Consider the following 44,441-nt stretch of genomic DNA (forward strand, 5'->3'; position numbering starts at 1 on the left):
ATCCGGACGCTCCCCTGCGTCGAGCGCGGCGAGTGTGCGGCGCACCGCGAGACGCGCGGAAGACTCGAGCCTGTCGGGGGCCGACATGCTTCCCAGGGCGGTGGACGTGCGGACGCGCGTGCGGCCACGGTCGACTTCGATCTCGCTGAGCACCTCGCCAAGCGCCTGCGCGCGAATCAATCCGTCACCCGACCGCTGAGTCGTCACGACCGAGAGCGTCGCAGCAATGCCCCCGCGCGTCTCGAGGAGCGCGAGCTCGCCGTCAGTCCCGACCATGTCCAGGTCGTCTCCTGCGAGGACCCGCAGCCATCCGACCGCGTCGCGTGCGACAACCGGAACGAGTCCGGACAGGGCGATGCCGTCAGCGACAAGCAGCCGCGGAGCCGCCCAGCCCGAATCCGTCAGCCGACCGGCCGTGGCATCCCCCGCCGAATCCGGGCTCAGGAGCGCGCGTTCAGTGACCACCGGCACCCGGACAGAGTCCTCGAGTCGACGGATGTCCGCGGCGGGCGCGAAGCCGGGCCTTGAGACGATGACGGCGATCGCGCCGGCCGATGCGGCGTCGAGAGCTGCGTCGACCCAACCGCTGCCACCCGGCACGACGACGACCGCGCCGGCCTCCCCCTCGACGATGCGGGTGCTGAGCGGAAGTTCGGCGAGGGCCTCGCGAAACCGACCCGCCGGAGCCTGGACATCGGTCATCGCGCACCCGCGATCAGTTCGGACGCGGCATCCGCGAGAGTGAGCGTGTAGCGGGCGTCGTCGAGCATTTCGTCGTACTCGACCACGCTCGAGCCATCCAGCACGTCGGCGAGCGCGCGCCATTCGGCGAGATAGCCGTCGTCGAGGTCAAGCGGGTACGTCGTGCGTTTGCCCGAGCCGGAGTCCACCCGCACCTCGGCGCTGCCGGCGTGCACGAACGCCGGCGGAAACGACACCGTCACCACGTCGGTGTCGGTGATGATCTCGAGTTCCCACAGCGCATCCGCGCCGTCCGGAAGCATGACAGTGGCTAGTCGGACAGGGATGCCGGAGGCCCGATAACCCACCACGTAACCGATCGGAGCCACCGCACGTGCGAACACCACACGCTCGATCACCGGGGCGAGGTCGCGCAGCATGGGCAGGTCGTGCACGGCCAGACCGGTGATCAGCTGACGGACGACGGATGCCGCGACCTGCGGCACCGAGAGGTCGGGAGTGCCGCGCCCGGGGGCGGCGGCAGGCACCGGAAGCTCTGTGACGACATCGTGGTAGCGCCCGTTGGGTGGAAGCGCCAGGGTGACCGAGATCGCTCGAACCTTGTGGCCGCCGGCGAGCAGGTGGTGTTTGGCCCGGCCCCATGCCGGGTCGTACAAGTGGTTCGTGCCGATCAGAAGCGCCGTCCCGGCCGTCCGACACGCGTCGATCACGGCCTCCGCGTCACCCACAGTCGTCGCGAGAGGCTTCTCACACAGGATCGCGCGTTTGCCTGCCGCGACACTCGCGAGGATCTGACTTGCATGCTCCGCGGGAGGGCTGCACAAGACGACAACCTCGACCCGCTCATCCGCGAGCAGATTCTGGATCCCCGACGACGAAGTGGCACCGACCCGATCCGCGAGTTGCGCGGCACGCCCACTTCCCGCATCGGAGATGTGCACGACCTCGAAGTCGTCGCGCAGGCGCGCGAGCGTCGGAAGGTGCAGCGCGGCCACACCGGGGCCCGCTCCGACAATCCCGACTCCGTGGGGCATCATCGCTCCTCAAACGTTGTTTTGCATGAATTATACCTAAGTATCGGTGAATGTGACTATAGACGTCACCAAATGACCGAAAGCAGGTCGATCTTGTGTCAAAATCGACCATGGCCAAGGAGTCCACACTGCGCTTCGGCGCTCAGACCGACGAAGTGACGAGCCTTCTCCGGATCGTGAATATGGTGCGGTCGGGTGAGGCAGCCACCCGACCGGAGATCGGCCGCGTTACCGGCCTCGGTCGAGGGGTCGTCACGCAGCGTGTCGAACAGGCGATCGACATGGGCTATCTCGAAGACGGCGAGTTCGGCCCCTCCTCCGGTGGTCGCGCTCCCCGCACCCTGCACTTCCGCGGCAGCCGCGGTCGGATCATCGTGTGCGCCTTGGGCGCTCTCCACATCCACGTCGGCGTCGCGATGCTCGAGGGTGACATCCTGGAGCAGACCCACCGCACGTGGGACATCTCGCGCGGCCCGGCTGAGACGCTCGACACGGCCCTTGCCATGATCGACGACGTGCTCGCACGGACGCCCGATGTGCCCGTGTGGGGCATCTCCGTCGGCATCCCCGGCCCGGTCGATTTCGAGTCCGGCCGACCTGTCGCCCCGCCCATCATGCCGGGATGGAACGGCTTCGACATCCGCCGTCGATTCGAAGAGCGCTATGAGGCACCCGTCTGGGTCGACAATGACGTCAACCTTCTCGCGCTGAACGAACGCTCGCGTCGCGACGACGAGCGCATCGACCTGATCTACTGCAAGGTCGGATCCGGAATCGGCGCCGGGCTGCTCTCGCAAGGCCATATCCACCGCGGCGCGAACGGCGCGGCCGGCGACATCGGCCACGTGCGGGTCGCCGGGTCGAACGCTCTGTGCCGGTGCGGCAAGGTCGGGTGCCTCGAGGCCGTCGCCGGCGGCTGGGCACTGGTGCGCGACGCGGAGATCGCCGTCGCCGAGGGCGCCACCGGCGCTCTCGCTCAGCGAAGGCGTAAGGGTGAACCACTCACCCCCGAGGCGATCGCCCGTGCGGCCGAGCACGGCGACGCGCTCGCGATCTCTCTCATCCAGGGGTGTGCACGTGTGGTCGGTGAGTCGATCGCCGCACTGGTCAACATGTTCAACCCCGGCACGATCGTGATCGGTGGCGCCGTCGTCGGAGCGGGTGAGGTCTTCCTCGCCGAGGTTCGCCAGCGTGTGTACGAGCTATCACTCCCCCTCGCAACACGCGATCTGAGCATCGTGCAGTCACAGGAAGATCTCCGGGAGCCCCTGCGCGGCGGTGCGGAGATGGTACGAGAGCAGCTCTTCGACGTGACCTTTCCACGGTGGTTCGCGGATGGACGACCCTCGATCGACACCATTCTCAGCACCGTTTGAAACTTCTTCCGCTTTTCTACTAAAGCGTGTAGATTCTCGTCGTAAGCCGCTTTCGATGCGGTCGACGACACAAGGACGTGCCCATGACGCTGCCGCCGCTGCGCGACGATTCACTCATCTCCACTCCCTACGGATCGGCCGTGCGCGTGTCGCTGCCGTGGATCCGCTCGCTGCCTCTGACCTCGCTGCAGAACCCGATCGTGACGATCGACGGAGCCCGGGCTGAGGCCCTCACGGTCGTACTCGGCGATCGACGGGTGCTGCCGGCAGACCTGATCGAGGACGACGGCTGGTGGTTTCAGCAGGACCGCGTCACACTCGCCGTGCCGCACGATCTCGCCGTCGGAGTCCACGACGTTGCGGTGGAGTTCGGCCTCCGCATTCCTTACCTGCAGATCGGTCCGGACGGCCCGCTCACACTGCCGTTCCGCGCCGAACGGTCGCTGGTGCTCGATGCGCCGCACGTGCCGGCGGCAGTGGTGAGGGATGCCGCGCCGGTCGTGGGCGACGGTGCGCTCCCGGCGGGCTGGGTGCTCACCGCAAGCGCTTTCAACTGGACACCCGAGATGGTCGTGGGCGACCGGGATGCCGCCGACATCGCGGTGGGGATCGTCGAGGACGGCCTGGCCGTCGAGATCGAAGCGGAGCCGGGACAGCTGTGGCGCTCCTTCCCCGGGCGCAGCGAGGGGGATGCCGCCGACTTCGGCGAGCGCCTCGCTGCCGTGGGCGGGCGCGTCAGCATCCTGGGTGCGAGCATCGACGACTGGTCGCCGCAGGGCACCCGCCGCACGGACGACGAGCGTCTGGCATTCCTACTGCCGCAGATCGAGATCGCCCAGCAGCTCGGTGCGCGCGGCCTGCGCCTGCCCATCGGACAGGCCGGCCGGCCCCTGCTCGACCGCGTGCTGCCGATCCTCCACGAGACGGGTCTGACGCTGTTCGAGGAGATCCAGGGGTCCCAGACCCCCGGCTCGCCCCAGGCAGGCAGCGCGATCGACCAGATCGTGGGCATCGACGATCCACACGTGCGCCTGCTCGTGGACATCTCGATGTTCATGCCGGCGGTGCCGGAAAGCTACCTCGCTCGGCTCGAGGCCGGTGGCATCCCCGGTGATCTCATCGAGACTCTGCGGCATCGGTGGCGCGACCCCGCGACCGTGGGCGCGATCGTCGACCTGCTGCGATCCGGTGCGGTGCCGGCATCCGTCCACACGCTCTATATGGACATGCTCGTCAGATTCGGGCGGTCGGAGGCGAGCGTGATCACCGAGGTGCTGCCCTGGGTCGGCGCGTTCCACCTGAAGTTCTGGGATCTCGACGACTCCGGCGACCGTGTGAGCGGTCCGATCCGCGACCTGGAAGCGCTGCTGCGCGGTACGGACTTCGCGGGGACCTTCTGCAGCGAGTGGGGCGGCCASGAGTGGCTCGACGACGACCCGACCACCATAACCCGCGACCACCTCGAGCTGGCCCGGCGCGCACTGATCGGAGACAGCGCATGACCCTTCTGAACGCCCTGATCCTCTCGGGACACATGACGATCGAGCACGACAACGAGCACCGCAGCTTCCGCCAGCACAACCAGTGGCTGACCACGCTCCTCGAAGACACCGGGCGGTTCAAGGTGCGTGTCGTCGAGGACCCGCGCGGCCTGGGTGCGGAGATCATCGACAAGTACGACGTCGTGATCGTCGTCTTCGAGGGGCGCGACGGCTATCACGACAAGGCCGTCGGCTTCGGGGCCGCGACGGATGCCGCGCTCCTCCGCTTCGTGCATGACGACGGCAAGGGCATCGTGTGGTTTCACGGGTCGGCCGCGCAGGAGGACTCGTGGGGGTATCCCGAGGAGTACAACGTCATGCGCGGCGCGAAGCTCAGCGCATACGAGACGGGCCTGCGCCCGCGGCCCTKGGGCGAGGCGCTTCTCAAGACCGCCGAGCCGCGTCATCCGATCACGGAGGGCATCAACGCGACCTGGACCGTGACCGGCGACGACATCCTCACCGGGGTGCAGCTGTACGAGGGCGCGCAGGTCCTGCTCACGACGTTCGACGACCTCGAGGCGTATGAAAAGGCACCGGTGTGGCCGATGTCGCACTATCCCGTCGTGATCCCCGAGGGCGGCATCGCCGCTCTCAACGGCATGAACACCGATCAGCCGATCGCCTGGATCAACGAGTACGGCGCGGGCCGCTCGTTCACGATCACGATCGGACACGACATCGACACCTTCCGCCGCATCGAGTTCATCCGGATGTTTCCGCGCGGCGTCGAGTGGGCGGCGACGGACGAGGTCACCCTTCAGGGACCCGACCGCCGCGGCGAGCGCCGCTTCCTGCCCTGGCCGTACTACAACCACGAGGGCTGAGCCGCGCATCAGCGCGGCTGCAGCCCAGCCGCTCGGTAGATGTCGTCGATGACGGTCATCGTGCCGACGCCGAGCGCCGCGTCCAGCGGGCTGGGCGTGCCGTCGCGCAGTGCCCCGACAATGTGTTCGAGCTGCCGCGCGTAGCTGTTCTCGCCGTCTACGGCCTTCTCCTGGATAAGCACGCGGTCGGCGGCGGTGACACGCAACTCCGCGCCCCACTGCGGCACGATGACGCTCGTCGCCTCCAGCTGTGCGTCCGACCCGGTCACCCGCAGCGACATGCTGCCCTTGTCGTCGCCGATGAACGACGAGCGGACATGAGCCAGGATGCTGCGTGGCAGTTCGAGAACGGCATCCATCTGCAGATCAACCCGGGAGTCGCCGGCGTAGAGCGTCGCCTCGGCGGAGACCACCGCGGGGTCGCCCCACGCGACGCGCATCAGATCGACGGCGTAGCACCCGACGTCCATGAACGACCCGCCGCCCAGATCCCCGTCGAGGCGGATGTTGCCGGGCTGCACGACGAAGTGAGGGATGCTGTAGTCGAACTCCACACGCTGGACATCGCCGAGCACGCCCGAGGCGAGCACCTCCAGCAGCCGACGGGTGAAGCCGTGCAGCCGGTAGTGGAATCCCACGAAGGCTCGTCTGCCGGCGGCATCCGCGGCCTCGGCGATCTCTGCCGCGGTCGTGCCGTTCGCCGACAGCGGCTTCTCGCACAGCACGTGCTTGCCGGCTTGCAGGGCCCGCACCGCCCAGTGCGCCTGAACGGTCGAGGGCAGCGGAATGTAGACGAGATCGATGTCCGGGTGGTTCAGGACCATCTCGTAGTTGCCGGATTCGGGCACCCCGATGCGATCGGCCATGGTGAGCGCGCGCTCGGGATCGCGCGCGCCGATCGCGATCACGCGGACGCCCTCCAGCTCGCGCGCCGGCTCCACCATCGCCCGTTCGGAGATGCCGGCGGCGCCGAGGATCCCGATGCCGATCGGTCGCTCAGCCATGGTGTTGGTCCTTCGGAAGGCCGGAGCCCGCACGCATGAGATCGGCTACTTGGTCGAGAACGCGGCGTCGAAGGCGGCGGCGGGCGGCGTGATCTCCGCCAGTCTGCGCACGAACGCGAGAGCCTCGGGAGCGCCGATCAGCCGGTCCATGCCGGCGTCCTCCCACTCGACGCTCGTCGGGCCCTCGTAGCCGATCGAATTCAGCGCACGGAACAGCGGCTCCCACCGCACTGCGCCGTGCCCGGTGGAGACGAACGTCCAGCCGCGGCGCGGGTCGGCCCAGGGCCGGTGCGAGCCGAGCACGCCGTTGCGTCCGTCGAGGTTGGTGATCGACTCCTTCACGTGCACATGGAAGATGTGGTCGGCGAAGTCGAGCACGAACGCGACGTAGTCCAGCTGCTGCCACACGAAGTGCGACGGGTCGAAGTTGAACCCGAAGCTCTTGCGATGGCCGATGGCCTCGAGCGTGTCCTTCGCGGTCCAGTAGTCATAGGCGATCTCGGACGGGTGCACTTCGAGGGCGAACCGCACACCGACCTCTTCGAACACATCGAGGATCGGGTTCCAGCGGTCGGCGAAATCCTGGTACCCGCGGGCGATGAACTCGTCGGATGCCGGCGGGAACATCGCCACGGCCTTCCAGACCGAGGAGCCGGTGAAGCCGACCACCGTCTGCACGCCGAGCTTCGCAGCGAATCGGGCCGTGTTCTTCATGTCCTCCGCGGCGCGCTGGCGGACGCCTTCCGGGTCGCCGTCGCCCCACACCCGGTCCGAGAGAATGTCGCGGTGCCGCTCGTCGATCGGGTCGTCGCACACGGCCTGGCCGGTGAGGTGGTTCGAGATCGTGTACACCTTCAGCCCGTTGCGCTCGAGGATGTCGAGCCGGCTCTGCACGTACTCGGCGTCGTCCCATCGCGATACATCGAGGTGATCGCCCCAGCAAGCGATCTCGAGGCCGTCGTAGCCCCACTCGCCGGCGAGTCGGGCCACCTCTTCGAACGGCAGGTCGGCCCACTGGCCGGTGAACAGGGTGATCGGACGTGCCATTGCTTCGTTCCTTCGGGTGTGTTCTTCAGACGGATGCCGGAACGCCCGCGGCGATGCGGACCCAGGCGGACTCGTTCTCGCTCGAACGCTCGACGGCGTCGAGCACGCGCTGCACCGAGAGACCCTCGGCGAACGACGGATGCGGGTCGATGCCCTCGGCGATCGCGGTCACGAGGTCGACGACCTGGTGACTGAAGCCGTGCTCGTAGCCGAGCATGTGGCCGGCGGGCCACCAGGCGGCGACGTAGGGATGCTGCGCCTCGGTCACGAGGATCTTCGTGAATCCCTGCCGGTCGTCGCGTGCGGTGCGGTCGTATATCTGCAGGCTGTTGAGGTCCTCGAGGTCGAACGCCAGTGCGCCCTTGTCGCCGGACACCTCGATGGTCAGGGCATTCTTGCGCCCCGTCGCGAAGCGAGTGGCTTCGAACGACACGAGTGCGCCATTTGAAAGGCGCCCCGTGAAGAGCGCGAGGTCATCGACGGTGACTTCGCCGAAGCCCTCCCCCGCCGTGCCCGCCAGACCGGAGCCTGAGCCGAGCAGTGGGCGCTCCTTCACGATTGTCTCAATCGTCCCCGCCACCGCGTCGACGGTCAGCCCGGTCACGAACTGAGTCATGTCGATGATGTGCGCGCCGATGTCGCCGAGCGCGCCCGATCCCGCGTGCTCCTTCTGCAATCGCCACGCCAGCGGCATCGCCGGGTCGACCAGCCAGTCCTGGCGGTACGCCGCCCGCACCTGCTGCACAGTGCCGACCACGCCCTCGGCGATGAGGTCTCGCAGGAAGGTCACCGCTGGGACGCGCCGGTACGTGAACCCGACCATCGATCGCACCCCGCGCTCCGCAGCGCGGGCCGCGGCATCCGCCATCGCCTCGGCCTCTGCGACGGTGTTCGCGAGCGGCTTCTCGACCAGCACGTGCTTTCCCGCCTCGAGGGCTGCGATCGCGATCTCGGCGTGCGAGTCCCCCGGCGTGACGATGTCGACGACGTCGATGTCATCGCGCGCGATCACCGACCGCCAGTCGGTCGCCGACTCCGCCCACCCCCACTTCCCGGCGGCCACGGCAACGGCATCCGCGTTCCGTCCCACGATCACCGCCATCTCCACGGCATCGGGCAGGTCGAACATGCGGGGCGCCTGACGCCAGCCGACCGAGTGAGTGGCCCCCATAAAGCCGTACCCGATCATGGCCACCCGCAGGGTCATGCCAGCACGACCTCGCGCTCGACCGGGACGCGGTTGGTCACGTACCGGCCGGGGCCGCCGTCAACGCCCGGCATGATCTGCATGTAGAGCAGGCGCATCGTGAGCACGACCTCGACGGTGAGCTTCTCGCCCGCTGCGGGGGCATGATCCAGCGGGATCACGACCTCCGGCTTGTCGGCGACGAACCAGAGGGTCTCGGACTGCTCGGGAAGCTCCTCGATGCGGTAGCTCGTGTCGTTCAGCACGAAGCGCAGCTCGTCCTTCGGCACCTCGACGCCGTTGACGGATGCCGCGACATCGTCGACAGCCGACAGCCAGAGGCTCCGGTACCAGGGAAGCTGCACCGAGACCGCGATGCCGTCCGCGGTGCGGCGGACGTCCTTCTCGGAGAAGAGGGAATTGTGCGTTGCCATGATCGGTCCCTACTTGAAGGTGTCTGCGAAGGTGTCGTGCGCGACCGGCGGCGCCGGCTCGAGCTTCTGCACCGTCGTGGGGCTGTACGGGTGGTTCGTGCTGGGCACGGGTTCGTCGGCGGGAGGCATGAACACGGGCTTTCCGTCGTCGCCGAAGTACATGAGGTCGAGGTCGAACGCGCCCTGGTTCTTCAGGCCGAAGCTGATCCAGTTCTCCTCGAACGGAGCGCGGGCCAGCTCGTAGCAGCGGAACTTCCAGAACTTCCACTCGCCGTCCTGCTTGAGGAAGTCGATCGCGTACTTGCACCAGACCCAGTGGGCCCAGACCTTCTTGCCGAGCACTTCGTCGGGCGAGTACATGTCGGGGAAGGCTTCGGCGACCTTCGGGTCGGTCAGACCCGACTCGGTGCCGGCCATGAGCCAGACGCCCTTCGCCGTCTTGCCATCGGCGGCGACCTCGATCACGGGGGTCGTGGTCGCGTGCAGGATGAGCTTGCCCTCGGGACTCGGCCGGTCGCGGTGGTAGCGCGTGACGCTCTCCCACGTCGTGTACTGACCGGCATTCGTGTAGCGCGCACGGATGCCTGGCGTGCCTTCGGCGACCCAGAGCGGAATGATCTGTTCGTCCTGGAACGCGTTGTGCAGGTACATGTAGCGGTTGAAGAGGTTCTCCACCTGCCCGCGGTCCTCGGCGCGCTGGGCGAGCGCGCGCACCGCGCCGACCTCCTCACGGAGGTTCGCGAGCTCAGACTGGAGTTCGGCGACGGATGCCCTCTCCACGGTCGCTGAGCTTGTCGAAGCGTCAGACACTCGCGTTCTCCTTCGCGGCGACCGTGTCCTCGATCGCCTTGCGCATGAGCGTGTGCTGCTTCTTCACGAGGTCGATCGGGTCGGACTCCCCCAGGTCGGAGAACGCGTGGCCCTCCCACTCGCTGGAGAGGTAGCCCTGGTAGCCGCCCTCGACGAACTGCTTCACGATGCGCGGGATGTCCATCGCCGGTTCCTCGCCATCGGCGCCGATGTCGTAGAACTTCGCGTGCACGTGGAAGATCTGCGGCATGATGTCGAGCCACTCCTCCGGCGGCACGAGTCCGTGCATGTTGAAGGCGAGGCGCGTGAACGGCCCGAAGCGCAGCGGGTCGACGCCCTCACCGGACAGGTAGTCCTCGAACTTCTGGTTGCGCACATGCATCGGCGTCGGCTCGTGCCAGATCTCGTCCATGACGGGGAAGTGCTTCTCGTCCATGCCCATCTGGCCGAGCGTGCGCAGCAGCGTCGGCGACAGGGAGTGCATCGTCGAGGAGAAGTCGGCGGTGAAGCCGAGGCGCTCCGACTGCAGCTCGTCGTACATCTCGCGCATCTGCAGCACCTGCGGGTTGTTCGGCCCGGACGGCGCATGGATCTCGTAACCGAGGTACTGGTCGTACTTCTCGGCCAGGGGCAGGAGGCTCCGCAGCAGCTCCTTGCCGTGCGAGCGGATGACGACCTTCTTGAAGCCGAGGGTATGCGCGGTCTTCAGCTGCCGCGCGAGGAAGTCGTGCTCCTCGTCGAGCGTCATATCGCGGTCCTTGCGGCGGCCCATGTCGAGGTTCGTGCCCACCGCGCTCGCCTCGAGCCCGTATTTCTCGAGCAAATCGAACCACAGCTTCACGAAAGCGTTGTCGACGTCGGGATACGTGCGCAGCAGCTGGGCGATGTTGAACTCGACGCCGGGGCCGATGCCTTCTTCCGCGACAGCGGCGATGAGGGTCTCGGGCGTGTACAGCCCGGCCGCGAACTCGCTCGTCATCGAGTAGAGGGTCGTCCCCAGCTTGATGCCGGTTCCGGCGATTCCGTCGGTCATGCTCCTGCTCCTTCTGTCGTGGGCAGCCAGGCGCCGAGCTGTGCGCGCGCCTCTGCCAGGTCGGTGATCATGCGCGAGCCGGCGTCGGCAGCGGCGGAGCGCTGCACGGCCTGCTCGGCGCGGATGATGTCGAACGGCGACTCCCAGTTGTTCCAGTGCCAGCCCTCGTACTCGCTCGAGATCGCGCCGTTGTAGCCGTTCTCGACCAGGAGGCGGACGAGATCGCGCACTGGGACCGAGGGCTCTTCGCCGTTCTCGTCGATGCCGAAGAACTTGCCGTGCACGTGCTTGATCCACGGCACGATTGCGAGCCAGTCGTCCACCCGCGCGGGGCCGAACAGTCCGGTGCCGTTGATGCCGAAGTCGATGCCGAGCTCGGGGCGCCCATTGCGCGCAGCGAGCCCGATGAACGAGCCGAAGCGCTGCCCGTGCTCGGCCTGGTCCGCGGGCGGCCCCTGCTCGTAGTACGTGTTCCACAGGTCGACGACCTGCCCGAGCAGTTCCTCCGACGCTCCACGGCGACGGTAGGACTCGATGAGCGACGGAGCGAACCCGCTGACCGTGGCGCCCCAGTCCATCGTGAAGCCGAGGAAGGGAGAGCCGACCTTCTCGAACCGGTCGCGCAGCGCCAGGATGCGCGGGTGCGAGGCGTACTGGTCGGCGTGCACCTCGAGCGCGAGGGTCACACCGTGCTCTTCGGCGATGGGTGCGAGGGCCTCCATCGAGTCGGGCTCGATCGAGATCTGCACGCGCGCGATCGGGAAGCCCAGCTTCGCCGCCGCCTTGATCTGCCGCGTCATGTACGCGATGAGCTCGTCCTGGTTCAGGAGGCGATCGCGGTGGATGCCGATATCGGCGTTCACGGCGAGCGACGTGGCCACGAGCCCGACCTCGTCGACGAGGTCGCGGAACCACCCCGCGTATTGGTCGTCGATCTCGGGGAACCCGCGGAAGCTCGAAAAGCCGATGATCTCCAGGCCCGGGCCGAAGCCCTCGGTGGCCGTCTTGCGGATCAGGCCTTCGAGGTCGTACTCCCGGCCGTGGAACGCACGAGTGAAGCTGTAGAGCGTGACGCCCTGGATGGGCGAACCGAGGCCGCCGTCCTGAGCCTGTCGAAGGGTCATGCCGCCACCGCCTTCATTGTCTTGGTGTTGGTCTCGTCGATGTGGAGGGTCTCCGTGTCGGAGATGATGATGTACGGGATGTAGAGCGTGAGACCGACGGTGACCTCGTGCTCGGCATCCGGAGCGACCGGAAGGTCACCCGAGAGCACCGCCGAGTCGGTGGGGAACCACCATTCCTCGGTATTCGTGCGCAGCTCGTCGAAGCTGAACTCGCGGCCGTTCATGTTCCAGCGCAGCGACTCCGCCGGTGCCTCGACTCCGTCGATGGTGAGCTTCGCGCCGGCGATGCACGATCCGGGGAGTGCGCGGTACCAGGGAAGACGTACTTCGACCGCGGCGCGGGCACCGTGGGTCGTGAGCGTTCCCTGCTCGATGATGCGATCGGGGATCACGCGAACCTCCTCGTTCTGTGCCGACACGGTCGGCCGGACATCTTTGTCATTATTTCTACACTCTAATGTCTGAATCAGACAGAAGCAAGCTCGACGGCAATATACCGCGCGCCTCGCACGGCGAGCGCGACGCCCGTGAGCGTCGGATTGCACGCGGTCGAGGTCGGGATCACGCCGTTGCCCGCGACGAACAGGCCGGGCACTCCCCACACCTCACTGTCGGGGCCGCAGACGCTCTCACCGTCGTCGGTCTCGCCCATGCGCGTGGTGCCCTGATAGTGCAGCGAGGCACCGAGGGGCATCATGAACGGACGGTCGTCGAGAGGTTCGCCGATCGCCTTGCCGAGACGGACGATCTCGGCCTTGGCGCGATCGATCACCTCGTGATCGTGCGCACTGAGCGTGTAGTGCACGGTCATGGCCGGCATCCCGTAGCCGTCGACCGCCTCGTCGGAGAACTCCACCCGGTCGGAGGCCTGAAGGTCCTTGGCGCAGAACAGACCGAGCCCCACGATCGATCCGGGCGCCGCCGGATCGTCGTCGGCGAGCTTCACCGGCGAGGCGTCGAGCTGCATGACCTGGCCGTGGAACGGCCTCTGGTCTGTGAAGGGCACCCAGGTGACGCCGCTGTACTCGCTGAGTCCGGTCTTGGCTGCGCCGTCGACGTCCTCCGCTGGGACGAAGTCTCGGATCCGCACGGCGAACACGATCTGCGCCTGGTCGTTGAGATACTTCCCGAGGGCATCGGGACGGATGCCGGAGGCCCAGAGCACCTGCGGCGTGCGCAGGGCATCGGCCGCAACGACGACGTGGCGCGCGCGCACCTCGTGACTCTCGCCCGTGCGCACGTCGGTGACGACGACTCCGGCCGCGTGACCGTCTTCGACGAGAACCCGGGTGACGAGCGACTCGTCGAACAGCGCGAAGTTGGCGTTCGACCGCGTCGCCGCGCCGAGCACGACATCCGAGCCGGACCACACCAGGCGCCCGTCATCGCGTCGGTGCACGGCGAGCGGCATCCGCTGCACGCGTTCGTGTTCATCACGGCCGTCATCAGCGGCTGCAGCCAGCCGGCCGCGCACGAGCGGGGCGTGCGGGGACCCCTCGAACGCGTCGGCCGTCACCCCGAGCAGACGCTCGGCCTCGGCGAGCAGCTCGTCGAGCTCACCGTCGTCGTCGAGGAAGCCGATGCGCTCGCTGTCGTTCGGTCGAGGGCACGCCCCGGTCCAGTGCGCGGACATGCCGCCGACGTTGCTCGAGAACGCGGCGACCGGAAGTCCGTCCTCTCCCTCGACCTGGAAACCCGAGTCGAGGAGGAACGTCCCAGGCCTTGCGCGGCGCTGGGCCGTCTTCACGATGCCGCCGACCCGATCGCCATCGTCGTGGGCGTCCGGTCCCTCGGAGCGCAGCTGGGCGCGCGCGCGTTCGTCGGGGTCGGCGATGTTCTTCACGTGTGCGCCCGGCGGATCGGAGACGGTCGGGCCGACCTCGAACATGGCGATCGTCGCTGCCGGCGCCTGCTCGCTGAGGATGCGCGCGTAAGTGGCACCCGCCGGTCCGCTGCCGACGATGGCGACGTCGACCGATGCCGGGTAGACGCGGTCGCTCATGCGTCGGCCGCGAGCTTCTGGATGAGCTTCACCGACTCGGACGACTCAGTGGTCGGGTAGTACTCGAGGCCGATCGGCCCGTCGTAGCCCGAAGCACGCAGCGTCGCGAGCGTCTCAGGCCAGTTCAGGGATCCGGTGCCCGGCTCTCCGCGGCCGTCCGTGTCGGCGAGCTGCACGTACTTCACGATCGATCCCGCGTTCGCGAGCTCTGCGGCCATGTCTTCGCCCTCGACTGCCGAGTGGTAGATGTCGTAGAGCACACCGAAGAACGGCGAGTCGACGCCTCGGGCGACATACACGCCCTCGCTCGTGCGGTCCAGCAGCGAGCCGGGGTGGTCGACCCGCACGTTCACCGGCTCGAGCACGAGCGTGATGCCAGAGCCGTCGATCTGCGCGATGGCCTTCTGGTAAATCTCGATCAGCTTGTCGAGCTGCACCTGCCGCTTCCAGCCGCCGAAACCGGTGCCGCTGCCGACCACCATGCGGGGCGTCCCGAGGAAGTGCGCGATCTCGACGCCCTCGTCGAGCTTGCGGAAGAACTCCGAGTGGTCCCACGGCGGGATCATGAACTGCGTCCGGGGCTCCGACAGCTGCGCGGTCAGCTGCGTGCCGGTCTCATCGAGCGCAGCCTTGAGCGCGGGCAGATCCTTGGGGGTAGACGGTGCGTCGGCGCCGGTCGGGCCCCACATCTCCACGGCAGAGAATCCGGATGCCGCGGCCGCGCGGACGCGGTCGTGATAGTCGCCGGCCTCGGTGAAGAGGAGTTCGATGTTGGGTGCGAGCTGGTACATGGGTTCGTCCTTCGGTTTCAGAACATCGGATGGTCGTGGGCGGCATGCACGGGAACCTGCTGAAGCACGTCCCAGTGCTCGACGATCCGGCCGCGCTCGAATCGGTAGATGTCCGCGACCGCAGCGTCAGGGGCGCCGGGTCGGGAAGCTTTCACATGCACCATCGCCAGGTCGCCGTCGACGATGATCCGCTGGATCTCGAAGCGGGCATCGGGCGATCCATCGAACTTCGGGATCAGTGCCTCGATCGCCGCTTCAGGGCCGTCCACGATGGTCGGGTTGTGCTGGCGGTAGGCGTCCGAGACGAGCAGGCCGAAGGCATCCTTCACACGCTTCTGCGTGTAGAAGAGATCGACGAACTCCTCGAACGCCGCGCGGTTGTCGGCGCCCATGTGATCAGCCCTTCAACCCGCCGGCGAAGCCCTGGATGAAGCGCTTCTGCGCGAACAAGTAGAACCCCAGGATCGGGATCATCGACACGATGACGATGGCGAAGATCTTGTTCCACGACGACACGAGCGACCCGATGTAGTAGTACATCGCGACCGGAAGGGTCTGGTTCGCGGAGCCGCCGAGGAAGATCAGCGATGTGAAGAAGTCGTTCCAGACGATGAGCCCGCACAGGATCGCCACGGTTCCGGTGGCCGGCGACATCAGCGGGAGCACGATGCGGAAGAAGATCTGGGTCCGGGTGGCGCCGTCGATCGTCGCGGCCTCTTCGTACTCAGTGCCCAGCCCTCGGAAGAATCCGGCGTAGAGGAAAATCGACAGAGGAAGCAGCATCCCGGTATAGAGGATGACCATGCCCCAGATCGAACCGGTCAGCCCGATGGTGCGCGCCCCGATGTACAGGGGCACGGTTCCGAGCTGCGTGGGCAGGACGATCGCGATGAGGAACAGGTAATAGACGCCGCGACTCCAGCGCCGCGTGCTTCGTGCGATGACATATCCGGTGAGGGAGCCCAGCAGCACCAGGGCGAAGATGCTCCCCGCCGTGATGAGGACGCTGTTGACGAGCCCGAGGATCACGTTCGAGTTCCCGCTGGCGGTCATCACTTCGACGAAGTTCGAGAAGTCGATCGATGACGGCGGCGCCAGCGTGCTGGTGACGAGGGTCTCCTGATCGGATTTCAGCGAGGTCGAGACGAGGAAGTAGAAGGGGGCGAGGAAGACGACGGCGAGGACCCAGAAGCCGATCTCGCGAAGCAGAGTGAGTTTCGTGTAGCGGAACATGTCAGTTCTCCTCGCGCGGGCCGCTGGTCACACGCTGCTGCACGAGCGCGAAGGCCAGGATGATGAGTGTCAGCAGCAGGGCCAAGGCTGCCCCGTAGCCGAAATTGCCGAGTGCGAAGGACTGCTTGTAGACCTGGGTGGCGAGGGTCTCGGTGGCGCCCGCGGGCCCGCCGGACGTCAGCGCCATGATCTGATCGAAGATGCGCAGCCCGTTGACGATCCCGAGCGTTGTCGCAATGGCGACGGCGGGTCGTATCGACGGCAGAACAACGTGCCAGAACCTCTGCCGGAGGTTCGCACCGTCGATCGCCGCCGCCTCTTCGATTTCCACGGGCACGGCCGCGAGGCCGGCCATGTAGATGACCATCGCGAATCCCGTGTTCTGCCACACGATGACGATCAGGACCGTCCAGATCGCGAGCGTGGGATCGGCCACCCAGGGCTTGACGAATTCCTCGAGCCCCACGGCTTTCAGAACCAGGTTGATCGGGCCGTTGAAGTCGAAGATGAACTTCCAGATGTAGGAGACAGCCAGCGGGCTGAGGACTACGGGCATGAAGAAGAGCACGCGGAGCACGTAGCGCGACTTCAGCCCTCGGTTGAGTCCGAGCGCGAGCGCGAGCCCGACGATGTTGCTGAGGATCACCGAAGCGAATGCCAGGAACAGCGTGTTGCCGAGGGCGAGGAGCTTGCTCGGATCCTGGAAGATACGGACGAAGTTGTCGAGCCCGATCCACGAGAAGTCGCCGATCCCGGACCAGTCCGTGAAGGCGAAGAATCCGCCGATCGCCGTCGCGACATAGTGGATCGCGATCACCAGGATGATGCCAGGGAGGGCCCACCACCAGTGCCCGAACTTCATCAGCCCTGGGCGCCGCGGCTGCGGGGCGGGCCGGCGGCGGCCTTCCTTCTTGGGAAGGACGACGAGCTCCGTCTCCGATTCGACCGTTCCGGTCATGATTTCCTCGTGTTCCTCACGTCTTCGTGCACAGAGTGTGGCGACCGCCCGGGGGGATCCCCCGGGCGGTCACGTTGTCACTGATCCCAGGCGTTGTCCATATCGGCGAGCACCTGATCGACGGTCTTCTGACCGGTCAGGAGGCCCTGGACGCCGACCGAGAGTGCCTCGTAGACCGAAGGGTTGGGCCACACGTTGGACGGCAGCGAGGTGTAGGACTCAGATGCGAGCAGGTCGACGACCGGCTCGTAGATGGTTCCGGTGAGGTCCATGGTCTTGTACGCGGACACCGGCAGTTCGCCGGACAGCTCGTAGTACTTCTGCTGCTGGGCGTCTTCGGCCATCCACTCGAGGAACGCGGCGGATGCGTCTTTGGCCTTGGATGCGGCGTTGATCGAGAGCGTGTAGTTCGAGCTGGCCATGATGTACGGCGTGGCTCCGTCCTCGGCCGGGAACGGCTCGACGGCGAACGCAGCCTCCGGCGGTGCGGCCTTGGCGATCTCGATCGCCGCACCCGAGGGGATGAACCCGCCGATCGACGTGCCGGTCGAGAGGCCGTTGGTGATGGCGTCGAAGCCGCCGCCCTCGGACCCGGCCTGGAAGCACCCGGCCTTGTTGAGGTCGACGACCGTCTCCAGGGTGGCCTTCCAGCCGTCGCTGTCCGCGAAGGTGGTGTCGCCGTCGAGTCGCTGCTGGTTCCAGTCGGGTTCTTCGGCGTATACACGCGTCGCCGAGATCGCCTGCGCCATCAGGCCCGTGTTGGGGGGCGCGGCACCGGCGAGAGCGAACAGAGATCCGCCGGTGGCGGCCGCGGCGTCGCACGCGTCATAGAGTTCGGTCATCGACGTCGGCCAGGCGAAGTCTGTGATTCCCATGCGGCCGGCATTGCCGAAGCTGGCCACGACCGACCCGATGGTGAAGTCGAGCGGCTGGCCGTAGACCTTGCCGTCGATCTCGAAGAGCGACTCGCTGCCGGCCGGGACCAGGCTCGTGGCGGTGTCACCGAGCGGCTCGAGGAATCCGGCATCCGCCAGACCGATCAGGCCGCGCGCGTCACCGCTCCCGGGAGTCGTCTGGATCACGTCCGAGGCGTTGCCCGCCTGGAGCTGGGTGCGGATCGTCTCACCGTATTTGTCGTTCGGCGTCGGGTTCGTCGTGATGGTGACGTCGGGGTTCTCCTCCATATAGAGGTCTGCCAGCGTCTGGTACGGGCTCTCGAGGTTGTTCGAGGTGGCGAAGGTGAACGAGAAATCCTGGTTCGCATCGGCGGACTCATCGGGCGAGCCCGAGGACGTGCAGCCTGCAAGGACGAGGGCACCCGCGGCCGTGACGGCGAGAACGCCGTGACGAAGGACGCGAATGCGACGGTGCTGTGTCATGTCCAGCCTTTCTGACTTCGTTGTCTGCGGAGCGCACGGTCTGCGGTCCGCTATGGATCCATCATGACGTACATGTGTCGAAAACACACATTAGTTTGATCGATACGTGACATAAGCGGAGCCGTGTTCCCGAATGATGTGGTTCCGGCATGTCGTCAGATCGTTATCGATGCCCTCGATGGAACCCCTACGCGCATAGGGGACGGCGATACGATCGATCCAGCATCCCGAACGAAGGATCACATCGCCGTGACCGACAACTCGCCGCTCTCCCGCCTGGATCTCAACCTGCTGATCTCACTCGACGCGTTGCTCACCGAGCGCAGTGTGACGAGAGCAGCGGAGCGATTGCATCTGAGCCAACCCGCCCTCAGCGCGTCACTGTCTCGCCTGCGGACGCATTTCGGTGATCCCATCCTCGCCAGGCGCGGAAACACCTACGAACTCACGCCCTTCGCCGTCCGGCTCACTGAGCACACGACGACAGCGCTCGACGCAGCGCGACGGGTATTCGAGAGCCAGGCGAGCTGGTCTCCGGCCGAGTCGGTGCGGGAATTCTCGGTGTACGGGTCGGACTACGGCTTCGTCACGGTCGGAAAAGTCGTCTCCGAGCTCGCCGCCCAGCGCGCCCCCGGCGTTCGCTTCCGATTCATGCTGCACAACCCCGCCATCGTCGAGGACGCAGCCACGCGACTGCGATCCGTAGACGGAATGGTGATTCCGCACGGCTACCTCACCGACCTGCCATACGCCGATCTGTGGCGAGACGGCTGGCTGGCGGTCGTCTCCGACACGAACTCAACGGTCGGAGACACGCTCACTATGGACGACATCGCGACGTTGCCCTGGGTGATGACCTATCAATCGCGAACCGCCTTCACCTCTGCCACCCGGCAGGTTCAGCAGCTCGGCGTCGAGCCGCACGTCGAGGTGATCGTCGAGAGCTTCCTCTCGATGCCCCACTTCATCGCAGGCACGAATCGTCTGGGAATCATCCAAGGCGCATTGGCCCCGGTAGCCAGACAGGTCCCCGGCATACGCGTGGTCGGTCTTCCTTTCGATGCGACGCCCTTGGTCAACGCCCTGTGGTGGCATCCTGTCCACGGACGGGATCCCGAACACAGCTGGATGCGAGGACTGTTCGAAGAAGCCGGGCGGCTCGTCAAAGACGGCGCACACGCGCACGTCTGACCACCTCTCGTCCCGAGGGCAGGTCACCCAGCGGGCTGCAGCTCCCGCATGCTCCGGCGAATCAGGTCGTGCTGCCTGCGCACGAGCACCAGCGGGTCGACCTCGCCAAGCTCAGCGAACGCGTGACCCTCCCATTCGCTCGACCAATAGCCCCGGTAGCCGCCCTCGACGAACACGCGCACGAGCTCGGGGTAGTCGATCGCCGGCTCGAGGCCGTTCTCGTCGATGTCGTAGAACTTCGCGTGCACGTGCAGGATCTGCGGCATGATGTCGGCCCACTCCTGCGGCGCGACGTGCCCGTGCATGTTGAACGCGAGGTGCGCGAACGAGCCCAGCCGGCCGGGGTCGAAGTCGCGGCCCTTGAGGTAGCCGATGAACTCCTGCTGACGCTCCTGCATCGCGGCGTCCGTCGCCCAGATCGCCTGCAGCTTCTCGAGCGACGCGTCATCGAGCCCCGCGCGCTGCACGGCGCGCAAGAGGGTCGGCGACATGCTGTGCATCGTCGAGGAGAAGTCCGCGACGAAGCCGAGCAGAGGCGAGTCGAGCTCGGCGTACGTCTCGCGCACCTTCATCACCGCAGGTGCGTTCGGCCCCATCGGGGCGTGGATCTCGTAGGCGAGCTTCAGGTTGAGCTTCTCCGCGACCGGCAGAAGCCGGCGCAGTAGCTCGGGCTTCGCGCTCTGGATGCGCACGAGCGGGAAGCCGAGCTTCTTCGCGCCCTGGAACATGACCTCACTGAACTCGAACTCCTCGTCGGGGGTCATGTCGCGGTCGCGACGGCGACCCATGTCGAGGTTCGCGCCGAACGAGCTCTCGTCGAATCCGTGCTTGTCGAACGCTGCCCGCCAGCCGGCCACGAACTCGTCCGACACGATCGGGTAAGTCGGCAGCACCTGCGACGCGACGATCTCGATTCCCGGGCCGATGCCGAGCTCGGCGACCCGGTCGAGCAGCCCGTCGAAGTCGAACCAGCCGGCGCGGAACTCCGCGCTGGCCGAGTAGAGCGTGAGGCCGAGCTTGAAAGGGTCTTCGTCAGTCGCCGGGGGCGGCGGCGGCACATCCGACACGAGCGCCGGGGGCGCGGCATCCCGATCCGTCGCCGTCAGCGTGAACGACTGCCGGACGAAGTTCGGCACGTACATGCCTGGACCGCCGTCCTGCCCAGGCGCGATCTGCATGTACGGCAGCCGCAGCTCTCCGACGATCTCGACCAGGTGGGTCTCACCCAGCCCGATCGGGGCCTCGCGGCGCACGATCAGCAGCGGGTGCTCCTGCAGGTACCAGAGCACCTCGCTCTGCTCGGGCAGCTGGTCGAGCGTGTACCGCACGCCCTTCAGCTCGAACGCGATGTCAGCAGCGGAGACCTCGGCGCCGTCGATCGTTACCTTGAGCGTGCCGACCGATGATAGCCACAGGCTGCGGTACCAGGGCAGGGTCAGTGAGAGCGCGAGACCGTCGGGGTGCACCCGCAGGCTGTCTTCGGCGATGAGTCCATTGGGCATCTTCGTGTTCCTTCAAGTTCGATTCGGGATGCCGCGGCTCAGAGCCGGTCGGCGACCTGACGCATGAGGGAGTGCTGGCGGCGCACCTGTTCGATCGATCGCCACGGCTCGCGCTCACCCTCGTACTCGCTGGAAAGGTATCCGGTGTAGCCGGCGTCCTTGATGGCGCGCAGCACCGGCCCCCACGGGATCTGCTGGTCTTCGAGGCTCTCGTCGATGTCGTGGAACTTCGCCTGGATGAATACGACATGCTCCGCCACGTCGGCGAAGTCGGCGGGGTCGACTCCGATGCCGTCGAGGAACGCCGGGCGCCGGCCGGGCAGCTCGCCCGGCTTGAGCGGGATCGGGCGGTCTTGGAAGATGCCGGTGTCGATCAGGATGCCGAAATGCTTGGTTCCCGTGCGCTTGATGAACTCGACGTACTCGTCGACGACTTCGTGCTTGATCGGCGTGGGCGAGTGGATCTCAGGGCAGATGATCACGTCAAGTTCTTCGGCGAGCGGCAGGGACGCCTCGACGACCTCGGTCCAGATCGGGTGCGGAACCAGGTCGCTCGAGACCACGCCGATCTTCGGCCGGACGAACCGGAAGCCGAGCCGCTTGGCGAGGCGGAGATCTCGCTGGAGCGCCGCGGTACCCTCCTCGACGGTCATGTCACGGCCGTTCGGACCGCTGGAATGCAGGCGCGTGTCGATCCACGAGCCGTAGTTGGTGGGCTCTAGTCCGTACTTCTCGAGCAGGCGGAACCACTCGTCCACCCACTCCTGCGACGGGTTCGGGTAGTTGGGGACGTGCCCCTCGCCGAGGATCTCGATGCCGGTCGCGCCGATGTCGGCGATGCCGGCCATCGCGGTCTCGAGGTCGAGCACGGTGCCGAAGTCCGTCATGAAGCTGTACAGGCTCACGCCGTACTTGAATGGCGCACCCTCGGCTTCGGGCGAGAGGGTGACGTGCTTGGTGACGGTGTAGGTCGACGGCTGGTGCTCGACCGGGATGTACGACATGCGCAGCCGCAGCTCGATCGACACCTCGTGCACGCCGTCGGGTAGGCCACCCGGGTGCGGGACCGTGATGATCGCGGCGTCTTCGAGCGGCCAGCGCACGCCGTCGCCGTCCCACAGCTCCTGAAGCGTGTAGGTCTTTCCCTGCAGCGTCCACAGCGGCACGTCCGCGGCGACATCGACGAGGTCGCCAATGCGGACGGATACGCCGTCGATCAGGGAAGCGGTCATTCCGCGATATGAGGGCATGCGCAAACGCAGCTGGAAGCCGGTGATGCGACCGTTTTCGCGCACGTTGCGGAAGCCGACGGATTGAATGATGTCTCGCTCGAGGAGCATGGAAGGTGCGCTCTCTGAAGAAGGGCGATCGCGGCGGATGTGATCTCCGCGACCAGACGGCGCATCTTCACGCCATACCCGCCATTCTATCCCGAATGGTCGGTTTTGCGCATAAGTATGTGTGATGTGCGCGTAAGAAAGTAGGATGGCGCGCGCGCAAGCAGTATGCCTCCGTGCCCCCCTCCTGCGGAGAGGGCACCGCGTCAGTGAACTCTGCGGGCCTCGGCTCGGCAACCGACAGGTGCACCACCTCTGCGGGGTGGTGTACCTCAAGCGCTCGAGCTGGCCGACTTCCCCGGAATTCCGCCCCAGCACGCACTGATGTGTGCGGGAGCGAGCTGTGCCGCTGCTCCTCAAGTGACCCCCAAGTGACTCCGTGGGGGTCACCTGGGGGTCACTTTTGCCGACGCGGCACGTTGAATCAGCCCGGCCGCAGCAACAAGGAAACCCCTGTTTACCAGGGGTTTTCAACGCGGAGACGGAGGGATTTGAACCCCGCCTCTACGTGGAGGCTCGGGGGCGTTCAGTGGCACTTCGGTTGATATGGCTGGGTTCGCGGCGGTGTTGTTGCAGGTTCAGAGGCGTTCGCGGGTGCTCAGGTTTACGCGATTCTTACGCACGGAGGATCGCCTCCGCGCGTGATGACGTGGGCTGGTCAGGCGACCTGGACGGAGTCCGCGGTCCGCACGGAAGGCTCTTCCGGGAACGACAGGACGAGGTGTCGGCCGAGTGCGGTGGCGAGCCGGGCGAGGGTGTCGATCCGGTTCTTCGCGCCGCCGCCTTCTTCGAGGCGGGAGATCACCGACTGGGTGGTCTTCATCCGCGCGGCGAGCTCGCGCTGGCTCAGCCCGGCAGCGGTGCGAAGGTCGTAGACCAGCTGGCCGAGTGCAAGGTCCTGCTCGACCTCGCCGCGGCGCTCGTCGCTGATCGCAGGGCGACGCTGCTTCACGTCTTCCCAGCGTGAGTAGTGGCCATCTTGTCCTCCATCACGGGTAATCCACCCCGCAGCCGATCCCGCACGTCCCCCATTGAGCCGAACAGGGCATCGCCCCGCTCTGCAGCGGGGCGATGCCCTGTTCTCATGAGCCGCGTCGGACCCTACGCCCCTGCCGGCTCGAGTTCGCGTTCGGTGCGGGACTCGCCATCCTCGTCCTCAGCGGAGGTTGTGGTTGCGAGGTCGGCTTCCCACAGCTCGTAGTCCGGTGCGTCCCCTTCGTCCTCGGATGCTGCGCCGGTCGGACCCGTCGGGGCCGGGGTGAGAGGCTTCGCGAGGTCGCCGAAGTCGTGTTCGGTGCGGACGGTTTTCAGCGAGTCGATGACGAACACCAGGGCGAGGGACACGAGTCCCCAGATCCCGAGCACTTGGAGGTGCTGGATCGCGACATCCCCGTTGAAGTAGAGGATCGACCGGACGGTTTCGACGGCTGCCGGCATGGGCAGGTAGTCGTGCAGGGTGCGGAAGAACTCCGGCACCATGTAGACCGAGAGCGAGCCGTCGGAGGAGGGCGTGCCGAGGAACATCAGCACGCCGACGGCGGGGATCACGGCGAGCATCCCGAACAGCCGGTCGAGGACCATGGCGAACATCGCCACGCAGAAGATCGCAATCGCCCCGGCACCCCAGAGGGGCAGGAAGTGACCGTGGATCGATCCTGTGATGGGGCCCGCGATCGTCCACACCACGGCGGACATGAACGGGGCGTACACGGCCAGGAGGGGCAGGATCTTGCGCTTGGGGCGGCTGGAGGGCGCCGCGTTCGCGCTGACGATGATGACCATGAATCCGGCCAGCACCCAGCCCATCGCGATGTACATCGTCGCCACGCCATTGCTGTCGCTGTCGGGAAGCGGTGCGACGTCGTCGACCTCCATCGGCAGCTGCTGCGCCTGGGCGACCTGGCTGAACACACGGTTGACGACCTGGTAGGCGCTGGGGCTGCCCGCCTGGTTCGCGACCAGGGYGAACTCGGGGCTGGTCTGCGACGGCAGCACGACGGCGGCGATGATGTCGCGGTCCTCGACGAGGGCCCGGGCGTCATCGGCGGAGTCGAGCGCTGTGAACTCGAAGATCCCGTCCATGTTCTGCTCGAGGCCGGCGATGGTCTGCTCGGCCTGTTCGACGGTCGCCCCGACCACCGCGACGGGCATGTCGCGGGGGGTCGGCTGGTGCATCGCACCGAGCATCGTCGTGAGCATCATCGTGACCATCGCGAGCGGGAAGAACAGCAGCGACGCGTACCGCCAGAACTTGGTCTTCTGCCGGGGCCCGCCGTGCAGGGACGGGATGTTCACGTCGAGGACGACACCCTCCGGGTGCCGGCGGCGCTGGATCGCGTCGAACCCGGCAGTCGCGAGCAGGCCCACCACCGCGCCGATCGCGAGCACCAGCAGGTGCCCGGTGACGCCGATGCCGCCGAAGTACAGCACGGAGCGCATCGACTCGCCGATCGCAGCCATCGGCAGGATCTCGTGCAGGACGCGGTAGAACGGCGGCGCCGTGTACACGGACATCGCCATGTTCGACGAGGGCATGCCGAGCACCATCAGCAGGCCCAGTCCGATGATCACCCCCATCGACCCGAACAGGCGGGTGATGAACAGCTGCATCGAGGCGATCGCGAAGACGCCCAGCCAGGCTATGCCGACCACCGCCAGGTAGTGCTCGCTGGTGACGACCCCGAGGATCGGGCCGGTGACGGCCCAGACGATGCCGGCGATCAGCGCCGCCCACCCGGCGAGCAGCGGGACGATCCGGCGGAACTTCAGCAGCTCGGGCGAGTTCGAGCGCAGCACGCTGAACGGCAGGTACCCGGCCATCACCAGCGCCGTGGCGAGGAACATCGCACCGAGCCCCGACCCGTCGTTGGACGGGAGCGGCACGAGGTCCTCGGACACCACCGTCAAGCCTTCTTCGAGGACGACCGGAGCGATCAGGCTGGTCACCTTCGACACCTGCGTGGCACCGGCCGCGGTCGCCGTGTAGAGCGTGGCGGTGTCGCCGTCGATCACGACAGCCGCGACGGCTTCCCGGTTGATCACCATGTCCCGCGCCGCCTTGGCGTCATCGACGACCTCTGCGTCGACGGCATCCGGATCGCTGTCCGTGAGAGCGAGCTCGAAGCCGCGAACGTCCGAGACGCTCGAACCCGCGATCGCGATCGGCATGTCGTGCGCCGTCGGCGAATGCATCGTGCCCAGGTAGCCGGTGATCATCATGCCCACCATGATCAAAGGCATCAGGAACATCGCCACATAACGGCCGATCGACTCGGCCTTGGCACGCTTCGCGGCTTTCGCGGCAGCTTCCGCCTCGCTGAGAGGGGCGTCGGCTTCGGGGACCAACGGGTCCCCCTCGACGTTTTCGCGGGCCTCCCTACGGGAAACGGTGTGTGGGGTGGTCACGATCATTCTCCTGACACGGTGGAAACGGGATCGCCATTGATCGTGGAATATCCCCAATCTAAGTCACATGGCGTAAACTGCAAATCCATAGGCTGAAGTCTCAGCAAATCCGCAACATGCGACAGGAGAGCGCACGATGGGCCAGCACAGCGATCGGGCTCGCGAGGCGCTGCTGGATGCCGCGGAGGAACTGTTCGCCGTGCACGGCATCGACGCCGTCTCGAACCGCCGCATCGCCGAGCACGCCGGCTCCGCGAACCACTCCGCCATCGGATATCACTTCGGCACCCGCGACGACCTCATCCGCGCGTTGATCACGCGATACATCGACGGCATCGGCGACCGGGGCAGAGAGCTCATCGCAGAACTGGATGACGAACCGACCGTCTACGACATCGTCCGCGCCCGACTGCTTCCGCAGTTCGAGCACCTTGACTCGCTCCCGCGTCCGAGCTGGCGTGCCCGGTTCCTCGCCCAGGTGCGTTCCGTGCCGTCAGCAGTGGCGGTGCTCGAAGAGTCGCTCGTGGAGACCGACGGCAGCCTCGATTTCGCACTGCTGAAGACCCACGTCGAGGGAGTCTCCGACGCGGTGCTGCGCGGACGCTCGAGCATCATCGGACACCTCGTCCTCGGCGTCTGCGGCGAGTACGAGGAGCGGATGAACAGAGGCGAGGTCTCCGCCGACTGGATCAGCGTCGGGTACTTCCTCATCGACGCATCCGCAGGAATGCTGTCCGCTCCCGTCACGCACCCGGACGCGGTGCTCAATGCCCCCGCCCGATCTGGCTTGATCTAGCCGCCCGCGGTTGCCCGCGGTCAACACGACGAAAGAACTTTCATGACCTGCACGGCACCCGATTCGCGCGCGCGATGAAGCCCACGAGCGACCTCAACCGGACGATCGACGAGGTCGAAGAACACCTCGGAATCGTCGTCGGCCTGGTCCGGTCGATGTGGAAGGACGCGGCAGCCGGCATCCATCCCGGTCTTCAGCCGGTCGGCTGCAAGATCCTCGGCACTCTCGTGCGGCTCGGCGAAGCGAACCCGTATGTGCTGGCCGAAGTGCTCGCGACCGACAAGAGCGTGATCAGCCGTCAGATCCGCATCCTCGAAGACGCGGGCCTGGTCGTCAGCCGCGCCGACGCCAACGATGGCCGCGCACGGGTGCTCTCGGCAGCACCTATCGCGATCGAACGCGTGAGAGAAGTACGAGCCCAGCAGCACGACCGCCTCCGCGACATCCTTCTGGCCCAGCCGGAAACTGAAGTCCGCGCGTTCGCCGCCATGCTCCGCCGCATCAGCGAGTCGTGACGGCCGACGAGCTCCAGCGGATCGCAGTGAGCCGCGTCCACTCTCCGTGCGCCGGCCATCGTCGCCGTCAGCAGGCATGGCCACGATCTCAGCGTGTCGCGTTCAGCGGCTGCCGCGGCCTCATGCCGGACGCACGGTAGATGCCATCGATCCCGTTCTTCGCACCGCCACCTTCTTCGAGGCGGGAGATCACGGACTGGGTGGTCTTCATCCGCGCGGCAAGCTCGCGCTGGCTCAGCCCAGCAGCAGTGCGAAGGTCGTAGTCCAGCTGACCGAGCGCGAGGTCCTGCTCGACCTCGCCGCGGCGCTCGTCGCTGATCGCAGGGCGCCGCCGCTTCAAGTCTTCCCAGCGGGAGTAGTTCGCCATCTCGCCCTCCATCACCGATAATCCACCGCACAGGCGTCCGCAGCTCGCTTCCCGCGAGCCCCCTCTTGACGCTCATTGTCCCGCCGCTCATCGCATTCAAGCTGGACGCCTACGACAGAGCCCGACTGGTGATCTGGGCTACGAGACCGGACTCATCGCGCGGCGAAGGTGATCTCACGGCGTCGCCGCCAGATGCCTCAGCTGCCGACTCTCAAAGACGAGAGCCTCACGGAGAGGCCCCTTGCCGAAGTGGGCCAGGAGAAGCCTGCCCATCGTGACGGGGTAGAGCCACAGCTCGCTGCGTCTGCGCCGTTCGCCCGCGACGGGGCGAGGCTCTCGATGATCGCGGCCCGGCGGGTGCGCGAAAGTCGTGAGACGGACGGCACTGCGTTCCCTCGCATTCGCGCGGGAACGCAGTGCCGTCCGATTGGGACCAGCAGCCTTACTTGGCCTTGACCTTGAAGTCCTGCTCGAGGGGAAGGTCACGCGAAGACGCGCCGACTGAGATCGTGTACGTGCCGTCCACGATCTTCCAGGCGTCCGCGTCAACGTCCCAGACTCCGAACGGCTGGTTGCTCGCGTTCGAGTCGACGACAATCTCGACGGTCGTCCTCTCCCCCGCGGCGAGCTCGATGCGGTCGAAGCCGACCAGACGCTTGCCCGGCTCGTTCGCGGCGTCGGGGAGCGTCAGGTACACCTGCGGGATTTCTGCCCCGTTGCGGTCTCCAGCGTTCTCGACCGTGAAGGAGATCGTCGAGACGGCTTCGCCGTTCTTCGCCTTGGTCTTGACCTTCAGGTTGGAGTACTCGAACTCGGTGTACGACAAGCCATAGCCGAACTCGAACAGCGGGTCGATGTTCTGCTCGTCGTACCACTTGTATCCGACCTGCAGGCCCTCGGTGTAGTTCACCTGACGGATCTCGTTTGTGCCCGCGGGGCGCGTGGTCGAACCGTCCGAGAAGACCCCGGGATACTGCTGAATGGACTTTGCGGTGGGGTTGTCAGCGAGTGACTTCGGGAACGTCAGCGGCAGCTTGCCCGACGGGTTCACGTCGCCAAAGAGCAGCGACGCGAATGCAGGACCTTGCTGATCGCCCGGGTACCACGCCTCCAGGACTGAGTCCACCGAGTCGATCCACGGCATCTCCACCGCTGAACCTGTCTCAAGGATCACGACGGTAGAGTCGTTGGCCGCAGCCACCGCGCTGATCAGAGCATCACCATTGTTGTCGAGTCGCAGATCCGGGATGTCGGAGAACTCGCCGCTGGTGTAGTAGCCGAGGACGACAGCCACATCGGCTGAGGCTGCGATCGATGCCGCCTGCGCCGGGTCGGCCCCGTTGCTGTAAACCACCGTCTGGCCATTGGCTTCGGCACGCTGGGTGATCGCGGTCAATGGGTCGATGAGGCCATCGCAGTTCATAATCGGGCCGTTGCGGAATCGGAAGAAGGACGAGCACACTGTCTTGGCGCTTACGCCAGCCGTGGGGGTCGTTGACGCGATCTGACCAATGATGGCGATCGTCTTGCCTGCTTCGGCTGCAATCGGGAGAGTCCCACCCTCGTTCTGCAACAAGACGGTGCTCTGCTCGGCAACCTGCCGCGAGATTGCCTTGTGCTGGTCGTTGGTCACGATCGAGATGGGCGTCGTGGGCAGTGGATTGTCGAACAGTCCCGCGCGGATGTATGAGTTGATCACGCGGAAGACTGCAGCATCGATGTCTGCGGCAGTGAGCTCGCCCGCTGCGATTGCGGCGTCGAAGTTGGCGGGAGTGAAGAAGGTCGGATCGTTCAACTCCTGATCAAGTCCGGCCTTCACCGATTGTGCAACCGAGTGGACTGATCCGAAGTCGGACATGACGAACCCGTCGAAGGATGCTTCACCGCGCAGCTGCGTGTTCATCAGGGAGTTTTCGCACGCGAACACCCCGTTGATCTGGTTGTAGGAGCACATCGCGCTATCGGGGGCGCCGCTCTCGACCGCGATGTCGAAGGGCAACGTGTAGACCTGGTGCAGGGTTCGCTCATCCACGTTCGACGAACTTGTCTGGCGATCCAACTCCTGCTCGTTCCCCACGTAGTGCTTGAGGTTCGAGATGACAGGCTTCGTGGGATTGCCTTCCTCGATCCCGCGACTGTTGGCCCCAGCCATCAGGCCGCTGAGCAAGGAATCTTCGCCGAAGTACTCGGTTGAGCGACCGGTGAGAGGGGTGCGTTGGCTCGAGACACCGGGGCCGAGGATGACGTTGCTGCCGCGGTCGAAGGCTTCGGCCGCCTGCGCTGCTCCTTTGTCGTACCCGAGGTCGAGATTCCACGTCGCTGCCACAGCAAGCGGCACGGGGAAGGAAGTGACTCCGTCCGTCATCGCCACGCCCTGCGGGCCGTTGGAGTAGAAGATCTTCGGTGTGCAKGGAACCTGCTCCGGGTATGTCACTGTGCCGAAAACTGTCTGTGTGACACGCTCGGTGGCCGCGACATTCATCCAGCGGTACTTCTGGTGCGGGGTGCTCGCGTCCATCAGGGCTTGAGTACGCTCTCCGCTCGTCTTCGCCGTGTCCATCCATGGCACAGTCGAGCAGTCAACCGCGGCGGCCGGCACGGCTGTGGCGAGGACGCCTCCCGTGACCACCAGCGCCGCGCTGAGCAGCAACGCGGTCGAGCGGCGACGCACTCGATTGCGATCGCCGACCGACGCAAATCTGTTCAACCTCATTGTTTGTCCATCTTCTCTGAAGGGCTGTGTAGAACGCTCTACGTTTTGTAGATTGCTCTACATTCTCAGAGTCGTGCATCGATGTCAAGGGATTGCGGTCTAGGACATGAGAGTCCAATTCGCGTGTGGCCGGGCCTTGCCGTGCGGGCTCGAACTCGCGCGCGGACCACTCCGAACAAGCAGAACTGCGACGGAACCAGCTCGCAATTTGATCGTGACCTGCGCGACCGCGACGCCGGTGAATGAGGGTTCTAGCAGTCCTACAGGCAAGTGTGGTGGCGGGTGGGTGGCTAACTGCGCCACCCACCCGCGAGTCATGACGCCGGCAGCGTGAGCGCGTGGTCGCCCGCCGTCAATTCGATATCCGGCGAGCCCGCCACGCGGACCAAGGCAGTCGTCCCTTCAGGGATACTCGCCATGATTCGAATTTCCGCGTCTTCGAGGTCCCAGCGAACGGCTGCCCGGCCGTGAGGTGTATCGAGGCTGGTCTCTGCCCAGGTGAGCCCACCGCCCGGTAGCGGTGCGATGAGAATGCGACGGTATCCAGGCTCCAACGCTGACAAGCCACCAAGGACCCGGTGCATCCAATCTGCAACGGCGCCGAGCGCATAGTGGTTGAAGCTCGTCATTTCGCCCGGGTTGATGGTGCCGTCCGGCAGCATCGAATCCCAGCGTTCCCAGATGGTGGTGGCGCCCATCGTGACTGGGTACAGCCATGACGGACACTCACGCTGAAGCAGCAGCGAGTAAGCGACGTCGACATGCCCGGTGGAGCTCAGCGCATCCGTGATGAACGGCGTGCCGGCGAAGCCTGTGGAGATGCGCGAACCACTCTCGAGGACGAGCTCCGCCAACCGCCTGCCCGCCCATTCTCGCTGCGCTTCGTCCAATAGCCCAAAGACGATCGCCAGCGAGTACACCGTCGCGCAGTCGCTGAGGATGCGCTCCTCGTGCACGTAAGCATCGTGGAAAGACGACCTCAGCCCAGCTGCCAACTCGGCGAACTCGGCCGCTTCCTCGGGCCTGCCAAGGATGGCAGCAGATTCCGAGACGATGATGGCAGTTCGGTAAGCGGATGCCGTCGCGACAACGCCCTTGTCAGCTTTTGCCGCGTCGGCGTGGTCCGGCGGCGCGTCCGGGTCGAGCCAGTCACCGAACTGGAACCCCTGATCCCACAGTCCGATCGGTGACAGCAATGAACGCACCCGGCGGGCGTGCGATGCCATCGAAGGGAACGCGTCGCGGAGGATGCCCTCATCTCCGTAGGCCCGCCAGAGCGCCCATGGCACCCACGCAGCTGCATCGCTCCACACCGCGGTGGAGTTTACGGGTTTGAACTCCTCAGGAACTCCCATGTACTTGAGAATGTCTGGGACGACAAACGGTACGACGCCGCCCTGGTGCTCCTGCTCGAGGGCGACATCACGCAGCCAACTGGTCAGGAAGCCCTTCACGTCATAGAGGAACGCGGCCGTCGGCGCAAACACGGCGATGTCGCCGGTCCAGCCCAGTCTCTCGTCGCGCTGAGGGCAGTCCGTGGGCACATCGAGAAAATTGCCCCGCATGCCCCAGACGACATTGTCGTGCAGCTGGTTCAGCAGGGGGTCGGATGACTCGAACCGACCGATTCGTCGCAGATCCGAGCTGACGACAACAGCCGTAAGGGAGGACGGCGTCAGGGCATCGATACCACCGGGCCATCCGTCGACTTCGACGTAGCGAAAGCCGTGGAATGTGAACGTGGGCTCGAACACGTCATTGTCGCCGCTGAGGATGAAGCGGTCGGTTGCCTTCGCTGTGCGCAGGGGACGCGTTCCGAGTTCGTCGCGCTCGAGCACTTCCGCGTGGCGCAGCGTGATCGCCTGCCCTGCCGGGCCGGTGACGGCGACACGCACCCAGCCAACCAGGTTCTGGCCGAAGTCGACCAACGTCTTGCCCGACGGACTCTCCCAAATGCGTTGCGGCGAGAGACTCTGTTGACGCCGGACAGGTGGACCGACGTATGGCTCCAATTTCGCGAGATCGAAGTCGACTGTGTGGACCGAACCCCATGAAGACTCGTCGAACCCGACTCGGTCCCACCCTGACGGAAGGAGACGCGCGTCGATTTCCTGCCCGTCGTAGATGCTGTCGGATACAACCGCGCCCTCGCCGGCACGCCATGTTTCATCGGTGACGATGATCTGCTCGTGGCCGTCCTCGAACTCAATGCGCAATTCGAGGAAACCGGCCAGTTCGGGACCGTAAGGGGGCGAGTTCTCCCATCCCAGACGTCCGCGGAACCACCCGTCGCCGAGTGCCATTCCGAGGGCGAACCGGTTCCGTGCCGTGAGCGCAAGCTGCGCGGTGACGTCATAGGCGGCATATCGCAGACGCCACTCGTAGCTGGTCCAGCCGGGCGTCAAGACGTCCTCTGAAAGGGGCACGCCGTCGATGAACGCTTCGACGACGCCGAGCGCGGATACCTGAGCAGCCGCTCCGACGACTGTTCCATGGCCCTCGTCCAGCACGAATTCAGTACGCAAGAGGGGTGCCCGATGAAGGGTTGCATCCGCAGCGATGAATCGCCCAATTCGCTCGGTCATGGAATTCTCCTGGATATCAGGACTCGACACGCGTGGAGCCGGTCGTCAGTGGGACCTCGTCAGCCTAGCCGATTTTGTGGAACGGTCTACACCAATGTGGAACTGTTGATCAACTGGATTGGCGCATCGGCTCAGGAAGTCGGAGCGGATCGCGTCGACGTCCGCACCCGCAGTTCTGGCGTGAAGATCTCATGAACCGCCTCGGTGCGACCTTGCAGGCGCTCCATCAGCAGTTGGATCGCACGGAGCCCCATCTCGCTGCCAGGCTGGTGCACCGTTGTGAGCCCGAGCGCCGGATGCGACGCGATCGGCACATCGTCGTAGCCGACGATCGACAACTGTCGCCCGGTCTCCGCTGTTGCGCGAAGTGCGCCGATCGCCAATTCGTCGTGAGCGGCGAACACGGCCGTGATTGGCGTCCCGCCTTCGATTGCCGTCCGGACTGCCGAGTTCGCCGCATCCTGACCCTCGTCCGTTCGCAGTACGACGATCTGGTCTGCCAAACCCGCCTCGGTCATCGCGGCGCGATACTCGCGCAGTCGGATGCCGTGGGCGGACTGCGTCTCCTCCTCCGCCTCCTCAAGTGTGAGATGTGCAATCCGAGTGTGCCCAAGATTCAAGAGATGGTCCATCGCCATCCGCGTCCCCGCAACGTCGTCGCCGGCGATGCTGTCATACGCGTCCGAGTGATCGTGTCGGCCAAACATCACGACGGGTGTCTGCGTGGCGATCCGGTCGAGCGCTTCACTGCTGACCCGGGGGGAAACGGCAACCACGCCGTCCACCTGGCGGTCGACCAAAGCTTCAATTGCGCGGAGTCCGAGACGTGAACCTTCCTCGGCGGGCGCGATGACCACTTGGTAGATCGTTCCCGCGAGCGCGCCCATCACGCCCGTGAGCATTCGGGTGAAGAACTGATTGCCAAGATCGGGGATCTCGATGCCGATCGTGTATGTGCGGCCCCTCATTGCTCGTGCAGCAATCCGAGGACGGTAATCGAGCTCCGTCATGGTCGCGGTGACACGCTCGCGCATGGAGTCGCTCACTCCGTATGCGTTGCGCAGCACTTTCGACACGGCTGCGCGGGACACGCCCGCCGCTGCGGCGACGTCTTCGATTGTCGCGTTGCGGCCCGGGACAAATGTCATGGTGTAGAGGTTAGCGCCGCTCACGTCGCGCGAAGCGCCGGTGTCCGAACCGGGAATGGGTCAAACGCCTTCAGAACTGTTCCCTGCGGGCGGTCGCGTCGAATTCCGCGGGTACAGTCGGGGCGCCGTCGTGATGTGTAGCGCTTCGGTTCGTCCCGCAAGCCGGCTGAGCAGGAGCTCGACAGCGTGCTCACCCATCGCGAAGCCCGACTGATCGACGCTGGTGAGCGACACTGCGGGGTGCCCCGCGATCGTGATGTTGTCGTATCCCGCAACCGATACGGACGCGTCAGACGGCCCGTTTGTCGCAAGCGCCCGGAGTGCCCCGAGCGCCATGGCGTCGTTGCCCGCGAAGATGGCCGTTGGAAAGTCTGGCCCGGTCAAGATCTCAGCGACCGCTCCGCGCGACTCGTCTTCGGTCGGGCCGCTCCGGATCACACGGGACACACCCTCGAGCCCATGCTGACTCATGAACCGCTCGTACTCCTCGAGCCTGACTGCGTGGGGCGTTCCTGAACCAAAAGCCGTCACCTCGGCACTGCGAGTGAGGTGCGCGATCTTTCGGTGACCCAGTCGATGCAGGTGGTCCATGACGAGTCGAGTCCCCTCGATGTCGTCGCCAGTGACTGTGTCATACGCGAGCGAGTTGTCGTGGCGCCCGACCATCACGATCGGAACTCGCTGGGCCAGCGACTCGAGCCATTCGGTGGCTACGAGCGGCGAGATGGCGATGATGCCGTCAACCTGACGGTCGGACAGCGCTGTGATCGCGCGCCGCCCCTCCTCCACGTCGCGACCCGCCGGCGCGATGATCAGCTGGAACCCTGTTCCTTCGCGTGCCGCGGCAGCGCCGTCGATGATCTTGTCGAAGAAGGGGTTCCCGATGTCGGGAAGTTCGATTCCGATAGTGCTCGTGGTTCCGCGCATCGCTCTGGCCGCCACGCGTGGGCGATAATCCAGTCGCTCGATCGCATCATTGACGCGCACGCGCATCTGATCGCTTACGCCGTAGGCGTCTCTGATGACTTTCGAGACCGCCGCACGAGAAACGCCGGCCTCACGGGCGACGTCGCTGATGTTGGCCGCTCTCCTCATCGTGATGACTCCCTCGTCCGATATCAGGAATGTAACGAGTTGTAGATCAATCCACAAATCGTGTGTAGATCGGTTGACACGCGGCACACGACGTGTCTATCGTGGCCTCACCCAAGCACCCGAGCACGGGCATCACGAAGATGCTCCGGGGCATCGACAGCGAAGTGCCTTTACATGGAGGTAAAGAGATGGATTCCCGCATGACAACCCGCCGAGCGCTCCTGGCGGTCGGCGCCGGAAGCGTCGCGTTGACGCTGACGCTCGCCGGCTGCTCCGCCGGTGGATCGAGCGACGCAGATGGCGCCGTCACCCTGAAGTATCTCGTCGACAACGGCGAAGCGACGGTCGTCGTCGCTGAGGCGCTTGCCAAGGCCTTCGAAGCCGAGAACCCCGACATCAAGGTGGAGATCGAGACGCGTCCACAAGGCGCTGAGGGCGACAACCTGATCAAGACCCGCCTGTCAACGGGCGAGATGGACGACCTCTTCTCCTACAACTCTGGCTCCCTGTTCCAGGCCCTCAGCCCCGACCAAACTCTTGTCAACCTCGACGACCAGGAATGGGTCGGAAAGCTGGACGAGAACTTCATTCGCACCGTTTCGACCGACGCCGGCCTCTACGGCGCTCCCATGGGTCAGTCGATGGCGGGCGCCGTTCTGTACAACAAGGACATCTACGCCGAGCTGGGTCTTGAGATCCCGACCACGTGGGACGAGTTCATCGCAAACAGCGAAGCGATCAAGGCTGCCGGCACCGCCGCACCCATCATCCAGACGTACGGCGACACCTGGTCCTCGCAGCTGTTCATCCTCGGCGACTTCAACAACGTGCTCGCGGAGAACCCGGACTGGGCGGAGGAGTACACCGCCAACAAGGCGAAGTACGTCGATGAGCCCGCTTTCGCCGGCTTCCAGCACCTTCAGCAGGTCTACGAGGCTGGACTGCTCAACGAGGACTTCGCGTCCGCGACGTACAACGACGGCGTCGCCATGGTGGCGACCGGCGCTGGGGCTCAATACCCGATGCTCACGTTCGCGGCGGGTCAGATGATGACCACCAACCMGGAGGCTGCCGATGTCGTGGGAACCTTCCCGCTCCCCGGCCCGGATGCAGATAGCAATGGACTGACGGTGTGGATGCCGAACGGCGTCTACATCCCGAAGTCGACGGAGGGCGCCCAGCTCGACGCGGCGAAGAAGTTCCTCGAGTTCATCACCACGCCGGAAAGCTGCGAGATTCAGGCGGAGTCCACGGCTCCCCAGGGCCCGTTCGTTGTAGAGGGCTGCACGCTGTCTGATGACGTGCCGGCGATGATCTCGGACCTCCAGCCGTACTTCGATGAGGGCAAGACCAACCTCGCGCTGGAGTTCCTCTCCCCGATCAAGGGACCTGCTCTGGAGCAGATCACCGTCGCCGTCGGATCTGGCATCACGAGCGCCAGTGACGGCGCGGCGCAGTACGACGAAGATGTCAAGAAGCAGGCCCTGCAGCTGGGCCTCGACGGCTGGTAGACACCCATTGACCTGTCGGGGCCGGGCCTACCGCCCGSCCCCGACWGTCTGGAGACACAAWGAGCACCACCACAGCCGGGCGCAAAGAGACCCGAGGGACAAATACGTCCGCCCCGAAGCCCCCACATCGGCGCAGGATGAAGAGTCCCTACCCGACCTGGTTCTTCCTTCCCGCAGGCGTCTTCTACGTTCTTCTTTTCCTGGTCCCCACGGTGGCATCGCTGTGGTTCTCCCTCACACGTTGGACGCTGTTCGACGTCGAGTTCATCGGTTTCGACAACTTTGTGCAGTTCTTCAAGGAACCGCAGCTCGTCCAGGGGTTCATCAACACCTTCATCTATGCCTTCCTCACGTCGGCGGCAAAAGTTGTGCTGGGGCTTGCGCTGGGCGTGTTCCTCAGTACCCAGATCATCGGGCGCGGTTTCCTTCGGGCCACGATCTTCTTCCCGGTGCTCGCCAGCACCATTGGCGTCGGAATCATGTTCAAGGTCCTCCTGGATCCGTTTGACGGCCCCATCAACGAGACTCTTGCCCTCATTGGAATCACCGGCCCAGGCTGGTTGACCGATCCATCTCTGGCCCTCATATCGGTCGCTCTTGTCGACATCTGGAAAGGCGTAGGGCTCGCGACCCTCATCTTCATCGCCGGCATGGTGGCGATCCCGCAGGAGTACTTCGAAGCAGCAGAGATGGATGGCGCGAGCTTCTGGCAGCGCTTCCGCCACATCACCCTTCCGCTCCTCCAGCCCGCGACAGCTACGGTCGTCCTCTTGTCGCTCATCGGTGGTTTGAGGTCATTCGACCTCATCTGGGCGATGACGAAGGGCGGGCCCGGCTTCACCAGCGATGTCCTTGCCTCAGTCGTCTACAAGCAATACCAGGCCGGATTCTTCGGCCTGTCCACCGCGGGGAACGTGGTCCTATTCATCGTCGTAGCCGCGATCATCTTCCCGCTGTCTCGGTGGCTCAACCGTGGGGAGGCGAACGCGTGAGAAACAGGACCTGGCGCTGGACCGCCGGCATCATCGCCATCGTGGTCGCGATTGCGGTCTTCGTAGTGCCGTTCGTGTTCATGGTGTTCACGGCGGGCAAGACGCAGAAGGAAGCGTCGGCCCTGGAGTTCAGCTGGCCGACTGAATGGGTCTTCTTCGACAACCTCGTAACTGTCCTCACGACACGCGACTACTTGATCGTGCGCGCCTTCATCAACAGCACTGTGCTCACTGTCGTCTCCGTGGCCATCATGGTCATCCTCGGCGCGATGGTCGGCTACGTTCTGCAGCGTCGTCGCTCACGATGGAATCCGCTGATCAACTTCTTCGTGCTCGCAGGACTCATCATCCCGCCCGCTGTCGTTCCCACCATCTGGGTACTCCAAGGGTTGGGCCTCTTCAAAACAATGGTCGGACTCATCGCGGTACATGTCGCGTTCGGCCTGTCGTTCTGCATACTGCTTTTCCGCGCCTTCGTCGCCGGTATCCCCAAGGAGTTGGACGAGGCTGCGATCATCGATGGCGCCGGCCCTGTGAAGCTGTTCTTCCGCGTGATCTTCCCTCTGTTGAAATCGGTCATCGTGACGGTCGTCGTTGTGCAGGCCGTGTTCGTCTTCAACGACTTCACCTACGCGTTGTACTTCCTGCCAGGGGACGAGAACGCAACAGTGCAGTTGACGACGTACAACTACACGTCTCAGGCGATCAGCTCCTGGAACCTTTTGTTCACGAATGTTCTGCTCATCACCATTCCGCCGCTGGTCATGTACATCTTCTTCCAGCGTCAGATCGTCGCGGGCATGACCTCCGGCGCAGTGAAAGGGTGAGTCACGAGGGTGCCCTGCCGCGGACGGCGGAGGTCATTCGCGCTCACGTTGTAGATCGTTCGCCGCAGCCGTTCGACGAGTCGGAGATCCAGCGGTCGCCGACCGGAGTCCAATGGATGTATGGGGAAGGGCAATACGAACTTGCGCTCCTGGCACGACTCATCGACGACGGGTTCGCCGCGAATCGGCACGTCCATTACACCCGGAACTATGGGCGCATAGCGGTCGCGGCGACATTCCGTGCCGCGTTCGCGGGACCCGGCTCCGTTCGCTTGCGCGTCTCGGGCGACGCCAGTGTCACCGTGAACGGGCGATCGGCAGAGCTCGCCGCGGCACAGGACGGGTACTTGACGTTCGAGTGCCCGGCCGGCCAAGGGGAGCTTCGGATCGAGGTAGTGGGCAGCCCGGTAGTCGTCCCTGCGATCGCGGTTGACTCCCCGATACCTGTAGATCCATGGACGGCGAGTCTGGAGGGTGGGCCCTGGGCGGCCGTGGGGCTTCGGGCCGGAGGTGACGTGCCTCCACACCTCGAGCCTGCTTCCACCGTTCTCCTTACCGCTCGGCACAACGGCGATGGCGTCTTCGACGTCGGCGCGCCAGTTCTCGGGCGGCCGATCCTTCCCGAGGGTCCCCCTCCGATCATCGCGACGGGGGAAAGTGTCGACGAGGCGCTCTCGGATCCTTCGACGCACGAAACGCGCCACGACGTGGTCCAACTGCCGGACGGCCGCTGGACGACGCGGCACCGGTTGGGGTTCCGCTACCTGATCGTGGACGCGCCGGTTGCCCCGTCCGAGATTGACATCGAAGCGTCGGTGCTTGATGTGGCCAGACCCGGAGCGTTCGCCTGCTCTGACGAGCAGCTGACCCGGATCTGGGCCGCGGCGCAGTACACACTGCGCACGTGCTCGCAGGGACTGCTCGTGGACGGCATCAAACGTGATCGGATGCCCTGGGCCGGAGACCAGGCGATGAGCACTCTTGCGAACGCCTTCGCACTAGGCGAAGGCGGACTGGTCGCGGATGGCCTGGTCGCTCTGGGGCAGCCCGGTCACGGATAYGTCAACGGCATCGCGGATTACTCGCTGTGGTGGGTGGTGAACGCCGACTTGTACGTGCGCTACTTCGACGACAAGCAGTTCGTCGAGCGCTCCGCAGATCTGGTCCACTCCTTTGTCACCGACCTCGCGCAGTACGCCGACGACCAGGGCGTATTCCGGCCGGTCAAGCACCCAGGCGGCTTCGCGGACGCGGGACCCGGCTCGGTCTTCATCGACTGGGGCGTGACGCTCGAGCAAGGACGCGACTCCGTTGCCCTGCAGATGCTCTGGTTCTGGGCGCTTCGCAGTGCCGAGCGGGTGCTTCGGCGAGTTGCACACGATGGAGCCGACAGGTGGTCTGATCTCGCCGATCGTCTTGAGACGACACTGCGCACTCGAGGCTGGACGAGTGCACCCGGTCGCTGGTCCGATTACCTTGACTCTGCCGCGCCGTCGGCTGCACCATACGCGAACTTCCTGGCCATCCTTGCCGGGCTGCATCCTTCCCCTCCGTCGGGCGTTCACGACGCAGCGCGGAGACACGACGCCGGTACACCCTTCATGAACGCACTTCGCCTGCGGGCCCTGATCCATGCCGGTTCACACGATGAGGTCCTCGACGAGATTCGACGCGTCTGGGGAGGCATGCTCGATCGCGGGCCCGGAACCTTTTGGGAGGAGGTGACCACCGACGGCGATCCACACAGCATGTATGGGCGACCATTCGGGCGGAGTTTGTGCCATGCCTGGTCAGCGGGGCCCGCAGCCATCATTCCCGAGGCGGTGTTGGGAGTGGCCCCGCTCGCGGATGGCTGGGCGGAGTTCAGCGTCGATACGCACCTCGGAGATCTCGAGTGGGCTTCGCTCGTCATCCCTGCCCCCGCGGGCGACATCGTAGTCGTGGCGGAGGCGGCTCGGGTGTCGGTCGAATTCCCGGGCGGCACCACGCTCGTGCACGCGGACGGGCACCGAGTCGAGGGGCCGGCGCACATCACGTGGCGTCACAGTCCTGCGGATCGCGCAAAGACACCCCACGCGCTCTCGAGCCCGCCTTCAGCCGCGGCGTTCGGCGCCATCCAGTGAAGGTTGCGGCCGGGGCCAGTGCCACTATTACGCGGCCTCGAGCTGGCTGCGCGCAGGCATTCCGGTGCACCAAGTCGCGAAATGGCTGGGGTGTCGGCGACGGCACTCCGTGGGCCATTTGAGTATCATCGCCGTCAACTCGAATGTCCCGCCCAATGAAGCGCCCGATGTCGGTGCGTCGGGAACCGTTCAAGTTGTATGAGGGACACCACCTGTGCGGGGTGGTGTACTTCAAGCCCGTGAGCCGAGATCGACATCGACATCGACATCCGGGTCCGTCTGGCGGCTGCCTTCGCCTGGACGTAGAAACCCGCCCATCAGCGCGGTCGGCAGCGCAGCGACGGATGGACAGATTCCCTCGGTCCTCACCAAGAGGATCCGCAGAATGGCGGCCCTGCACTGTCGCCGATGGTGCTTGGTCCGCGTCGAGTGCGTAAAGATTCTTACCCAAATCCCTCTTCGCCAGGCTGGTTGTGAGTCAGTTCACGATCAGCGAGGGAGGCTCTGGGTGTCGATCACTCCGGGGTTCACGACGGCGGAGATCCGCGAGTTCGTGCATGAGTATCAGTTGCAGCCGCATGGTCAGAAGGCGATCTGGTTGCGGGAGCGCGGGCTCACCTACGCGCATTTGATCAGGTGGCGAAAGGGGGTGTTCGGTGGCAACCTCGACCGGGGCCTGGTGCCGAGGCAGGCTAGGGGGATGACCTTGCCCCCGAAACAGCGGACCGAGCTGGAGAAGCAGCGCGCCGCGGAGCGTGCCGCGCATCAAGCGGAGACCGAGCGGCTGCAGGCGCGGATCCGAGAGCTCGAGGAGACCAACGTTGCGCTGGGAAAAGCTATCGGGCTCTTGCACAAGGTGAGCGAGCAAGAGCCCGACGCGCCCCAGCCGAAGACCGGTCGGTCTGGTTCCTCGACACCGAGGACACCATCGTCGGAGAGTTGACTCCCGCGACCGGGTCGCAACGGCAGGCGCTGCAGCTCGTGGGGTTGTCACGGTCGACGTGGCACTACCGACGGAATCCGCGGCCCAGGATCCACAACCCGGTGAAGGAGCGCGCGTATCCGTCTCGGATCGACCAGGCCGATCGGGACGCGATCGCAGAACTGATCACCGCCGGCTGGGTGGAGGGCGTGTCCGTCGATCACGCGTTCGCCGACGCGTGGGACGCGGGGGTGATGCTCGGCTCCCGCCGGTCCGGGTGGCGTGTCGCCGCGGACATCGAGGATCAGACGCCCCGCCCTGTCGCGCCGACCCGGCGCGGCAGCAACCGCCCACCGCGGGAGGCGCCGGTGCTGGAGGCGACCGGACCCGGACAGGTCTGGTCGTGGGACATCACCGACCTGCGGTCCCCGTGGCGGGGTGTCGCGTTCAAGGCGTACTCGATCATCGACATCTACTCCCGCAAACTCGTCGGATACCGTGCCGAAGACCGGGAAGTCGACGACCTCGCCGTCGAGATTTTCCACGCTGCGATCGCCCGCGAAGGGGATCCCCGGTGTCGTGCACGCCGACTCCGGGCCGGCGATGCGGTCCACCGTGCTGAAGGACTACCTCGCCGACCTCGGCGTCACACAGACCCACAACCGACCGCGGGTGTCGAACGACAACCCGTTCTCCGAGTCGGAGTTCCGCACCATGAAGTGTCGGCCGAACTACCCCGGCACGTTCGCCGACCTCGAGCAGGCGCGAGCATTCATGGCCTGGTACGTGCCCTGGTACAACGCCGAGCACAAGCACTCCGGCATCGCGTTGTTCTCACCCAACGAGGTCCACGACGGCACCTGGCAGCAGGCCTGGGCGCGGCGCGAGCAGACCCAGCAGGCTTACTACGACACCCACCCCGAACGCTTCCGACGACGCCCGTCCACACCACTGCGCGCCGGGATCGTCGGCATCAACCTGCCCAAGAACGACAGCCAATCACCGCGCGAACGACTCCCCTTAGCAGGGTGAAATCGGCGCATCGCGGCCGAGTCGGCTCGACGCGCGCTCCGCCGCGGAATCACGCGGATCTTCCCCCTCACCAGCGGATTCGTGCGTCGAGCGGAGTCGCACATCACGCACTCTATGCACTCTAAAATCATCCGGAATCGACATCCTCGGGATACTCGGGGACCCTTGGGGGACCTCTGGACGAACCCGACATCGAACACCGCAATCCGCCAAAAGAGGGTCGACCGATGGAGGATGGCACCGCTTGCAGTAGTGAGTGGTGAGCGGCATAGCCGCGAACCACGTGATGTGCCGCGACCGGCTCCTTGGAATTGGCTGGTGCGCACTTTGGTCGAGAAAGCGAACTGATTCACTCTCCGTTCCGTCGATGTGTCCGTTGCACGGTCACGACGCGTCCGATTCGGTGGTCGGGCCGCCTCGTTGACGCTACGGCGGGGTCGTGCGCCTGTACTCCGTTGGCGTCATCCCCGTGACGGATCGAAAGACTTTCACGAAGTAGTTCGCATCGAGATACCCTGTTGCTGCCGCGATGTCGCTTATGCGGTCATCGGTTTCGGTGAGCAGGGTTGTGGCGGCTGAGATGCGTTCGCGGGCAAGGAACTGCGAGATCGTGAGACCTGTCTCGGACTTGAATCTGCGGCCCAGATGCTCAGACGAGATCTTGAGGTTAGCGGCAAGTTCCGGTTGTGTCGGCGGACCAACTAAGTCCGATGTCAGCCTCGAGACAGCTTTCCTCACCAGAGGGGTATAGGGCAGGGCCCGCTGTTGTCGGACGAGGGTGCAGAACTCACGGACCATTCGGTCGACTTCGGCGTACTTGTCTGACCGTCCCGGCGTGAGTCCCACGCGATGCAGCCGCTGGGCGAAGCTCTGGGACACCGCCTCGATGGTCGTTGGAGCAAGGCCGCCGCGCTGCGCAGCGATGCGGCACATGATTCTCAGGATTGTGGGAGCGAGATAGGGGATCGAAAGGTAATTAAAGGAAGCGGGAACGGTGCTAAGACGCCGCAGTGCGGCTAGAGCTTTCGCCTCGTCGCCCCGCGAAACGGCGCGCATGAGGGCCTGTTCGCTCGCGTACCGGTCTGCAATGGCGCTATACGATCCCGCCGTGCCACGCGACGACGGGGCAGGAAGGGTGGTGGGGCCCTCGAGGGCGACTCGTTCGAAGCCGAGCTGACCCGAGACCGAGCCCGCGAGAACGGCTGCGCTCCGCATCACAAACTCGGAGTCGACGATTGGCAGACCTGCCCGCCAGATGCGATATCGGGTGATCAGCGAGGGCGAAGCGCCCAGCGACCGCAACGTCTCGCGATCTTGGGACTCGATCGTCGGTGCATCTGTATAGGGGCCGATCACGACGAGAGAGTCGTCGCACCAGAAGACGCTGAGCGTGGCGCCCAGCCGGTCGCGAAGCTCGTAGACGGTGTCGCGACGCAGGCGTTGCGCGAGGTCGCTGAGGTGCTCCGCCCTCAGGTAGTGCTGAAGCGTGTCGTCGAAGCGCAGTGTGTCCTCAAGTTGTGTGAACAGCAGAATCGGGTCGCGCGTGACGTGCACGCGACAGCCCAGCACGGCTTCGACTGTGCTCTGGCGGGCGGCGAATTCCACTGACCCTGCATCCACGGTGTCTCCGTTCTTCTACGAAACACGATCTCATTCTATTTTGGTCCGATTGTGGTTCGTACCCTAGGGCGACGAAACACAGCGGGCAGCGCTGCACGAAAGGACGGACTATGACCTCCGTGCTCCGGCACTCCACCCTTTTCAACGACGGTTGGACGTTCGTTCCGGAAGAAGTCGATCCCTCTTCCGCGGGCGGTATCAATGGGGAGGCGGTGACCCTTCCGCACACCTGGAACGCTCAGGACGGGACTGACGGTGGCAACGACTACCGTCGCGGAG

Annotated in this window: 38 protein-coding genes (1 of these 38 only partly in view); 12 read left to right on the forward strand and 26 right to left on the reverse strand. The window is 65.5% G+C overall.

All coding sequences use genetic code 11. The features are described 5' to 3' along the window. Positions 1-702 carry the 5' portion of a hypothetical protein gene (locus ACXJ3V_RS15345; protein WP_457101200.1) on the reverse strand. Its footprint begins 90 nt before the window's first position, so 702 of the gene's 792 nt are visible here — the first part of the coding sequence; it begins with the start codon at positions 700-702; the stop codon falls past the left edge of the window. After that, positions 699-1,736: a Gfo/Idh/MocA family protein gene (locus tag ACXJ3V_RS15350; RefSeq protein ID WP_457101201.1), complete on the reverse strand. Its 1,038-nt coding sequence runs from the start codon at positions 1,734-1,736 to the stop codon at positions 699-701. Before ACXJ3V_RS15350 ends, ACXJ3V_RS15345 begins: the two co-directional genes overlap by 4 nt. Before the next feature lie 110 nt (positions 1,737-1,846). On the opposite strand from ACXJ3V_RS15350, the gene ACXJ3V_RS15355 reads away from it, so the two are divergent. From ACXJ3V_RS15355 to ACXJ3V_RS15365, 3 genes are all read left to right on the forward strand, one after another. Next, positions 1,847-3,112, forward strand: coding sequence for an ROK family protein (locus ACXJ3V_RS15355; RefSeq protein WP_457101202.1), 1,266 nt, complete (start codon positions 1,847-1,849; stop codon positions 3,110-3,112). An 83-nt stretch (positions 3,113-3,195) separates the two neighbouring features. Beyond that, positions 3,196-4,614: a hypothetical protein gene (locus ACXJ3V_RS15360; protein ID WP_457101203.1), complete on the forward strand. Its 1,419-nt coding sequence runs from the start codon at positions 3,196-3,198 to the stop codon at positions 4,612-4,614. Beyond that, positions 4,611-5,480, forward strand: coding sequence for a ThuA domain-containing protein (locus tag ACXJ3V_RS15365; RefSeq protein WP_457101204.1), 870 nt, complete (start codon positions 4,611-4,613; stop codon positions 5,478-5,480). Before ACXJ3V_RS15360 ends, ACXJ3V_RS15365 begins: the two co-directional genes overlap by 4 nt. An 8-nt stretch (positions 5,481-5,488) precedes the next feature. Here ACXJ3V_RS15365 and ACXJ3V_RS15370 read toward each other — a convergent pair whose 3' ends face one another. The 14 genes from ACXJ3V_RS15370 to ACXJ3V_RS15435 form a co-directional block, all read right to left on the reverse strand. After that, a complete protein-coding gene (locus ACXJ3V_RS15370; protein ID WP_457101205.1) occupies positions 5,489-6,484 on the reverse strand; it encodes a Gfo/Idh/MocA family protein in 996 nt (331 codons plus the stop codon). A gap of 45 nt (positions 6,485-6,529) precedes the next feature. Further along, positions 6,530-7,531 carry a sugar phosphate isomerase/epimerase family protein gene (locus tag ACXJ3V_RS15375; RefSeq protein ID WP_457101206.1) on the reverse strand — a complete coding sequence of 334 codons (1,002 nt, stop codon included), beginning with the start codon at positions 7,529-7,531 and terminating at the stop codon, positions 6,530-6,532. A 25-nt stretch (positions 7,532-7,556) separates the two neighbouring features. Beyond that, entirely contained in the window at positions 7,557-8,720 is a 1,164-nt protein-coding gene (locus tag ACXJ3V_RS15380) for a Gfo/Idh/MocA family protein (protein ID WP_457101238.1), read from the reverse strand. Between the two features lie 14 nt (positions 8,721-8,734). Continuing rightward, complete coding sequence (locus ACXJ3V_RS15385) at positions 8,735-9,151, reverse strand: C-glycoside deglycosidase beta subunit domain-containing protein (protein ID WP_457101207.1); 417 nt, start codon at positions 9,149-9,151, stop codon at positions 8,735-8,737. A gap of 9 nt (positions 9,152-9,160) precedes the next feature. Further along, the gene (locus ACXJ3V_RS15390; protein ID WP_457101208.1) at positions 9,161-9,961 is read right to left on the reverse strand and encodes a nuclear transport factor 2 family protein; all 801 of its coding nucleotides are present in this window, start codon (positions 9,959-9,961) and stop codon (positions 9,161-9,163) included. Continuing rightward, the gene (locus tag ACXJ3V_RS15395) at positions 9,954-10,994 is read right to left on the reverse strand and encodes a sugar phosphate isomerase/epimerase family protein (RefSeq protein WP_457101209.1); all 1,041 of its coding nucleotides are present in this window, start codon (positions 10,992-10,994) and stop codon (positions 9,954-9,956) included. The genes ACXJ3V_RS15390 and ACXJ3V_RS15395 overlap by 8 nt, the downstream gene beginning before the upstream one ends. Continuing rightward, the gene (locus ACXJ3V_RS15400; RefSeq protein WP_457101210.1) at positions 10,991-12,118 is read right to left on the reverse strand and encodes a sugar phosphate isomerase/epimerase family protein; all 1,128 of its coding nucleotides are present in this window, start codon (positions 12,116-12,118) and stop codon (positions 10,991-10,993) included. Before ACXJ3V_RS15400 ends, ACXJ3V_RS15395 begins: the two co-directional genes overlap by 4 nt. Further along, a complete protein-coding gene (locus ACXJ3V_RS15405; protein ID WP_457101211.1) occupies positions 12,115-12,510 on the reverse strand; it encodes a C-glycoside deglycosidase beta subunit domain-containing protein in 396 nt (131 codons plus the stop codon). Before ACXJ3V_RS15405 ends, ACXJ3V_RS15400 begins: the two co-directional genes overlap by 4 nt. A gap of 74 nt (positions 12,511-12,584) precedes the next feature. Then, positions 12,585-14,120, reverse strand: a complete 1,536-nt coding sequence (locus ACXJ3V_RS15410) for a GMC oxidoreductase (RefSeq protein ID WP_457101212.1) — start codon at positions 14,118-14,120, stop codon at positions 12,585-12,587. Beyond that, a complete protein-coding gene (locus ACXJ3V_RS15415) occupies positions 14,117-14,911 on the reverse strand; it encodes a TIM barrel protein (RefSeq protein WP_457101213.1) in 795 nt (264 codons plus the stop codon). The genes ACXJ3V_RS15410 and ACXJ3V_RS15415 overlap by 4 nt, the downstream gene beginning before the upstream one ends. A gap of 17 nt (positions 14,912-14,928) precedes the next feature. After that, entirely contained in the window at positions 14,929-15,303 is a 375-nt protein-coding gene (locus tag ACXJ3V_RS15420) for a nuclear transport factor 2 family protein (protein WP_457101214.1), read from the reverse strand. A gap of 4 nt (positions 15,304-15,307) precedes the next feature. Next, on the reverse strand, positions 15,308-16,144 hold the full coding sequence (locus tag ACXJ3V_RS15425) for a carbohydrate ABC transporter permease (RefSeq protein ID WP_457101215.1): 837 nt from the start codon (positions 16,142-16,144) through the stop codon (positions 15,308-15,310). A 1-nt stretch (position 16,145) separates the two neighbouring features. Further along, entirely contained in the window at positions 16,146-17,102 is a 957-nt protein-coding gene (locus ACXJ3V_RS15430; protein WP_457101216.1) for a carbohydrate ABC transporter permease, read from the reverse strand. 77 nt (positions 17,103-17,179) lie between these two features. Beyond that, positions 17,180-18,481 (reverse strand): ABC transporter substrate-binding protein, encoded by a 1,302-nt coding sequence (locus ACXJ3V_RS15435; protein ID WP_457101217.1) that lies wholly within the window; start codon positions 18,479-18,481, stop codon positions 17,180-17,182. A 249-nt stretch (positions 18,482-18,730) separates the two neighbouring features. Here ACXJ3V_RS15435 and ACXJ3V_RS15440 point away from each other — a divergent pair, with 249 nt between their 5' ends. Further along, on the forward strand, positions 18,731-19,672 hold the full coding sequence (locus ACXJ3V_RS15440) for a LysR family transcriptional regulator (protein ID WP_457101218.1): 942 nt from the start codon (positions 18,731-18,733) through the stop codon (positions 19,670-19,672). A 23-nt stretch (positions 19,673-19,695) separates the two neighbouring features. Here the strand turns inward: ACXJ3V_RS15440 and ACXJ3V_RS15445 are convergent, their stop codons facing one another. From ACXJ3V_RS15445 to ACXJ3V_RS15460, 4 genes are all read right to left on the reverse strand, one after another. Further along, positions 19,696-21,174: a C-glycoside deglycosidase beta subunit domain-containing protein gene (locus ACXJ3V_RS15445; protein ID WP_457101219.1), complete on the reverse strand. Its 1,479-nt coding sequence runs from the start codon at positions 21,172-21,174 to the stop codon at positions 19,696-19,698. Between the two features lie 38 nt (positions 21,175-21,212). Beyond that, on the reverse strand, positions 21,213-22,514 hold the full coding sequence (locus tag ACXJ3V_RS15450; RefSeq protein ID WP_457101220.1) for a C-glycoside deglycosidase beta subunit domain-containing protein: 1,302 nt from the start codon (positions 22,512-22,514) through the stop codon (positions 21,213-21,215). Between the two features lie 655 nt (positions 22,515-23,169). Further along, on the reverse strand, positions 23,170-23,463 hold the full coding sequence (locus tag ACXJ3V_RS15455; protein WP_457101221.1) for a helix-turn-helix domain-containing protein: 294 nt from the start codon (positions 23,461-23,463) through the stop codon (positions 23,170-23,172). A 149-nt stretch (positions 23,464-23,612) separates the two neighbouring features. After that, positions 23,613-25,856, reverse strand: a complete 2,244-nt coding sequence (locus tag ACXJ3V_RS15460) for an ABC transporter permease (protein ID WP_457101222.1) — start codon at positions 25,854-25,856, stop codon at positions 23,613-23,615. Between the two features lie 196 nt (positions 25,857-26,052). Here ACXJ3V_RS15460 and ACXJ3V_RS15465 point away from each other — a divergent pair, with 196 nt between their 5' ends. Both ACXJ3V_RS15465 and ACXJ3V_RS15470 read left to right on the forward strand, forming a co-directional pair. After that, positions 26,053-26,712, forward strand: a complete 660-nt coding sequence (locus ACXJ3V_RS15465) for a TetR/AcrR family transcriptional regulator (RefSeq protein WP_457101223.1) — start codon at positions 26,053-26,055, stop codon at positions 26,710-26,712. A 74-nt stretch (positions 26,713-26,786) separates the two neighbouring features. Further along, on the forward strand, positions 26,787-27,227 hold the full coding sequence (locus ACXJ3V_RS15470) for a MarR family winged helix-turn-helix transcriptional regulator (RefSeq protein ID WP_457101224.1): 441 nt from the start codon (positions 26,787-26,789) through the stop codon (positions 27,225-27,227). A gap of 88 nt (positions 27,228-27,315) precedes the next feature. Here the strand turns inward: ACXJ3V_RS15470 and ACXJ3V_RS15475 are convergent, their stop codons facing one another. The 5 genes from ACXJ3V_RS15475 to ACXJ3V_RS15495 form a co-directional block, all read right to left on the reverse strand. Then, positions 27,316-27,594, reverse strand: coding sequence for a helix-turn-helix domain-containing protein (locus ACXJ3V_RS15475; RefSeq protein WP_457101225.1), 279 nt, complete (start codon positions 27,592-27,594; stop codon positions 27,316-27,318). 442 nt (positions 27,595-28,036) lie between these two features. After that, entirely contained in the window at positions 28,037-30,112 is a 2,076-nt protein-coding gene (locus tag ACXJ3V_RS15480) for a beta-glucosidase (RefSeq protein ID WP_457101226.1), read from the reverse strand. Between the two features lie 509 nt (positions 30,113-30,621). Continuing rightward, entirely contained in the window at positions 30,622-32,892 is a 2,271-nt protein-coding gene (locus tag ACXJ3V_RS15485; protein ID WP_457101227.1) for a family 78 glycoside hydrolase catalytic domain, read from the reverse strand. A 131-nt stretch (positions 32,893-33,023) separates the two neighbouring features. Further along, positions 33,024-34,040, reverse strand: a complete 1,017-nt coding sequence (locus tag ACXJ3V_RS15490; RefSeq protein WP_457101228.1) for a LacI family DNA-binding transcriptional regulator — start codon at positions 34,038-34,040, stop codon at positions 33,024-33,026. 60 nt (positions 34,041-34,100) lie between these two features. Beyond that, on the reverse strand, positions 34,101-35,135 hold the full coding sequence (locus ACXJ3V_RS15495; protein ID WP_457101229.1) for a LacI family DNA-binding transcriptional regulator: 1,035 nt from the start codon (positions 35,133-35,135) through the stop codon (positions 34,101-34,103). Positions 35,136-35,335: 200 nt separating this feature from the next. Between ACXJ3V_RS15495 and ACXJ3V_RS15500 the strand changes: the two genes are divergently transcribed. From ACXJ3V_RS15500 to ACXJ3V_RS15525, 6 genes are all read left to right on the forward strand, one after another. After that, positions 35,336-36,646 (forward strand): ABC transporter substrate-binding protein, encoded by a 1,311-nt coding sequence (locus ACXJ3V_RS15500; RefSeq protein WP_457101230.1) that lies wholly within the window; start codon positions 35,336-35,338, stop codon positions 36,644-36,646. 212 nt (positions 36,647-36,858) lie between these two features. Continuing rightward, positions 36,859-37,638 carry a carbohydrate ABC transporter permease gene (locus tag ACXJ3V_RS15505; RefSeq protein WP_457101231.1) on the forward strand — a complete coding sequence of 260 codons (780 nt, stop codon included), beginning with the start codon at positions 36,859-36,861 and terminating at the stop codon, positions 37,636-37,638. Continuing rightward, positions 37,635-38,465 (forward strand): carbohydrate ABC transporter permease, encoded by an 831-nt coding sequence (locus ACXJ3V_RS15510; RefSeq protein WP_457101232.1) that lies wholly within the window; start codon positions 37,635-37,637, stop codon positions 38,463-38,465. The genes ACXJ3V_RS15505 and ACXJ3V_RS15510 overlap by 4 nt, the downstream gene beginning before the upstream one ends. Before the next feature lie 515 nt (positions 38,466-38,980). Further along, complete coding sequence (locus ACXJ3V_RS15515) at positions 38,981-40,588, forward strand: alpha-L-rhamnosidase-related protein (RefSeq protein WP_457101233.1); 1,608 nt, start codon at positions 38,981-38,983, stop codon at positions 40,586-40,588. A 508-nt stretch (positions 40,589-41,096) separates the two neighbouring features. Continuing rightward, complete coding sequence (locus ACXJ3V_RS15520) at positions 41,097-41,531, forward strand: hypothetical protein (RefSeq protein ID WP_457101234.1); 435 nt, start codon at positions 41,097-41,099, stop codon at positions 41,529-41,531. A gap of 477 nt (positions 41,532-42,008) precedes the next feature. After that, positions 42,009-42,542 carry a transposase gene (locus ACXJ3V_RS15525; protein ID WP_457101235.1) on the forward strand — a complete coding sequence of 178 codons (534 nt, stop codon included), beginning with the start codon at positions 42,009-42,011 and terminating at the stop codon, positions 42,540-42,542. 426 nt (positions 42,543-42,968) lie between these two features. Here the strand turns inward: ACXJ3V_RS15525 and ACXJ3V_RS15530 are convergent, their stop codons facing one another. Further along, complete coding sequence (locus tag ACXJ3V_RS15530) at positions 42,969-44,147, reverse strand: helix-turn-helix domain-containing protein (protein ID WP_457101236.1); 1,179 nt, start codon at positions 44,145-44,147, stop codon at positions 42,969-42,971. Positions 44,148-44,441 lie beyond the last annotated feature (294 nt).

The sequence above is a fragment of the Microbacterium sp. P5_E9 genome, assembly GCF_054049175.1.

Bases quoted from the DNA above. Each gene is read 5' to 3' on its own strand.
- ACXJ3V_RS15490 (WP_457101228.1), bottom strand. From the start codon at position 34,040: ATGACATTTGTCCCGGGCCGCAACGCGACAATCGAAGACGTCGCCGCA.
- ACXJ3V_RS15465 (WP_457101223.1), top strand. From the start codon at position 26,053: ATGGGCCAGCACAGCGATCGGGCTCGCGAGGCGCTGCTGGATGCCGCG.
- ACXJ3V_RS15450 (WP_457101220.1), bottom strand. From the start codon at position 22,514: ATGCTCCTCGAGCGAGACATCATTCAATCCGTCGGCTTCCGCAACGTG.
- ACXJ3V_RS15380 (WP_457101238.1), bottom strand. From the start codon at position 8,720: ATGATCGGGTACGGCTTTATGGGGGCCACTCACTCGGTCGGCTGGCGT.
- ACXJ3V_RS15435 (WP_457101217.1), bottom strand. From the start codon at position 18,481: ATGACACAGCACCGTCGCATTCGCGTCCTTCGTCACGGCGTTCTCGCC.
- ACXJ3V_RS15475 (WP_457101225.1), bottom strand. From the start codon at position 27,594: ATGGCGAACTACTCCCGCTGGGAAGACTTGAAGCGGCGGCGCCCTGCG.
- ACXJ3V_RS15385 (WP_457101207.1), bottom strand. From the start codon at position 9,151: ATGGCAACGCACAATTCCCTCTTCTCCGAGAAGGACGTCCGCCGCACC.
- ACXJ3V_RS15420 (WP_457101214.1), bottom strand. From the start codon at position 15,303: ATGGGCGCCGACAACCGCGCGGCGTTCGAGGAGTTCGTCGATCTCTTC.
- ACXJ3V_RS15370 (WP_457101205.1), bottom strand. From the start codon at position 6,484: ATGGCTGAGCGACCGATCGGCATCGGGATCCTCGGCGCCGCCGGCATC.
- ACXJ3V_RS15485 (WP_457101227.1), bottom strand. From the start codon at position 32,892: ATGACCGAGCGAATTGGGCGATTCATCGCTGCGGATGCAACCCTTCAT.
- ACXJ3V_RS15425 (WP_457101215.1), bottom strand. From the start codon at position 16,144: ATGTTCCGCTACACGAAACTCACTCTGCTTCGCGAGATCGGCTTCTGG.
- ACXJ3V_RS15395 (WP_457101209.1), bottom strand. From the start codon at position 10,994: ATGACCGACGGAATCGCCGGAACCGGCATCAAGCTGGGGACGACCCTC.
- ACXJ3V_RS15410 (WP_457101212.1), bottom strand. From the start codon at position 14,120: ATGAGCGACCGCGTCTACCCGGCATCGGTCGACGTCGCCATCGTCGGC.
- ACXJ3V_RS15495 (WP_457101229.1), bottom strand. From the start codon at position 35,135: ATGAGGAGAGCGGCCAACATCAGCGACGTCGCCCGTGAGGCCGGCGTT.
- ACXJ3V_RS15430 (WP_457101216.1), bottom strand. From the start codon at position 17,102: ATGACCGGAACGGTCGAATCGGAGACGGAGCTCGTCGTCCTTCCCAAG.
- ACXJ3V_RS15445 (WP_457101219.1), bottom strand. From the start codon at position 21,174: ATGCCCAATGGACTCATCGCCGAAGACAGCCTGCGGGTGCACCCCGAC.
- ACXJ3V_RS15470 (WP_457101224.1), top strand. From the start codon at position 26,787: ATGAAGCCCACGAGCGACCTCAACCGGACGATCGACGAGGTCGAAGAA.
- ACXJ3V_RS15400 (WP_457101210.1), bottom strand. From the start codon at position 12,118: ATGACCCTTCGACAGGCTCAGGACGGCGGCCTCGGTTCGCCCATCCAG.
- ACXJ3V_RS15355 (WP_457101202.1), top strand. From the start codon at position 1,847: ATGGCCAAGGAGTCCACACTGCGCTTCGGCGCTCAGACCGACGAAGTG.
- ACXJ3V_RS15350 (WP_457101201.1), bottom strand. From the start codon at position 1,736: ATGCCCCACGGAGTCGGGATTGTCGGAGCGGGCCCCGGTGTGGCCGCG.
- ACXJ3V_RS15375 (WP_457101206.1), bottom strand. From the start codon at position 7,531: ATGGCACGTCCGATCACCCTGTTCACCGGCCAGTGGGCCGACCTGCCG.
- ACXJ3V_RS15415 (WP_457101213.1), bottom strand. From the start codon at position 14,911: ATGTACCAGCTCGCACCCAACATCGAACTCCTCTTCACCGAGGCCGGC.